General features: G+C 67.6%; 56 protein-coding genes (2 of these 56 only partly in view). 24 read left to right on the forward strand and 32 right to left on the reverse strand.

Annotated features, from left to right (window positions below; translation table 11 throughout):
* The 4 genes from tsf to HMH01_RS09755 all read right to left on the reverse strand — a co-directional run.
* Positions 1-116, reverse strand: partial view of a translation elongation factor Ts gene (tsf, locus tag HMH01_RS09740; RefSeq protein ID WP_171324733.1) — the 5' end (the start) only. 760 nt of this gene lie to the left of the window's left edge; only the first 116 of its 876 coding nucleotides appear in the window; the start codon lies at positions 114-116; the stop codon falls past the left edge of the window.
* 120 nt (positions 117-236) lie between these two features.
* Positions 237-1007: a 30S ribosomal protein S2 gene (gene rpsB, locus HMH01_RS09745; protein ID WP_171324735.1), complete on the reverse strand. Its 771-nt coding sequence runs from the start codon at positions 1005-1007 to the stop codon at positions 237-239.
* Positions 1008-1158: 151 nt separating this feature from the next.
* Positions 1159-1968, reverse strand: a complete 810-nt coding sequence (locus tag HMH01_RS09750) for a GNAT family N-acetyltransferase (protein WP_171324737.1) — start codon at positions 1966-1968, stop codon at positions 1159-1161.
* A complete protein-coding gene (locus HMH01_RS09755) occupies positions 1958-2917 on the reverse strand; it encodes a homocysteine S-methyltransferase family protein (RefSeq protein WP_171324739.1) in 960 nt (319 codons plus the stop codon). The genes HMH01_RS09750 and HMH01_RS09755 overlap by 11 nt, the downstream gene beginning before the upstream one ends.
* A 190-nt stretch (positions 2918-3107) precedes the next feature.
* On the opposite strand from HMH01_RS09755, the gene HMH01_RS09760 reads away from it, so the two are divergent.
* Genes HMH01_RS09760 through HMH01_RS09780 form a run of 5 tightly spaced genes read left to right on the forward strand, consistent with a single transcriptional unit; the run spans position 3108 to position 6935 of the window.
* Positions 3108-3725: a TetR/AcrR family transcriptional regulator gene (locus tag HMH01_RS09760; protein WP_171324740.1), complete on the forward strand. Its 618-nt coding sequence runs from the start codon at positions 3108-3110 to the stop codon at positions 3723-3725.
* A 33-nt stretch (positions 3726-3758) separates the two neighbouring features.
* Positions 3759-4643 (forward strand): PfkB family carbohydrate kinase, encoded by an 885-nt coding sequence (locus HMH01_RS09765; protein ID WP_171324742.1) that lies wholly within the window; start codon positions 3759-3761, stop codon positions 4641-4643.
* Between the two features lie 12 nt (positions 4644-4655).
* Positions 4656-5597, forward strand: a complete 942-nt coding sequence (locus HMH01_RS09770) for a pseudouridine-5'-phosphate glycosidase (protein ID WP_171324744.1) — start codon at positions 4656-4658, stop codon at positions 5595-5597.
* Between the two features lie 28 nt (positions 5598-5625).
* Positions 5626-6339: a DUF502 domain-containing protein gene (locus HMH01_RS09775; protein WP_171324746.1), complete on the forward strand. Its 714-nt coding sequence runs from the start codon at positions 5626-5628 to the stop codon at positions 6337-6339.
* A complete protein-coding gene (locus HMH01_RS09780; RefSeq protein ID WP_425483602.1) occupies positions 6339-6935 on the forward strand; it encodes a LysE/ArgO family amino acid transporter in 597 nt (198 codons plus the stop codon). Before HMH01_RS09775 ends, HMH01_RS09780 begins: the two co-directional genes overlap by 1 nt.
* 4 nt (positions 6936-6939) lie before the next feature.
* Here the strand turns inward: HMH01_RS09780 and HMH01_RS09785 are convergent, their stop codons facing one another.
* Positions 6940-8733, reverse strand: coding sequence for an extracellular solute-binding protein (locus HMH01_RS09785; RefSeq protein WP_246237306.1), 1794 nt, complete (start codon positions 8731-8733; stop codon positions 6940-6942).
* A gap of 312 nt (positions 8734-9045) precedes the next feature.
* Between HMH01_RS09785 and HMH01_RS09790 the strand changes: the two genes are divergently transcribed.
* Positions 9046-9831 (forward strand): 3-hydroxybutyrate dehydrogenase, encoded by a 786-nt coding sequence (locus HMH01_RS09790; protein ID WP_171324750.1) that lies wholly within the window; start codon positions 9046-9048, stop codon positions 9829-9831.
* Positions 9828-10877: a patatin-like phospholipase family protein gene (locus tag HMH01_RS09795; RefSeq protein WP_171324752.1), complete on the forward strand. Its 1050-nt coding sequence runs from the start codon at positions 9828-9830 to the stop codon at positions 10875-10877. The genes HMH01_RS09790 and HMH01_RS09795 overlap by 4 nt, the downstream gene beginning before the upstream one ends.
* Here HMH01_RS09795 and HMH01_RS09800 read toward each other — a convergent pair.
* A complete protein-coding gene (locus HMH01_RS09800) occupies positions 10874-11506 on the reverse strand; it encodes a helix-turn-helix domain-containing protein (RefSeq protein WP_171324754.1) in 633 nt (210 codons plus the stop codon). The genes HMH01_RS09795 and HMH01_RS09800 overlap by 4 nt on opposite strands.
* Before the next feature lie 49 nt (positions 11507-11555).
* Here HMH01_RS09800 and HMH01_RS09805 point away from each other — a divergent pair, with 49 nt between their 5' ends.
* The 3 genes from HMH01_RS09805 (at position 11556) to HMH01_RS09815 (ending at position 14124) form a co-directional block, all read left to right on the forward strand.
* Complete coding sequence (locus HMH01_RS09805; RefSeq protein WP_171324756.1) at positions 11556-13100, forward strand: class I adenylate-forming enzyme family protein; 1545 nt, start codon at positions 11556-11558, stop codon at positions 13098-13100.
* A complete protein-coding gene (locus HMH01_RS09810) occupies positions 13097-13756 on the forward strand; it encodes a DsbA family oxidoreductase (protein WP_171324758.1) in 660 nt (219 codons plus the stop codon). Before HMH01_RS09805 ends, HMH01_RS09810 begins: the two co-directional genes overlap by 4 nt.
* Positions 13757-13884: 128 nt before the next feature.
* Positions 13885-14124, forward strand: coding sequence for a hypothetical protein (locus tag HMH01_RS09815; protein WP_171324760.1), 240 nt, complete (start codon positions 13885-13887; stop codon positions 14122-14124).
* A gap of 12 nt (positions 14125-14136) precedes the next feature.
* Here the strand turns inward: HMH01_RS09815 and mfd are convergent, their stop codons facing one another.
* Together mfd and HMH01_RS09825 are read right to left on the reverse strand one after the other, a co-directional pair.
* Positions 14137-17613: a transcription-repair coupling factor gene (gene mfd / locus HMH01_RS09820; RefSeq protein WP_246237307.1), complete on the reverse strand. Its 3477-nt coding sequence runs from the start codon at positions 17611-17613 to the stop codon at positions 14137-14139.
* A gap of 46 nt (positions 17614-17659) precedes the next feature.
* Complete coding sequence (locus tag HMH01_RS09825; protein ID WP_171324762.1) at positions 17660-18169, reverse strand: hypothetical protein; 510 nt, start codon at positions 18167-18169, stop codon at positions 17660-17662.
* A gap of 162 nt (positions 18170-18331) precedes the next feature.
* On the opposite strand from HMH01_RS09825, the gene hemB reads away from it, so the two are divergent.
* Positions 18332-19324: a porphobilinogen synthase gene (gene hemB / locus HMH01_RS09830; RefSeq protein ID WP_171324764.1), complete on the forward strand. Its 993-nt coding sequence runs from the start codon at positions 18332-18334 to the stop codon at positions 19322-19324.
* Positions 19325-19327: 3 nt separating this feature from the next.
* On the opposite strand, the gene HMH01_RS09835 is transcribed toward hemB, so the two are convergent.
* Complete coding sequence (locus HMH01_RS09835; RefSeq protein ID WP_171324766.1) at positions 19328-20155, reverse strand: glycosyltransferase; 828 nt, start codon at positions 20153-20155, stop codon at positions 19328-19330.
* Positions 20156-20319: 164 nt separating this feature from the next.
* Between HMH01_RS09835 and HMH01_RS09840 the strand changes: the two genes are divergently transcribed.
* Positions 20320-20865 (forward strand): lipid-binding SYLF domain-containing protein, encoded by a 546-nt coding sequence (locus HMH01_RS09840; RefSeq protein ID WP_171324768.1) that lies wholly within the window; start codon positions 20320-20322, stop codon positions 20863-20865.
* Between the two features lie 72 nt (positions 20866-20937).
* Positions 20938-23424, forward strand: a complete 2487-nt coding sequence (locus HMH01_RS09845) for a penicillin acylase family protein (protein ID WP_216366780.1) — start codon at positions 20938-20940, stop codon at positions 23422-23424.
* 21 nt (positions 23425-23445) lie between these two features.
* On the opposite strand, the gene HMH01_RS09850 is transcribed toward HMH01_RS09845, so the two are convergent.
* The 14 genes from HMH01_RS09850 to HMH01_RS09915 form a co-directional block, all read right to left on the reverse strand.
* Positions 23446-24387, reverse strand: a complete 942-nt coding sequence (locus HMH01_RS09850) for a hypothetical protein (RefSeq protein WP_171324770.1) — start codon at positions 24385-24387, stop codon at positions 23446-23448.
* Between the two features lie 103 nt (positions 24388-24490).
* Positions 24491-25711, reverse strand: coding sequence for a cysteine desulfurase (locus HMH01_RS09855; RefSeq protein ID WP_171324773.1), 1221 nt, complete (start codon positions 25709-25711; stop codon positions 24491-24493).
* Between the two features lie 4 nt (positions 25712-25715).
* Positions 25716-26303 (reverse strand): Yip1 family protein, encoded by a 588-nt coding sequence (locus HMH01_RS09860; RefSeq protein ID WP_171324776.1) that lies wholly within the window; start codon positions 26301-26303, stop codon positions 25716-25718.
* A gap of 10 nt (positions 26304-26313) precedes the next feature.
* Positions 26314-26982: a YIP1 family protein gene (locus HMH01_RS09865; protein WP_171324779.1), complete on the reverse strand. Its 669-nt coding sequence runs from the start codon at positions 26980-26982 to the stop codon at positions 26314-26316.
* A gap of 130 nt (positions 26983-27112) precedes the next feature.
* Complete coding sequence (locus HMH01_RS09870) at positions 27113-27709, reverse strand: YIP1 family protein (protein ID WP_171324782.1); 597 nt, start codon at positions 27707-27709, stop codon at positions 27113-27115.
* A 3-nt stretch (positions 27710-27712) separates the two neighbouring features.
* Positions 27713-29011 carry a SufB/SufD family protein gene (locus HMH01_RS09875; RefSeq protein ID WP_171324785.1) on the reverse strand — a complete coding sequence of 433 codons (1299 nt, stop codon included), beginning with the start codon at positions 29009-29011 and terminating at the stop codon, positions 27713-27715.
* Complete coding sequence (sufC, locus tag HMH01_RS09880) at positions 29011-29766, reverse strand: Fe-S cluster assembly ATPase SufC (RefSeq protein WP_171324788.1); 756 nt, start codon at positions 29764-29766, stop codon at positions 29011-29013. The genes HMH01_RS09875 and sufC overlap by 1 nt, the downstream gene beginning before the upstream one ends.
* 45 nt (positions 29767-29811) lie before the next feature.
* Positions 29812-30300 carry a hypothetical protein gene (locus HMH01_RS09885; RefSeq protein ID WP_171324791.1) on the reverse strand — a complete coding sequence of 163 codons (489 nt, stop codon included), beginning with the start codon at positions 30298-30300 and terminating at the stop codon, positions 29812-29814.
* A gap of 13 nt (positions 30301-30313) precedes the next feature.
* Complete coding sequence (locus HMH01_RS09890) at positions 30314-30586, reverse strand: hypothetical protein (protein WP_171324794.1); 273 nt, start codon at positions 30584-30586, stop codon at positions 30314-30316.
* The gene (locus HMH01_RS09895) at positions 30586-30906 is read right to left on the reverse strand and encodes a heavy metal-binding domain-containing protein (RefSeq protein ID WP_171324797.1); all 321 of its coding nucleotides are present in this window, start codon (positions 30904-30906) and stop codon (positions 30586-30588) included. The genes HMH01_RS09890 and HMH01_RS09895 overlap by 1 nt, the downstream gene beginning before the upstream one ends.
* Positions 30907-30958: 52 nt before the next feature.
* Positions 30959-31306 carry a DMT family protein gene (locus tag HMH01_RS09900; RefSeq protein WP_171324799.1) on the reverse strand — a complete coding sequence of 116 codons (348 nt, stop codon included), beginning with the start codon at positions 31304-31306 and terminating at the stop codon, positions 30959-30961.
* 33 nt (positions 31307-31339) lie between these two features.
* Positions 31340-32863, reverse strand: coding sequence for a Fe-S cluster assembly protein SufB (sufB, locus tag HMH01_RS09905; RefSeq protein WP_171324802.1), 1524 nt, complete (start codon positions 32861-32863; stop codon positions 31340-31342).
* Positions 32864-32954: 91 nt separating this feature from the next.
* The gene (locus HMH01_RS09910; protein WP_171324804.1) at positions 32955-34007 is read right to left on the reverse strand and encodes a cysteine desulfurase family protein; all 1053 of its coding nucleotides are present in this window, start codon (positions 34005-34007) and stop codon (positions 32955-32957) included.
* The gene (locus tag HMH01_RS09915) at positions 34004-34462 is read right to left on the reverse strand and encodes an Rrf2 family transcriptional regulator (protein ID WP_171324807.1); all 459 of its coding nucleotides are present in this window, start codon (positions 34460-34462) and stop codon (positions 34004-34006) included. The genes HMH01_RS09910 and HMH01_RS09915 overlap by 4 nt, the downstream gene beginning before the upstream one ends.
* 157 nt (positions 34463-34619) lie before the next feature.
* Here HMH01_RS09915 and HMH01_RS09920 point away from each other — a divergent pair, with 157 nt between their 5' ends.
* On the forward strand, positions 34620-35270 hold the full coding sequence (locus HMH01_RS09920; protein WP_171324810.1) for an alpha/beta hydrolase: 651 nt from the start codon (positions 34620-34622) through the stop codon (positions 35268-35270).
* Here the strand turns inward: HMH01_RS09920 and HMH01_RS09925 are convergent, their stop codons facing one another.
* Positions 35271-36416, reverse strand: a complete 1146-nt coding sequence (locus HMH01_RS09925; RefSeq protein ID WP_246237308.1) for an anhydro-N-acetylmuramic acid kinase — start codon at positions 36414-36416, stop codon at positions 35271-35273. It abuts the gene before it with no gap.
* 70 nt (positions 36417-36486) lie between these two features.
* On the opposite strand from HMH01_RS09925, the gene tyrS reads away from it, so the two are divergent.
* Complete coding sequence (gene tyrS / locus HMH01_RS09930; RefSeq protein ID WP_171324813.1) at positions 36487-37740, forward strand: tyrosine--tRNA ligase; 1254 nt, start codon at positions 36487-36489, stop codon at positions 37738-37740.
* 51 nt (positions 37741-37791) lie between these two features.
* Here the strand turns inward: tyrS and HMH01_RS09935 are convergent, their stop codons facing one another.
* The 5 genes from HMH01_RS09935 to HMH01_RS09955 form a co-directional block, all read right to left on the reverse strand.
* A complete protein-coding gene (locus HMH01_RS09935) occupies positions 37792-38379 on the reverse strand; it encodes a peptidylprolyl isomerase (protein ID WP_171324816.1) in 588 nt (195 codons plus the stop codon).
* Entirely contained in the window at positions 38376-38888 is a 513-nt protein-coding gene (locus HMH01_RS09940; protein ID WP_171324819.1) for a peptidylprolyl isomerase, read from the reverse strand. The genes HMH01_RS09935 and HMH01_RS09940 overlap by 4 nt, the downstream gene beginning before the upstream one ends.
* A gap of 54 nt (positions 38889-38942) precedes the next feature.
* Positions 38943-39443 carry a pantetheine-phosphate adenylyltransferase gene (gene coaD / locus HMH01_RS09945; RefSeq protein WP_171324822.1) on the reverse strand — a complete coding sequence of 167 codons (501 nt, stop codon included), beginning with the start codon at positions 39441-39443 and terminating at the stop codon, positions 38943-38945.
* Positions 39444-39531: 88 nt separating this feature from the next.
* Positions 39532-39969 (reverse strand): CBS domain-containing protein, encoded by a 438-nt coding sequence (locus HMH01_RS09950; RefSeq protein WP_171324824.1) that lies wholly within the window; start codon positions 39967-39969, stop codon positions 39532-39534.
* A 60-nt stretch (positions 39970-40029) separates the two neighbouring features.
* Complete coding sequence (locus tag HMH01_RS09955; protein WP_171324827.1) at positions 40030-40929, reverse strand: LysR family transcriptional regulator; 900 nt, start codon at positions 40927-40929, stop codon at positions 40030-40032.
* A gap of 105 nt (positions 40930-41034) precedes the next feature.
* Here HMH01_RS09955 and HMH01_RS09960 point away from each other — a divergent pair, with 105 nt between their 5' ends.
* The 5 genes from HMH01_RS09960 to mmsB all read left to right on the forward strand — a co-directional run bounded on the left by HMH01_RS09960 (position 41035) and on the right by mmsB (position 46298).
* A complete protein-coding gene (locus HMH01_RS09960) occupies positions 41035-42534 on the forward strand; it encodes a CoA-acylating methylmalonate-semialdehyde dehydrogenase (protein WP_171324830.1) in 1500 nt (499 codons plus the stop codon).
* Positions 42535-42647: 113 nt separating this feature from the next.
* Positions 42648-43202, forward strand: a complete 555-nt coding sequence (locus tag HMH01_RS09965; RefSeq protein ID WP_171324832.1) for a hypothetical protein — start codon at positions 42648-42650, stop codon at positions 43200-43202.
* Between the two features lie 27 nt (positions 43203-43229).
* Positions 43230-44378 carry an acyl-CoA dehydrogenase family protein gene (locus tag HMH01_RS09970; protein WP_171324834.1) on the forward strand — a complete coding sequence of 383 codons (1149 nt, stop codon included), beginning with the start codon at positions 43230-43232 and terminating at the stop codon, positions 44376-44378.
* Positions 44375-45400 (forward strand): enoyl-CoA hydratase/isomerase family protein, encoded by a 1026-nt coding sequence (locus tag HMH01_RS09975; RefSeq protein ID WP_171324838.1) that lies wholly within the window; start codon positions 44375-44377, stop codon positions 45398-45400. The genes HMH01_RS09970 and HMH01_RS09975 overlap by 4 nt, the downstream gene beginning before the upstream one ends.
* A 25-nt stretch (positions 45401-45425) precedes the next feature.
* Positions 45426-46298, forward strand: a complete 873-nt coding sequence (gene mmsB / locus HMH01_RS09980; RefSeq protein ID WP_171324840.1) for a 3-hydroxyisobutyrate dehydrogenase — start codon at positions 45426-45428, stop codon at positions 46296-46298.
* Between the two features lie 75 nt (positions 46299-46373).
* On the opposite strand, the gene HMH01_RS09985 is transcribed toward mmsB, so the two are convergent.
* The 3 genes from HMH01_RS09985 to HMH01_RS09995 all read right to left on the reverse strand — a co-directional run bounded on the left by HMH01_RS09985 (position 46374) and on the right by HMH01_RS09995 (position 50233).
* The gene (locus tag HMH01_RS09985) at positions 46374-46541 is read right to left on the reverse strand and encodes a hypothetical protein (RefSeq protein ID WP_171324842.1); all 168 of its coding nucleotides are present in this window, start codon (positions 46539-46541) and stop codon (positions 46374-46376) included.
* Positions 46542-46631: 90 nt separating this feature from the next.
* A complete protein-coding gene (uvrA, locus tag HMH01_RS09990; RefSeq protein ID WP_171324845.1) occupies positions 46632-49490 on the reverse strand; it encodes an excinuclease ABC subunit UvrA in 2859 nt (952 codons plus the stop codon).
* Positions 49491-49612: 122 nt separating this feature from the next.
* Positions 49613-50233, reverse strand: a complete 621-nt coding sequence (locus tag HMH01_RS09995) for a lytic transglycosylase domain-containing protein (protein ID WP_246237309.1) — start codon at positions 50231-50233, stop codon at positions 49613-49615.
* Between the two features lie 202 nt (positions 50234-50435).
* Here HMH01_RS09995 and ssb point away from each other — a divergent pair, with 202 nt between their 5' ends.
* From ssb to HMH01_RS10015, 4 genes are all read left to right on the forward strand, one after another.
* A complete protein-coding gene (ssb, locus tag HMH01_RS10000; RefSeq protein WP_171324848.1) occupies positions 50436-50933 on the forward strand; it encodes a single-stranded DNA-binding protein in 498 nt (165 codons plus the stop codon).
* Positions 50934-51064: 131 nt separating this feature from the next.
* Complete coding sequence (gene gyrA / locus HMH01_RS10005) at positions 51065-53791, forward strand: DNA gyrase subunit A (protein WP_171324850.1); 2727 nt, start codon at positions 51065-51067, stop codon at positions 53789-53791.
* Between the two features lie 144 nt (positions 53792-53935).
* Positions 53936-54361, forward strand: coding sequence for a DoxX family protein (locus tag HMH01_RS10010; RefSeq protein WP_171324852.1), 426 nt, complete (start codon positions 53936-53938; stop codon positions 54359-54361).
* Between the two features lie 147 nt (positions 54362-54508).
* Positions 54509-54781 carry the 5' end (the start) of a class I SAM-dependent methyltransferase gene (locus tag HMH01_RS10015; RefSeq protein WP_171324854.1) on the forward strand. It continues 573 nt past the right edge of the window, so only the first 273 of its 846 coding nucleotides appear in the window; the start codon lies at positions 54509-54511; the stop codon falls past the right edge of the window.

The following is a 54781-nucleotide window of genomic DNA, read 5'->3' on the forward strand; positions in this document are numbered from 1 at the left end:
CAGTCCACGGCGGCTTCCATGTCGCCATCGGTTTCGGTCAGTGCCTTCTTGGCATCCATCATGCCCGCGCCGGTCGTGTCGCGGAGTTCCTTCACCATCGCTGCGGTGATCGCCATGTCATGCTCTCCTTGAAGGGAACGGGACGCGCGGCGGCATGGGCCGCCGGCTTCCCCTGTCTTTGGATCGGATCGTCGCAGCGCCCTTAGCGGGCGGCTGCGACAGTCTCGTGACGGTGCTTACTCTGCCGCAGCGTCTTCGGCGGCCAGGTCTTCGGCCGGGGCCTCTTCCATCGCGCCCAGGTCGATCCCCTGCGAGCCAAGCTGCGCGGCCATGCCGTCCAGGGCGGCGGCGGCGACCAGGTCGCAGTAAAGCGCGATGGCGCGGGCCGCGTCGTCATTGCCGGGGATCGGGTAGTCGATGCCGGCGGGCGAGGAGTTGCTGTCCAGGATCGCGACCACCGGGATGCCCAGCTTCTTCGCCTCGGTCACGGCAAGCGCTTCCTTGTTGGTGTCCACGACAAAGATCATGTCGGGAACGCCGCCCATCTCGCGGATACCGCCGAGGGATGCCTGGAGCTTGGCCTGCTCGCGCTCCATGTTGAGGCGCTCTTTCTTGGTCAGGCCGGCGGCGCCCTGCGCCATCTGCTCGTCGATCGACTTCAGCCGCGCGATGGACGCCGACACCGTCTTCCAGTTGGTCAGCGTGCCGCCCAGCCAGCGGTGGTTCATGTAGTACTGGGCCGACCGCTCGGCCGCCTCGGCGATCGGGCGCTGCGCCTGGCGCTTGGTGCCGACGAACAGGATCCGGCCACCCTTGGCCACCGTCTCGCGCACCGCGTTCAGCGCCGCGTCGAGCAGCGGCACGGTCTGGGTCAGGTCGATGATGTGGATGCCGTTCCGCTCACCATAGATGAACTGGCCCATGCGGGGGTTCCAGCGGTGAGTCTGGTGGCCGAAGTGAACGCCAGCTTCCAGCAGCTGACGCAGAGAGAACTCGGGAAGAGCCATCTGTGTTTCCTTTTCCGGTTTCGCCTCGGCGGGGAGAAGAGGCTTGCGCCCCAACCGGTGGACGCGCGGGGATTTCTCCCCCGCAGGCCCGAACCCGCCTGTGGATTTCGTAGGCCGGGCCATAAAGCAGCCCGCGCCCCTTTGCAAGCCTTCAGGCGCGCCCGCGCGGCGGCGCGTAGTTCGGCCGCAGCGTGGTGGGGCGGAAGCCCATGCGCACCAGGTTGTTCCAGGAATGCTGCGGATCGCCCGGCACCGCCTCTCCGGTGCAGGAATGCGCGATAAGGCAGCCCGCCGCCCGTGCCGCCATCAGCCTGTGGGCGAGACACCGGCGCTGCACGCCCTGCCCGCGCGCATCGGGTCGCGTGGCGCCCCAGTCGGTCCAGCAGGCCCGACCCTGGATGAAAAGCGCGCCGCAACCGAGTGGCTGCCCGTCCCTGAGGGCAAGATACACCTGCCAGCCCCTGGCCTGCGGCAGACGCGCCAGCCAGGGCCGCGCGGCATCGCCAAGGTCGAAGGCGTCGCAGGCGATCCTGGCGAAAGCCTCGCCCTCATTCACACCGATGCGCCGGATCTCCGGCCCGCCATCCGCGGCCGGATCCGGCCCCGGCGACCACCCCTCGAGCGCAAGCTCGAACTTCTGCCAGCCGCGCACCCGCTCCAGCCCGGCCCCTGACGGCACGAGGCTCCTGGCGCCAGGCGCTTCGTGCAGGAAGAAGCGGGGCACCCCGGCCCGCCGGTAAAGCCCGGCCGCCCGCCCCATGTCCGCGCCCGTTGCGATGCCGGCCGCGCGGTTCACCACGATGGCGCTGGCGGGAAGGCCCGCCGCGATGCTGGCGGCGATCCCTCCCTCTTCGACCCACGCCAGGCCGAGTGCTGCGCGCAAATCCGGCCCCGCAACATCGTGCAGCGACCTCAGCGCAGCCCGTTCCAGCGTGGCCGATGCGTCCGCTTCAGGCAGCATCGGCATGCCCCCCGGCATGGCGCGCGGCGATCGCCTCGATATGGCGGTGATCGGTGCCGCAGCATCCCCCGCGCAGCCGCAGGTTCGGCAGCACCCGGTCAAGCGCGGCATAATCCTCGGCCAGCGCCAGCGGATCGCCCGCATCCAGGGTTTCGGACGCCTCCAGTTCGGCATGGCTGCGGCAGGACGCATTCGCGCGGATGCCGCCGATCCGGTGCAGCCAGTCGCCGCTGAGCACGCCCCGGAAATGCGAGGGATGGGCGCAGTTTACCATGTAGAAAAGCGGCCCCGCCCCGGTTGCCGCATCCGTCGCCGCGATGGCATCCGCCAGCGTCTCGCCCGAGGGAAGCCGCCCGTCGGTTTCCACCGTGAACGAGATAACGCAAGGAAGGCCCAGCTCCGCCGCCGCCAGCGCGATGCCGATGGCCTCGCCCGTATGGGTCATGGTGATCGCCGAAAGCATGTCCACGCCGCCGGCGCGCAGCGCCTCGGCCTGGTGGCGGTGATAGGCCAGCGCATCCTCCGGCGTCAGCGCGGCATCGAGGATGTAGCCGTCGCCGCGGGGGCCGATCACCCCGTTGATGGGCATCGGGCAGTCCGGCGTCTCCATCTCGTGGCGCAGGGTCGCGGCAAAGCGCGCCGCCTCGATGTTGATGAGCGCGACGTCGTAGCGGGTCAGCCCAAGCTGGTGCCCCCATCCCTGCGAGGCGCGCCAGGTCACGGTATCGAGCACGAACCCCGTGCCATGCGCCTGCGCGATCCGGATATGGCGCAGGAACCACGCGCGCAGCGCGGTGCGGCCCTTGTCCTGGCCCAGCAGGTGAAACGCGCCGAAGAGCGGCAGGTCGAACCCCTCGACGAAGCTCATCCAGGTCTCGAGCCCGCTGTCGACGAGAAAGGGCCGCGTCCCGTCCCGCAATGCGGCAACCCGCGTGTTTTCGGTTTTCATGTCTGTCCCCCATGTCTACTGTTGCCGCATTGGAATAGCCCTTGCGGGACGCCCGGGGATACCGGACGCGCGGTCGGGGGAATTCTGAATATTTTCTTGTTTAGTATCAAATAGATGGCGCGACACCATGCGTCAGCCACCACGCGGGAGGCAGAAAACCGGACCCGCGGTACAGTTCGGGACGGTACGGATGCGCAAGGGACAGGCGACCCGCGAGAGGCTTATGGACATTGCCGAGGGCGCGATCATGGACAAGGGCTTCGGCGCCACCTCAATCGACGAGATCATCGCCGCGGCCGAGATCACGAAAAGCGGCTTCTTCTACCACTTCCCCGACAAGAACGCCCTCGCCTTCGCGCTGCTGGAGCGTCACCAGCAGCGCGAGGACGAGCTTTTCGACAGGCTCGAAGCCCGCGCCGCGACGCTGAGCGACGACCCGCTGCATTCCTTCCTCATCTTCATCACCCTGCTGGCCGAGACGATGGACGCGATGGAGACGGGCTTTCCCGGATGCCTTGTCGCGACCTTCGTCTACCAGGAGCGGCTGTTCGACCGGAACGTGATCGTGCTGAACCGGTCGCTGGTGCTGCGCTGGCGCGACCGGTTCCGCGGCCAGTTCGAGCGTATCGCCGAGCGTTACCCGCCGCGCGATACGGTCGATCTGGACCAGCTTGCCGATTTCGTCTCGACCGTGGTCGAGGGGGGCATGGTGATGTCGCGCGCGCTGGGCGAGCGGCAGGTGCTGTCGGGCCAGGTGCTGGTGCTGCGCAGTTACGTCAAGCTTCTGTTCCAGCCCGCGCTCGATTGACCGGGGCCGCGAAACTCGCCATTGCTGCGCGTCATGACAGACACCCTTCCCATTCTCTGCGCGGGCTCGGCCCTGTGGGACATCATCGCGCGCACCGACCGCCGGATGCGCCCGGGCTTCGACGTGCCGGGCAAGATCAGCCGGCAGCTTGGCGGCGTCGCGCTGAACGTGGCGCTGGCGCTGGCGCGGCGCGAGGCGCCCGTGGCGCTGCTGTCCGCCGTGGGCGAGGATGCCGAGGGCGCGGCGCTTCTGGCCGAGGCGGCGCTGGCCGGGATCGACTGCACCCATGTGGCGCGCACGGCCGATCCCACCGACAGCTACCTTGCCATCGAGGATCCGCTGGGCGAGGTGTTCGGCGCCGTGGCCGATTGCGCCCTGCTCGAAAGGCAGGGCGCGGCGGTGCTTTCGCCGCTTCTTGACGGGCGGCTCGGGTCCGCGGCCGCGCCCTGGGCGGGTGGGCTGGTGGTCGACGGGAATTTCCCGCAGGGCCTGCTCGACCCGCTGGCCGACGCGCCCGCCTATCGCGCGGCGCGCATCGCCCTGGTCCCCGCGAGCCCGGGCAAGGCCGGGCGGCTTGCGCGCGCCATGACCCATCCGGGCAGCACGCTTTACGTCAACCGGATCGAGGCCGAGATCCTGTGCGAGGCGCCGCTTCCCGGCGCCGCCGAGGCAGCCGAGGCGCTGCTTGCGCGGGGTGCGGCGCGGGTCGTCGTGACCGACAGCCACCGGCCCGCGGCGGCGGCCGATGCCGATGGCCTGCTGACCTGCCAGCCGCCGCAGGTGACCGCGCGCACCACGACCGGCGCGGGCGACGCGTTTCTTGCCGCCCATCTCGATGCCAGCCGCCGCGGTGCCGATCCGCGCGCGGCGCTCGAAGCGGCGGTCGCCGCCGCGGCGGCCCATATCTCCCACATCTGAGGAACACAGCCCATGCCTGCCGCCCCCCTGCTCTGGTCCGAAAAGGCCGCCACCGCCCGCGATGCCGGCCGGCCGCTGGTGGCGCTGGAAAGCACAATCATCACCCATGGCATGCCCTGGCCCCGGAACCTGGAAACCGCCCGCGCGGTCGAGCAGGCGGTGCGCGAGGCCGGCGCCGAGCCTGCCACCATCGCGGTGATGGGCGGGCATATCCGCGTGGGCCTGGACGACGGCGCGCTCGAGGACCTGGCGCAGGCGCGGGACGTGGCGAAACTGTCGCGCGCCGACATCGCGGCGGCGCTGGCCGCGGGCCGCACGGGTGCGACGACGGTTGCCGCGACCATGATCGCGGCACATCTGGCCGGGATCGAGGTGTTCGCCACCGGCGGGATCGGCGGCGTGCATCGCGGCGCCGAGTCGAGCTTCGACATATCCGCCGACCTGACGGAACTGGCCGAAACCCCGGTCTGCGTGGTGGCGGCCGGGCCCAAGGCCATTCTCGACATCCCCAAGACGCTCGAGGTGCTCGAGACCCGCGGCGTGCCGGTGATCGCCTACGGGCAGGACGCGATGCCCGCCTTCTGGTCGCGCGACAGCGGCCTGCCCGCGCCGCTGCGCATGGACAGCGCCGAGGCGATCGCCGCCGCCTTTGCCATGCGCCGCAGGCTGGGTCTGCCCGGCGGGCAGCTTGTAGCGAACCCGATCCCGGCAGAGGCCGAGATCCCGGCCGCGACGCTTGCCCCCCATATCGAGGCGGCCCTGGCCGAGGCGGCCGCGCGCGGGATCGCGGCCAAGGACGTGACGCCCTTCCTGCTGGGCCGGGTGCTGGAGCTGACCGGCGGCCGCTCGCTCGAGGCCAATATCGCGCTGGTCCTGAACAATGCGCGGCTTGCCGCCGGGATCGCCACCGCTCTGCGCAAGGGCAATGTTGCGCTGCAAGGTGGCAGGTCTTAAGTAAACCCCGAACCATCGGGATTGGATCATGGCCCGCAAGCCCAAACCGCCACGCATCGGCCGCCGCGCGACCCTGTTCCAGCGGCTTCGGTCGGATTTCCTGACCGGACTCGTGATCGTGGCGCCCGTCACCCTGACGATCTGGGTCATCTGGACCGCGATCACCTTCATCGACGCCCGCGTCGTGCCGCTGGTGCCGGCCGCCTACAACCCCGCGACCTATCTGGGCAAGAACATCGCCGGCTTCGGCGTGGTGATCTTCCTGCTGTTCACGGCGCTGGTGGGCGCGCTGACCAAGGGGCTTTTCGGGCGGCAGCTGGTGCGCTGGGGCGAAAGCCTGTTCGACCGCACCCCCATCGTCCGCACCATCTACAACGCCGTCAAGCAGCTGATCGAGACGGTGCTGAACCAGTCGAGCGCGTCCTTCCAGAAGGCGTGCCTGCTGGAATACCCGCGCCGGGGCATCTGGGCGGTGGGGTTCGTGTCGACCGACACGCAAGGCGAGGTGCCGGTCAAGATCGGCCGGCAGGACATGGTCAGCGTGTTCCTGCCCACGACCCCGAACCCCACCTCGGGCTTTCTTCTGTTCGTGCCGCGCGCTGACGTGATCTTTCTCGACATGACCATCGAGGATGCGGCCAAGCTGATCATATCGGCCGGGCTGGTGACGCCGCCCACCAAGGAAGAGATCGCCGCCGGCCGTCGCCCGGCGCCTGCGCGCAAGAACCAGACCAAGCCGTGATATCGGCCGCAGCGACCGGCTACGGCACCTCGCTTGCGCTGATCCTGGCAATCGGGGCGCAGAACGCCTTTGTCCTGCGGCAGGGGCTGATGCGGTCGCATGTGCTTGCGGTGGTGCTGGTCTGCGCGATCAGCGACGCGCTGCTGATCGCGGCCGGGGTCGCGGGCTTTGCCGCCGTCACCGCCGCCTGGCCCGCCCTGCCCCGGATCATGGCGCTGGGGGGCGCGGCCTTCCTCCTGGTCTACGGTTTTCTCCGCCTGCGCGCCGCATGGCGCGGCGGCGAGGCGCTGGTGGCGGGCGGAGAGCGCCAGAGCCTGCGCAGCGCGGTGCTGACCTGCCTTGCCTTCACCTGGGCCAATCCGCATGTCTACCTGGACACGCTGGGCCTGATCGGCGCCGTCTCGACCGCCTTCGGGGGGCCGGCGAAGCTGGCCTTCGGCATCGGCGCGGTGGCTGCGTCCTTCAGCTTCTTCTTCGCGCTTGGCTACGGGGCGCGGCTGCTGGCCCCGCTGATGCGCCGCCCCGGCGCCTGGCGGGTGCTGGATACCGCGATCGGCCTGACCATGTGGGCGATCGCGGCAAGCCTGGTGTTCTAGGCGGTCATTCCTCGTACCACCACACCTCGGGCAGAAAGCCGATCCAGTCGCCATAGACCGGCGTCCGCTCGGGGTATTTCAGCCGCGCGTCATGGGCCAGAAGACTTGCATCGGCGAACCAGAACGGCACGACATAGCGACCGGCCATCAGGATCCGGTCCAGCGCCTTGACCGCGGCGACGAAGCTTTCCTGGTCGCCCGCCGTCAGCATGGCGTCGATCATCGCCTCGGCCGCGGGGCTGTTCATGCCCATGTAGTTGCGCGTGCCGGGCGTCTCGACCCCGTCCGCACCCCAGTAGAGATACTGCTCGTTTCCGGGGCTAAGCGACAGGCCCCAGGCGTTGATGATCATGTCGTAGTCGTAGGTGTTGCGCCGCTCGTTGTATTGCGCGCTGTCCAGAAGCTGGATCCGCGCCTCTATCCCCAGCCGCTTCAGCGCATCGGCATAAAGATTGGCGATGGACTCGTGCTCGGACGAGGTCACGGTGATGGTGAACGCGAAGGGCTGCCCTGCGGCGTCCTTCAACACGCCGTCCCGGATGGTCCAGCCGGCCTCCTCCAGCAGGGCCGTGGCCTGCCGGAGACCTGCGCGGTTGCGCTGGTCGCCGTTGCTTTCGGGCAGGCTGTAGCCCTCGAGCGTGCCGGGCAGCAGCTGATCGGCGAAAGGTTCGAGAAGCGCGCGCACCTCGCCCTCGGCCGGGCCCGGATCCATGGCGAGGATGGAGTTCGAGAAATAGCTCGTGCGCCGCGGCCAGGCGCCGCCATTCACGGTCTGGTTCACGAAATCGAAGTTGAACGCGGCGATAAGCGCCTCGCGCACGCGCCAGTCGGCGAATATCGGCTTGCGTGTGTTGAAGACGAAGCCCTCCATCCCCGAGGGGCGGCCATGCGGGATCTCGGATTTCACGATCCTTCCGTCGCGCACCGCCGGGAAGTCGTACTCGGTCGCCCAGCGGGCCGGGTTCGTCTCGCGCTGGGTGGACACGGTGCCGGCGCGGAACGCCTCGAAGATCACGTCGCCATCGGCGAAATACTCGTAGCGGATGGTGTCGAGATTGTGCATGCCCCGATTGAACGGCAGGTCGCGGCCCCAGTAGTCCGGGTTGCGCTGGAACTCGATGTAGCGCCCCGGCTCGAAGGCGCCGATCGTGTAGGGGCCGGTGCCGATCGGCACCTCGAGCCCGCTTTCGGCGAAGTCCCGCCCCTCCCAGTCGCGCGGGTTCAGCACGGGGCGCAGGCCCAGGATCAGCGGCAGCTCGTTGTCGCGCTCGGTGAAGTGAAAGCGGATGCCGCGCGCGCCGACCTTTTCCCAGCGCGCCACCTTGTCCCAGGCGTTGCGATAGCGCGGCAGGCCATGCTCGGCCAGCGTCTCGAAGGACCAGATCACGTCGTCCACGGTCAGCGGCGTGCCGTCCGAAAAGGCGGCCTCGGGGCGGAGATGGAATTCCACCCATTCCCGATCGGGTCCGGTCTCGATTGATTCGGCCAGCAGGCCGTAAAGCGTGAAGGGCTCGTCCCAGGACCGGCCCATCAGCGTTTCGAACACATGGGTCTGCACGCCCCAGGGCGCACGCCCCTTGAGGATGTAGGGATTGAGGGAATCGAAGCCGCCCCGCTCTCCGAAGACGATGCGCCCGCCCTTGGGCGCGTCGGGGTTCGCGTGGGGCAGAGACACAAAATCCGGTGGCAGCGCCGGGTCGCCATACATGGCTATGCCATGCGCGGGTTCCGCCCGTGCCGCGCCCGTGCCGATCAAAGCCCCGAGTGCCAGTGCCACAAGCCCTGCTGCCAACCTCATGACTGCCCCCTTTCCGGTCTGATGTGCCATCCTGCCTCCGGGCGATAATACAGCCGCGGGCGGGGGCCTCAAATTTTTATCTTGGCCGATCAGCCGCTTTTCCGTATAAAGGGGGTACTGCTCGATAGGTTTCTTGCCTGTATGAAACCTGCCTCAACAACTGAACGCCCTCCTTGCGAGGGCGTTTTTTTTGGCTTATCGCCAGCGGCTTGACGCGCGGATCGGCTTTTGTCTGCCGCGGTCGCACAGGGTATTTCGCGCACGCAGCATTTGCTGTTACCAAGCCACAGGCAGCTTTCAGGAGAGGAAAACATGTCGCTCAAGGGCAAGACCGCCATCGTCACCGGATCCACCTCGGGGATCGGGCTTGGCATCGCCGAGGAACTGGCGCGCGCAGGCGCCAACGTGGTGCTGAACTCCTTCACCGACAGCGCAGAGGATCACACGCTCGCCCGCCACATCGCCGAGGAAACCGGCGCGGGCGCGCTTTACGTCCAGGCCGACATGGCAGATGCGGATGCCTGCCGCGCGCTGGTGGCCAAGGCGGCCGAAGCCTTCGGCGGGGCCGACATCCTGGTGAACAACGCGGGCATCCAGCATGTCGCGGCGATCCCGGATTTCCCGGTCGAGAAGTGGGACCGGATCATCGCGATCAACCTGAGTTCCGCCTTTCACACCACCGCCGCCGCCCTGCCGCACATGCGCAAGGCGGGCTGGGGGCGCGTGGTCAACATCGCCTCGGCCCACGGGCTGACCGCATCGCCCTTCAAGTCGGCCTATATCGCGGCCAAGCATGGCGTGGTGGGCCTGACCAAGACCACCGCGCTTGAGACTGCGGAGGAAGCCATCACCGCCAACGCGATCTGCCCGGGCTATGTGATGACCCCGCTGGTCGAGGCGCAGATCCCCGACACGATGGAGAAATACGGCATGACCCGCGAAGAGGTGGAGCGCGATGTCATTCTCGCCCGCCAGCCATCCAAGGCATTCGTGACCATCGAACAGGTGGCGGGCACGGCGCTGTTCCTGTGCTCGCCGGCGGCGGACCAGATCACCGGCACCACGATCTCGGTGGATGGCGGCTGGACGGCGCTTTGAGCGTCACCCGCATCAACCTGGCGCTACAGGGCGGGGGCGCGCATGGCGCCTTTACCTGGGGGGTGCTCGACCGGCTTCTGGAGGACGAAAGCCTCGAGATCGAGGGCATCACCGCCACCTCCGCGGGCGCGATGAACGCGGCCGCACTCAAGGCGGGCTGGCTTCGGGGCGGTCATGCGGGCGCGCGCGCCCAGCTGGCCGCCTTCTGGGAGGAGATCTCGGCTCACACGGCGTTGCCCGATCCGATGCTGCAAAGCTGGCTGGCAGCCCTTGCCCCCGACCCGGTGCTGATCTCGGGCATGATCGAGGCAAGCCCCGCCTGGTTCGCGCTCGACACCGCGTCGCGGCTGTTCTCGCCCTACCAGACCAACCCGCTGGGCATCCATCCGCTGCGCCCCGTCGTCGAGAAGATGCTCGATTTCGACATGGTCTGCGCGGCCGATGGGCCGAAGCTGTTCGTCGCCGCCACCAATGTGCGCTCGGGCAAGGTGCGGATCTTTTCGGGGGCCGAGATCAGCCCCGACGCGCTGCTCGCCTCGGCCTGCCTGCCCACGCTCTACCAGGCGGTCGAGATCGATGACCCCGCAACCGGCCGGCGGGAGGCCTATTGGGACGGCGGCTACATGGGCAACCCGGCCCTGTTCCCGCTGTTCTACGAGACCCGGTCCGAGGACATCCTGATCGTCCACATCAACCCGATCCACCGCGAGACGCTGCCCCGCACCGCGACCGAGATCCAGAACCGCATCAACGAGATCAGCTTCAATTCCTCGCTGCTGCGCGGGTTGCGCGCCATCGCCTTCGCGCACCGGCTGCTGGCCGAGGGCCATATCGCGCCGGGCAGCATGAAGGACGTGCGCATCCATCAGGTGATGGACGACGCGTTGATGACGAAGCTGGGCGTTGCGACCAAGCTTACGCCGAACCGCGCGCTCCTTCTGCGGCTGCGCGATGCGGGGCGGGCGCGGATGGATGCGTTTCTCGCGCATCACCGCGACGACCTGGGCCGGCACGGCACCGTCGATCTGCGCGAGCTGTACGACTAGGGGGTGCTGGTCACCCACAGGATCACGGCGTCATCCTCGGACACGCTGATGACGTTGTGGCCCATCGCCGCGTCGTAATAGGCGCTGTCGCCCCGGCGCAGGCGGATGGGGGCGTAGAACTCGGTGTAGAACTCGACGATGCCCGACAGGACATAGAGGAATTCCTCGCCGTCATGGCGCACCCAGCCATCGAAATCGTCGATGGACCGCGCACGCACCACGGCGCGATAGGGCAGCATCTGCTTGCCGCGCAGGTCGGTCGCGAGGATCTCGTGCTCGTAGGTCTTGGTCGGATGCGGCAGCCCCTCGCCCGAGCGGGTGATCGCGCGCCGCGCCATCGTCCTGGAGGTCTTTGGCGGCGTGAAAAGCTGCGGCACCGAGATGTCGAGCCCCTGCGCCAGCTTCTGAACCGCCTCGAAGGTGGGCGACATCTGCTCGTTCTCGATCTTGGACAGGGTCGATCGCGCAAGCCCCGCCTTCTGCGCCGCCTGTTCCAGCGTCCAGTTGCGCGCCTTGCGCAATTCGCGCACCCGCTTGCCCAGGTTCAGCGCCTCGACGGGGGACTCCTCCTCGCCCTGCCGCGCGACCCGCAGCAGCGAGGGTTCCTGACTTTCATCGCTCATCGACATTCCCGTGCCAGCCGGTCTAGAGACGTGTCATATGTCAGGCATGGACGACATGACAACAGCCGAAGCCCTCTCGCTGGTGGATGCCGGCGCGCCGCCGCCCTGCCCCGCGCAGTTCAACCTGGCCGCGCACACGCTGGCCGCCGCCCGCACGACCCCGGACAAGATCGCGCTGGAGGTGATCGACGCGCCGGGCCATGTCGCGGGGCGCTGGACCTTTGCGGAAGTGGATGCAGCCGTGCGCGGCACCATGACCGGGCTTGCGCGCGCGGGTTTGCGCCCCGGCGACAGGCTGCTGCTGCGGATCGGGCACAGCATGGATTTCCCGATCCTGTTCTTCGCCGCGACCGGGATGGGCGCGCTGCCCGTTCCCACCTCGCCGCAGCTGACGGCGCGGGAGGTGGCCGTCGCGGCCGAGACGGTGGCGCCGCGGCTGGTGGCGCTGGGGGACGGGCTGGACGCGCCGCCGGGCCTGCCGGTGCTGCGGGCCGACGCCTATCGCCCCTTTCGCGACCTGCCGCCCGCGGATTTCGCCGACACAAGGGCGGGCGATCCGGCCTATCTCGTCTTCACCTCGGGCACCGGGGGCAGTCCCAAGGCGGTGGTGCATGCGCATCGCGCGGGCTGGGCACGGCGGATGATGTGGGCCGACTGGTATGACCTGCGTCCCGAGGACCGGCTGCTGCATGCGGGCGCGTTCAACTGGACCTTCACGCTGGGGACCGGGCTGACGGACCCCTGGGCCGCGGGGGCGACGGCGCTGATCTATGCCGGGCCGCCCGACCGGGGCGTGTTCTCGGCCATCGCCGCCGCGCATGGACCCACCATCCTGGCCGGCGCGCCGGGCGTGTTCCGCCAGCTTCTGGGCAGCGGCACCGTCACCCGGCAGGCGTTCGCCAGCCTGCGCCACGGGCTGTCGGCGGGCGACCGCCTGCCCGAGCGCATCCGCGCCGAGTGGCGCGAGATCACCGGCACCGACATCCACGAGGCGCTGGGCATGTCCGAGGTCAGCACCTACGCCTCGGACGCGCCCGGCAGGCCCGGCATGCGCCCGCAGCGCGGCCGCCGCGTCGCGGTGCTGGGCGAGGATGGCGCGCCGGTCCCGATCCGGGAGGTGGGGCGGCTTGCCGTCTCGGGCCGCGATCCGGGGCTGATGCTTGGCTACTGGCAGGGCGCCGGCATGGCCCCGAACCTGCCCCTGGAAGGCGAGTGGTTCCTGACCGGCGATCTGGCGGTGATGGACGCCGCGGGCGCCCTGACCCACCGGGGCCGGGCCGACGACGTGATGAACGCGGGCGGCTACCGCGTCTCGGCCACGGAAGTGGAGGAGGTGCTGACCGCCCATCCGGGCGTGGCCGAGGCGGCGGTTCTGGCACTGCCCGTGCGCGCCGACGTCGAGGTGATCGCCGCCTTCGTGGTGCCCGCCGAAGGCGCGAGCCTGTCCGAGGATGCGCTGGCCGGCCATTGCGCGGCCGGGCTTGCCCGCTACAAGTGCCCGCGAATGATCAAATTTCTCGACGCGCTGCCGCGCACCCCCACCGGCAAGGTGCTCAAGCGCCGCCTGCGCGCCGAGCACAGCCTGACGGAGTCGCCATGACCACGACGCTCGACATCATTTCGGACCCGATCTGCCCCTGGTGCCATATCGGCAAGGCGCGGCTCGACCGGGCGCTGGAGGCGCGGCCCGGGCATCCCTTCCTGATCCGCTGGCGCCCCTTCCAGCTCAATCCCGACATGCCGCCCGAGGGGGCGGACCGGCGCACCTATCTCGAGACGAAGTTCGGCGGGCCCGAGCGGGCCGCGCAGGTCTACGCCCGGATCAACGATGTCGCGACCGAAAGCGGACTCGATCTGGATTTCGAGCGGATCTCGCGCACGCCCAACACGCTCGACGCACACCGCCTGCTTCGCTGGGCCGGGGTCGAGGGGCGGCAGAGCCTGGTCGCGAACCAGCTTTTCCACCGCTACTTCGTCAATGGCGAGGATATCGGCGCGCATTCGGTGCTGGTCGATGTGGCCAGCAGCACGGGGCTCGATCCGGATATGGTCGCGCGCCTGCTGGCGGGGGACGCGGACAAGGCCGAGGTTCTGGCCGAGGATCAGGCCGCCCGCGATATGGGCGTGACGGGGGTTCCCACCTTCATCATCGGCGGCCGCTATGTCGTGACCGGCGCGCAGGAAAGCGCGACGTGGTTGAAGATAATAGACGAACTAATTGAGAAAACAGAAGAACTGTCGCGCTCGCGCCCTTGAGTGCGATGTGAACTGCCCGATTTTCGCCATGGTTGCGGCGCCTTCAGGCCGTGAATCATTCAGATATTGGAAAGTGTTTAGAGTCACGATTGCAGCAGTAAACTCTGGCCCCGCTGCAGGAGAGACCCATGAAATCCGCACTTTCGCTTGGCGCGCTGCTCGCACTGCTTGGCGCATGCGCTGCCCCCGCGCCGCAGGACAGCACCTCGGCCGATTTCAGCCCGATGGTGACCAAGGCCCAGTTCTGCGCCCCTGACACCGCGCAGCCCTGCACCGGCACCGGGCAGGCAGAATTGCGGAACCCGGCGCCTGCCAGCGGCAACCGTTCGGGAAGCACGATGTTCCGGGCGCTCTCGCGGTTGTTCTAGGGCCGCCCCGCCTCAGCCGGTCTTCTTCTTCGGCGCGCCTTCGGCCGCAAGCTTTGCCAGTTCGGTCACGATGGCGTATGCGCCGCGGATCTTGTCCGCGTCCCTGCTCCAGTCGCGGCGGACAACCAGCTTGTTGTCCTTGATCCTGGCCAGCCCGTTTTCCCCGCGGATGTAATCCACCAGTCCTGCCGGGTTCGCGAAGCGGTTGTTGTGGAACAGGATCACCGCGCCCTTCGGCCCGCCATCCAGCTTGGCGATGCCCGCCCGCTTGCACACGCCCTTGATGCGGACGACGTTCATCAGCACGTTCACTTCCTTGGGCAACGGGCCGAAGCGGTCGATCAGTTCGGCGGCGAAACCCTCCATCTCGACCTTGGTCGCAAGGCTCGACAGCCGCCGGTAAAGGCCCAGCCGCACGTCCAGATCCTCGACGTAATCGGCCGGGATCAGCACCGGCACGCCCAGGTTGATCTGCGGCGCCCAGCCTTCGTCGGATTCGCTGATGCCTTCCAGTTCGCCCGATTTCAGCTTGGCGATCGCCTCTTCCAGCATGTCCTGGTAGAGTTCGTAGCCCACCTCGCGGACATGGCCCGACTGCTCGTCGCCCAGCAGATTGCCCGCCCCGCGGATATCGAGGTCCTGGCTTGCCAGCGTGAACCCCGCGCCAAGACTGTCGAGCGAGCCCAGCACCCGAAGCCGCTTTTCCGCCTGCACGGTCAGCCTGGCGCGCGGCTCTGTCGTGAAATAGGCATAGGCGCGGATCTTGGACCGGCCCACCCGGCCCCGGATCTGGTAGAGCTGCGCCAGCCCGAACATGTCGGCGCGATGCACGATCAGCGTGTTCGCGGACGGAATGTCTAGACCCGATTCCACGATGGTCGTGGCCAGCAGCACATCCGCCTGCCCGTCGTAGAAGGCGTTCATCCGCTGGTCCAGCTCTCCGGCCGCCATCTGCCCATGCGCCACGATCACCCGCACCTCGGGCACCTGTTCGCGCAGGAAGCTTTCCATCTCTGCGATATCTGTGATCCGCGGCACGACGAAGAAGCTTTGCCCGCCGCGGTAATGCTCGCGCAGAAGCGCCTCGCGGATGGTGACGCCGTCGAACTCGCTGACATAGGTGCGGATCGCCAGCCGGTCCACCGGCGGGGTCGCGATCAGCGACAGGTCCCGAACCCCCGTCAATGCGAGTTGCAGCGTGCGCGGGATCGGCGTCGCCGTCATCGTCAGCACATGCACCTCAGAGCGAAGCTGCTTCAGCCGCTCCTTGTGGGCGACGCCGAATTTCTGCTCTTCGTCGATGATGACAAGTCCCAGGTGGGCGAACTTCACCGACTTCGCCAGAAGCGCGTGGGTGCCGATGACGATATTCACATCGCCCCGGCTCAGCCCCTCGCGGGTTTCACCCGCCTCGCGCGCGCCCACGAAGCGCGAAAGCTGGCGCACCGTGACGGGCATGCCGCGGAAACGCTCGGCAAAGGCCTTGTAGTGCTGGCGCGCAAGCAGCGTTGTGGGGGCAATGACCGCCACCTGCTGGCCCGACATCGCGGCGACAAAGGCCGCGCGCAGCGCGACCTCGGTCTTGCCGAAGCCCACATCGCCGCAGATCAGCCGGTCCATCGGGCGGCCCGAGGACAGATCGCCCAGCACATCCTCGATCGCGTTCAGCTGGTCGTCCGTCTCCTGGTAGGGGAAGCGGGCGCAGAAGGCGTCCCACAGGTCTTCGGGCGGGGTCAGCGCGGGCGCGCTGCGCAACGCCCGCTCGGCCGCTATCCGGATCAGCCGGTCGGCCATCTCGCGGATGCGTTCCTTCAGCTTCGCCTTCCTGGCCTGCCAGGCGCCACCGCCCAGCCGGTCGAGAAGCCCCTCTTCATGGCCGTAGCGGCTGAGCAGCTCGATGTTCTCCACCGGCAGGAACAGCCGGTCGCCCCCGGCATATTCAAGCGCCAGGCACTCATGCGGCGCGCCGGCTGCCGTGACGGTCACAAGCCCCGTGTAGCGCCCGACGCCGTGTTCGACATGCACGACCAGGTCGCCTGTTGTCAGCGCATTCGCTTCGGTCAGGAAGTTCTCGGCCTTGCGCCGGCGCTTCGGCGCGCGGATCAGCCTGTCGCCCAGGATGTCCTGTTCGGTGATGACCGTCAGCCCCGGCGCGGTGAAGCCCTGCTCCAGTCCCATCACGGCCAGGAACAGCCCGCCCGCGCCGCTGGGCAGGTCCCTCACGGTGGCGATGGGTTTCGCGCCCTCGACGCCGGTATCCTCCAGCAGGGTGCCCATCCGCTCGCGCGCGCCTTCGGAATAGGTCGCAAGGATCACATGGGTTTCGCGCAGCCGGGCGCGGACATGATCGGCCAGCGCACCGAAAAGGCTTACCTCCTCGCGCTGGCGTTCGGGCGCGAAGCTGCGGCCCACGCGCGCACCGGCATCGGTCACGTTCAGGCCCACGGGCTGGGGCAGGACCGACAACTGACGCACGGCCCGGCCATCGAGAGCGCGGGTCCAGGCGGCGTCGTCCAGGTACAGAAGGCCGGGCGCCACGGGCTTGTAGACGGTGCCGATGCGGCCCCGGTCCTTCATCGCCTCGCGCCGGGCGTCGTACTGGTCGGCGATACCGTCCCAGCGGCTTTGCCGTGCGGCCTCCAGCTGGTCGTCCAGCAGCACCGGCGCGCCGGGCAGGTAGTCAAAGATCGTCTCCAGCCGGTCATGGAAGAAGGGCAGCCAGTGTTCCATCCCCTGGTGCTTTCGCCCGGCGCTGACCGCCTCGTAGAGCGGATCATCGCTGCCCGCGGCGCCGAACTCGATCCGGTAATTCTGCCGGAAGCGCTGGATCGCGGGCGCATCGAGGATGATCTCTGAGGCGGGCGACAGGTCGATGCCCTTTTCCGCAGCCCCGCTGCGCTGGGTCGCGGGATCGAAGCGGCGCACGCCATCCAGAACGTCGCCGAACAGGTCCAGCCGCAGCGGCTGGTCCGCCCCCGGCGGGAAAATGTCGATCAGCCCGCCGCGCACCGCGAAATCGCCCGGCTCGGTCACGGTGGGCGCCTGCGCGTAGCCCATGCGGATCAGGAATTCCTTCAGCGCGTCCACGTCGATCTGCCGGCCGACCTGCGCGGTGAAGCTGGCGGCGGCCACCGTCTCGCGCGCGGGCACGAACTGCGCCGCGGCCGAAAGCGTGGTCAGCAGCGCGAAACGGCCCGGCATGCCATCGGCCAGCCCCGCCAGCACCGACATGCGCGCGGCCGAGATTTCGGCCGCCGGCGAAATGCGGTCATAGGGCAGGCAGTCCCAGGCGGGAAAGCTGATCACCGGCAGCTCGGGCGCAAAGAAGGCAAGCGCCGCGCGCATCGACTCGAGCCGGGCGCCATCGCGCGCGACATGGATCACCGGGCCCTGCCCCGCCTCTGCAAGGCGGGCCAGAACGGTTGCGTCGAATCCCTCGGGCGCCCCGCCGATCGTGGACCGGCCGGGTTTTGGCGGCTGCATGTTCATGCGCGCGAGGTAGCCCGTCGCGCGGAGTTCGGCAAGATGGGCCGGCTCAGAACCACCAGGGCTGCATCAGCCGCACCTGTTCCCAGATCGCCAGCGCCACCGCGGCCATGATCGCGAGCAGGCCTATCAGCTGGTTCACCAGCCGCTGGAACCGCACCGCCCCCCGCAGGTCGGCCCCGCGCAGGCCCCGCCGCTCGATCCGGAACGCGGTCTGAAGCGACGTGGCGTAGATCACCGTCATCGGCAGCAGGATCGTGGCCAGCGCGCGGGCAAGTTCCATCTGCTCCATGACCGAAAAGGTCAGCAGCACCGTCACCAGGAAGGCCGTGACCCCGGTCAGCACGACGCCGTAGCGCCGCCCCAGAGCGGTGTAGCGGAACACCTGCGCAAGGATCAGCGCCTCGGTCGCGCGCGCCCAGGGGCCGTCTTCGGACTTCTCGCGATTGACCTCGAGGATCATGTCGAAGGGCACGCCAAGGGCGAAGTGGCTCAGGACCGACCAGGTGGCGACATGGCAGATCCAGAACCACACGGTCCAGAAGCTGCCGAAGTCCATGATTTCCTGCAAGATCCCCACGCGGGCATGTCTCCGGGCTGTTCCGTTTCCCACCTAACCGAAAGGGCGGGGAATTCAATCGTCGATCCTGTCGAAACCCGCGACGTGTTGCGGGGCGCGGCGGCGCATGCCATGAAACACGCAAAAGACACGAGGTAAAAGATGCCCCCGATCACTGCCCCCTTTCCGCTGAGCCGCCCGCGCCGCCTGCGCCAGAGCGGATGGATCCGCGACATGGTCGCCGAGGTGTCGCTGTCGCCTTCGGACCTGATCTGGCCGATCTTCCTGGTGGACGGGCAGGACATGCGGGTTCCCATCGCCTCGATGCCGGGGGTGGAACGCCTGTCGGTCGACCTGGCGGTCGAGGCCGCGCGCGAGGCGGCCGATCTGGGTATCCCCTGCGTGGCGCTCTTTCCCTACACCGACCCTGCGCGAAAGACGCCCGGCGCCGAGGAGGCGTGGAACCCCGCGAACCTGGTGAACACCGCGACCCGCGCGATCAAGGCCGCGGTGCCGGGGCTTGGCGTCATGCTGGACGTGGCGCTCGATCCCTACAATTCCGACGGGCATGACGGCATCCTGCGCGATGGCATGGTCCTGAACGACGAGACGCTGGTGGCATTGGAGCGGCAGGCGCTGGCCCAGGCCGAGGCGGGGGCCGACATCCTTGGCCCCTCGGACATGATGGACGGGCGCATCGGGGTAATCCGGCAGGCGCTCGAGTCGCACGAGTTCCAGGACACGATGATCCTGAGCTATGCCGCGAAATACGCCTCGGCCTATTACGGGCCGTTCCGCGACGCGGTGGGCGCCACCGGCATGCTGAAGGGCGACAAGAAGACCTATCAGATGGACCCGCGCAACACGGACGAGGCGCTGCGCGAGGTGGCGATCGACCTGGCCGAGGGCGCGGACATGGTGATGGTCAAGCCGGGGCTTGCCTATCTGGATATCTGCGCCCGGGTGAAGGAGAAGTTCGGCGTGCCAACCTTTGCCTACCAGGTGTCGGGCGAGTACGCGATGATCGCGGCCGCAGGCGCCAATGGCTGGATCGACCAGGACCGCGTGATGCTGGAAAGCCTGACCGCCTTCAGGCGGGCGGGCTGCGACGGGATCCTGACCTATTTCGCGCCCACCGTCGCCCGGATGATCTGAGCCTCAGGCCGGATCGCTGCCGCCATAGCGCAGCCAGTAGTCGCGCACGAAGGGCACCGCGCCCCGCCCGTAGCGCGACCAGTTGCCCCAGCGCTGGCCGCGGTCGGGCACCACATGGATCGGCCGCGGCTCGCCGTGGAACGCCACGATCCGCGCGCCCGGCGGCGGGCTCTTGGGCGGGATCACCCGGTTCAGAAGCGGCGGCGCCAGCAGGTTGCGCTTGAAGCTGACGACCCAGCCCTCGGGCCAGAAGCGCATGTCGTGGGCGGTGTCGGTCACCCAGCGCTGTTCCGAGCGGTAATTGGCGAAGGCGTAGTCGGGGTCGTCCATGAACTTCTGCAGGATCTGCGGCTGCTCGCCCAGGGTGAAGGCGAAGATAGAGGTCATGCCGTTGACGCCCCATTTGCGGAAATAGTCCGCGAACCGCCGCCATTCCCGGATCAGGCAGACGCCACCCTCCATCTGCACCATGGGCGTGATGTCGCCCACGATGATCGTGTCCAGATCGACGAACAGCGCCCTGCCCTTCAGCCCGCAAAGATCGCGGGCAAAGACCGACAGCTTGGGCCAGCCACCGAAGGCGAAGCGGTCCGGCCCCAGATCCATCGGCGGGATGTCGAAGCATTCCACCTCGGGCCGCAGGCCCGTGCGGTCGTCGGTCAGGCAGACGAACCTGAACGGAATGGTGATGTTGTCGGCCACCGCCGCGTAAAGCACGTTGACGTAATCGGGCCCGTAAAGCGTTCCCCATTTCATGCACAGGATCACGCAGGGCTCTTCGGTAGCGCTGTTCATGTCGTTCATCTTGCGGGCCTTGTGCCTGTCCACCATCGGCGGCGGCTTACCAGATCGCGGGAGCCGCGCCAAGAAACCGTGACGCGAGAGATGCTTTGGGTATATTTCTTGCCATGCATCCGGCATCAGGGCGGAGCACGAGGCAAGATACACAAGAAACCTGCGGTCCGACCATGATCGCCAAGGCAAGGAGCACAGCCATGTCCATCTCCCGGCGGAGTTTCATCCTGAGCGGCGCAGCCGTGGTCGGCGCGTGCAGCGCCTCGACCGTGCAGAGCGGCGCGCAGATCGACCGCAATGTCGCGGAAAGCCGCGACCTGCTGTTCAGCACGGTTCCCGGCACGCGCGAACTGGCCAGCCGCTCGGCCGGCATGCTGATCATCCCCGAGATCATCGAGGGCGGCTTCATCTTCTCGGGCGCCTATGGCGAGGGTGCTCTGCTGGTGGGCGACGCGGTGATCGACTACATCTCGATGGCGGCGGCGGCGGTCGGGCTTCAGATCGGGGCGCAGCGCTTCTCGCATGCGCTTTTCTTCATGACGCCCGAGGCGCTGGCCGATTTCCGCCAGACCGACGGCTGGGAGCTTGGCGTCGATGCCGAGGTCGCGGTGATCGATGGCGGCGCGGGCTTCGGCGCCTCGACCAACACGGTGATCCGGCCGATCTACCAGGTGGTCTATGGCCAGCGCGGGCTGATCATCGGCGCAAGCCTGGAAGGGGCGAAGTACAACCGTCTTGTGCGCTGAACAGGGGCGCGGATTGTCCGTCCGCGCCGCCCCTGCTAAGCCGGGCGGCACACGTCCACGACCGGAAAGCGCATGATCCGAACCCTGTTCAACTGGCTGCTGCGCGGGCTTGCCGCGGCGACTGTGCTGGGCCTCGGCGCTCTGGCGCTCGGCTGGTATCTTTCCTCGCACTCGCTGCCCGACTACGACGCGACCTGGCGCCTGCCGGGGGTCGAGGGCGAGATCGAGATCGTGCGCGACAACTACGCGGTGCCGCATATCTTCGCCGGCAGCGACCGGGACGTGCTGTTCGGGCTGGGCTTTGCCCATGCGCAGGACCGGCTGTGGCAGATGACCATGACCCGCAGGCTGGCGCAGGGGCGGCTTTCGGAACTGTTCGGGCAGGAAACGTTCGAGGTTGATCACCTGATGCGGGCGCTCGATCTTTACGGCGTGGCGCAGCGGACCGCCGCGCGCCAGTCCGAGGAGGTAGGCGCGCAGCTTCAGGCCTATGCCGACGGGGTCAACGCCTGGCTTGAACTGGTTCAGGACGAGGCGCTGGGCCGGGGCGCGCCGGAGTATTTCCTTTTCGCGCCGGTGATCGCGCCGTGGACGCCGGCCGACTCGGTCGCGATGGCCAAGGTGCTGGCGCTGCGCCTGACCGACAAGGCCAGCGTCGAGACGCTGCGCGCAAGGCTGTCGCTGACGCTCGACGATCCCGCGCGGCTGGCCGACATCCTGCCCGTGCCCCCGAATGCCGTGATGGCCCTGCCCGAATACGCCGGGACGCTGGGCGTCGCGGGGCGCGACTTCGCCGCGCTCGAGGCGCCCCTGCCCGCGCATCCGCTGTCGCCCCTTGCCCCGCCCGGGCTGGCGGGCGCGTCCAACGCCTTTGCCGCGGCAGGGTCGCGGGCCGCTGCCGGAGGATCGCTGCTGGCGGCCGACCCGCATCTGAAGCTGACCGCGCCCAGCCCGCTTTACCTTGCGCGGCTGGAACTGCAATCGGGCGGCGTGATCGGCGCGACGCTTCCGGGCGTGCCGGGCGTCATCATCGGGCGCAACCCCGACCTCGCCTGGGGGGTGACGGCAAGCTACCTCGACGACCAGGACATCTATATCGAGCGGCTGGCCGAGGACGATCCCGGCAGCTACGTCACCCCCGGCGGCACGCAGGCGTTCGAGACGCGCGAAAGCGTCATCGCCATCGCCAATGCGGCCCCCCGGACGGTGACACTGCGGGCCACCCGCCACGGCCCGGTGATCCCCGGCAACCATTTCGGCGCGGCAAGCGTCACGCCAGAGGGCCATGTCGCAACCCTTGCCTGGACCGGGCTAGAGACGGACGACCGCACGATCGAGGCGCTGCTCGGGCTGATGCGCGCCGATGGCATCGCCCCCGCCCGCGAGGCGCTTGAGCTTGTCCATGCGCCTGCCCTCAGCGTCACCCTGGCCGACCGCGAGGGGGTCGCCATCCAGGCCACAGGCGCGGCGCCGCGGCGCGGCGCGCTGCATACCAGCCAGGGCCGGATCCCAGCCGCGGGCTGGGTCGCCCGGAACGACTGGCAGGGCTATTTCCCGGCCGACGAGAACCCCGGCGCGGACAATCCGCCCGGTGGCATCGTCATCAGCACCAACAACCGCCTGACCGACGCCCCCTTTCCCCGGCACTGGAGCCATGACTGGGGCGACTCGCACCGGATCCTGCGCGGTAGCCAGCTTCTGAACGACCGCGAGTTCCACACCCTCGACAGTTTCGTCGAGGCGCAGACCGATACCGTGTCGCCGGCCGCGCGCGCGCTTCTGCCGCTGATCGCCCGCAACCTCTGGTTCCAGGGCGAGCCGGCCGCGCAGGACACGATCGAACGCGACCGCCAGATCGCGCTCGAGACGCTGGCGAACTGGAATGGCGACATGACCCAGCACAGCTTCGAGCCGCTGATCTATGCCGCCTGGACGCGCGAATTGCAGCGCCGGCTGATCGTTGACGACCTGGGCCCGCTGAGCCAGCTGCTTTCGCGGCCCGATCCGCTGTTCCTGGAACGCGTGTTCCGGGACGTGGACGGCGCATCCGCCTGGTGCGACATCCGCCCCAGCACGGCGGTCGAGACATGCGAGGATGTGGCCCGCCTGTCGCTGGACGCGGCGATCCTTGAGTTGCGCGAACGCTTCGGGGGGCGGATCGACAGCTGGCGCTGGGGGGCGGCCCATCTCGCGACCCACCGGCACGAGGTGCTGGGGCGCGGAAACTGGCTCGACTGGTTCGTGAACATCCGCCAGGAAACGCCGGGCGGCGACACGACGCTGATGCGCGGCCTTACGGCTGCGGACGACGACGCGCCCTTCGCCAACATCCATGGCGCCGTCTACCGCGTGGTGGTGGATTTCTCGGATCCCGAAGCTTCGGTCCACGTCCTGTCGACGGGCCAGAGCGGGCACCCCCTGTCGCGGCATTACGACGATCAGTCGCTGCTTTGGCGCCGGGGCGAATACCTGCCGATGTCGCTCGATCCTGCCGTTGCGCGTGGCGGGGCCGTGGGGATCACCCGGATCCAGCCGCAGGAAAATGACGACGCCCGCTAGGGCGTCGCCGATCTTCGGGTCTTACTGGGTCTCGGTCGTTTCCTCGGGGATCACGACGACCACGTCGCCATCCTCCTCGAGGATTTCCTCGACGATCTCTTCCAGTTCCTCTTCCTCGGACCACTCCTCGGGGAACTCGATTCCGAGAAGGCGGTTCACTTCCTCGACCACCTCGTCGGTGACGGGCTTGTTGGCCGCGTCCTCGAGAAGTGCCAGCGCCTCTTCCTTGGTGATCTCCTCGCCCTCGACATCCGTTTCCAGATCCTCGAGTGCCGCGATCAGATCCTCGGCCGCCGCGTCGTCGGCTTCGGCCGCGGCAAGGAAATCGGCAAGCTCTTCTTCGGTGAAGAGACCGCTGTCGACCAGCTGCTCGTAGGTGGCCGCCTCGATCTCCTCGGCGGTGGCATCCTCGTCAAGGCCGTCCAGCAGATCGGCCAGCGACTCGGCGCGGTCATCCGATTCGCCCGCGCCCAGCACCGCGTCACGATACGCAGCGATGCGGCCGACACGCGAATTGGGCGAGGCGTTGGCAAAGGCCTGCTCGCTGGCATGGGCCGCGTTCAGCGCGCCAAGCTGGCTTGCGATCGAGCCGCGACCGGGCTTGCCCGTCTCTTCGACTTCCTCGACCAGCAGGCCATCCTCGGTGGTGGCGGCCAGCGTCGCAGTTGCGGTCGCCTCGCGCTTCATCTGTCCCGGCGCCGACGCCTTGCCGCCGCCGCCCTGGCCGGCCCAGTCGGGCTTGCCGCCGCCGCGCGCGGCGCTGCGTTCGCCGCCCTTGTTGCCGCCACGGTCTCCACCACGGTCGCCGCCGCGATCACCGCCGCCGCCGTTGCCGCGATCGTCGCTCTTGCCCTGGGCTTTCGCCTGGTCGAGATCGGCCGGAACGAATGCCGGCCCAAGCGCAATACCCGCGCCCAAAATCATCACTACCGCGCTGGATTTCAGCGTCCGTGCAAGCGACATGGGAATATCTCCTTTGTTTCGCCGGACCTAAAGTGACTACACATCGAAACCTTAAGATACAAAGAACACGGCTACGCCCGGAATCCGGCAGAAATGTGCCGGATCAGGCGAAAAGCTCGTGGCACAGTTCCAGCGCCTCGACCAGCGCGTCCACCTCGGCGCGGGTATTGTAAAGCCCGAAGGACGCGCGGCAGGTCGCGTTCACGCCAAGATGCTCCATCAGCGGCATGGCGCAATGCTGGCCGGCACGCACGGCGATCCCCTTCTGGTCCACCACGGTCGAAATGTCGTGCGGATGCCCCGCCCCCTGGATGACGAAGGAAAAGATCGCGCCCTTGTCCGGCCGCGTGCCCTGTACGCTCAGCCAGTTCAGGCCCTTGAACCGCTCGACCGCGTAGTCGCGCAGATCGGCCTCGTGCGCCTGGATATTCTCCATCCCCAGGCCGGTCATGTAGTCGATCGCGGCCCCCAGCCCGATCATCTGCACGATACCAGGGGTGCCCGCCTCGAACTTGTGGGGGGGGTCGTTGTAGGTGACGCTGTCCTTGTGCACCTCGCGGATCATGTCTCCGCCGCCGATGAAGGGCCGCATCTCGGCCATGCGCTCGCGCCGGGCGTAAAGCGCGCCCGAGCCCGACGGACCGTACAGCTTGTGGCCGGTCACGGCATAGAAGTCGCAGCCCAGCTCGGCCACGTCCACCGGCATGTGCACGGCGGCCTGGCTGCCATCCACGCAGACGGCGACGCCCCGCTCGCGCGCAGCGGCGCAGATCGTCCTGATGTCCACCACCGTGCCCAGCACGTTCGACATGTGGGTGATGGCGATCATCCTGGTGCGCGGGCCGATGGCGTCGATCACCTTCTGCGGGTCGAGCCCGCCATCGGGTTCGATGTCCACCCATTTCAGAACCACGCCCTGCCGCTCGCGCAGGAAATGCCACGGCACGATGTTGGCGTGATGCTCCATCACCGAAAGCACGATCTCGTCGCCGGGCTGAAGCCGTGGCGCGGCCCACCCGTAGGAGACCAGGTTCAGCGACATGGTCGAGCCGTTGGTGAAAAGGATCTCGTCCTCGTGCGCCGCACCGAGAAAGCGCTGGATCTTGGCGCGGACCGCCTCGTAATTGTCGGTCGCCAGGTTCGACAGGAAATGCAGCCCGCGATGGACGTTGGCGTATTCCTCGGAATAGGCGCGCGCGACGGCGTCGATCACCGCCTTCGGTTTCTGGGCCGAGGCGCCATTGTCGAGATATACCAGCGGCTTGCCGTGCACGGTGCGGCTCAGGATCGGGAAATCCGCCCGCACCTTTTCAACGTCATACATGGGGTCAGATCGTCTCCGGTAGCTGGACGCCCAATAGCGCCAGAACGATACCCAGCACCATAGCCAGCCCGAACAGCGAGATAAAGATCATCACGAGCACAAGCGAGGTGCGCCGAAATCCGTGCAGCTCTGCCGTGAAGGCGGCCAGCGCCCAGAAGAACCAGATGAGCGAGGCCATGCCGATCAGGCCGGCGATGAACGGCAGGATCAGCGCCACCACGATCTGCACCGCCTGGATCACCGCCATGACCACCTGTAGCCAGGCGATCAGCTTCAGCCCGTCGATCAGGTTGCCCTGCCCGCCCATGGCACGCCCGAGCGCGGTCACAAGCCAGGCGGTGAAGAAGTAGAACAGGAACTGAAGCGCCGTCGCCACCAGGGGCGCGCCGAGCAGGCTTTCGGAAAGCGCGTTGCCCACACCCGGAAGCAGGACACGCGAAAGCGCCCCCATCAGGGTTCCGGCGATGATGGCCAGCGCCGCCACCGAAACCGCAACCCTTGGCTCGATCGGCACGCCGAGGATCCGGCGGGCCGCGCTGCGCGGCTGTGTAAGGCTTTCGGCGACGAGCTGCCTGAGGTCGGGCAGCGTCATGTCTTCTCGGTCAGAGTGTTCCGTTGGCCCTGAGATACATGGCCAGCAACATGCCCGCAAGCGCAATGGCCGACATCACGAGGAAGGGAATGGCGTTGCGGCGGAAGCCGTTCGCCTCGGCCATGCCCAGCGAGATGAACCACAAGAAGGGCACCAGGCTGATCCAGTAGGGCGGCAGCGCGACCCAATCCTCGCGCAGCAGCGGGAAATGCGGCTCGAGATAGGCCATGGAAACCGTGACGAGCGCCATCAGGAAGCCGAAGGGCGCGGCGACCAGCGCGCCCCAGAAGATGCCCGCCCGGTTGTCTCGCCAGCTGCCCCGCCCGCCGAAAAGCCGCGCGGCCAGGGTCAGCACGCCCGAGAACGTGTACATCGAGGCGGTGCGCAGCAGAAGCGCCGCGATCAGCCAGAAGCCCACCTCCAGCGGGACCTGCTCGCGCACGCCAGAGACGGGCGCGACCACGGTCTTGATGGACCAGGACAGGAAGAAGATGATGTCGGAAAGAAGGACATAGAACAGAAGCCGGTGCTCGGACGGCTTTTCCTCGATCAGGCGGCGGGTCGAATAGCGCATGTCACCCCACGCCTCGAGGATGCGCGCGCCCAGCCCGGTGTGAGTCTCGAGATGCTTGCCCCGCGTGAGCAGATCGAGTGCGTCGACCGTCGTGTTGTCCGTCATCGCCCTTCGCCTTTCCAAATGCGCCCGCATTGGCCACCGTATCGGGCAGCGCCATGACGATCGTTACACTCGGAAAGGCAGGACTGGGGACGACGACGCGTTGATGGCGTATACGCCGGTATTGTATTGTTCACGCGCCAAAAAGCAACGGAATTGACGCGGCGATCGCGGGCAGCACCAGGATCAGGGCGAAGACGCGGATCGGTGCGCGGAAGCCTTCGGTCTCGGCCAGGAACACCGCCCATATCCACAGGAAGCCGAAGCCCGCGACGGTGGACAGGATCGTGGACAGCCCCACGCCATAGGCGCCCAGGGCGGCCCCAAGGATGGGGTCGAGCGCGGCGCTGACCACAAGAAGTGGCAGCGCCACGATCACCGCCCAGACCAGCGCCAACCGCGCCGACCAGAAACTGCCCCGCCCGCCGAAGATCCGCGCCGCGACATGCGACAGCGCGGCCAGCGCGAAAAGCACCAGCGGCGTTATGAAAATCGCCGCAAACAGCCGCCCCGCAAGCACCCCGGTCAGCGCGTCGGGTTCCTCTACCGCCAGCGCCTGCTCGCGCGCGGCCGGCAGGCCGGCGACAAAGCCGATGCCCGCGGCAAGGAAGATGAGAATCAGAAGTTGCGCATCGCGCGGCGCCTGATCCAGCTTGGTCCGGATGGAGCCCCGCAGGTCCGGGTATGCCGACAGGATATCGGCCAGCAACCCGGCCCTGCGTTCGCTCATGGATCAGCCCTTGCGCCGACGCGACAGCCAGCCGGCCAGGCGCTCGCGCATCTCGTCGGCCAGCCTCGCGTCCTCGATCTCCTGGATGGCCTCGTCGAGGAAGGCCAGCACCAGCATGTCCACCGCCTCGTGGCGCGGAACCCCGCGCGAGGTCAGGTAGAACAGCCCGTCCTCGTCCAGCGCCCCCACGGTCGAGCCGTGCGAGCAGGCCACATCGTCGGCATAGATCTCCAGTTCCGGCTTGGCGAGGAACTGGCTGTCATCGTCCAGCAGAAGCCCCTGGCTGATCTGGTAGCCGTCGGTCTTCTGCGCGCCGGGCTTGACCAGGATCTTGCCCTGGAAGGTACCCACGGCGCCGTTGCGCAGCACCTTCTTGAAGACCTGCCGGCTTTCGCAATTCACCGCGTCATGGGTGATGAAGACCGTGTCGTCATGGTGGAAGTCGCCGCCATCCCCGGCCGCCGCACCCGCCACATGGGCCTGGGCATCATCGCCGGTGAATTCGATCACGAACTCGTTGCGGGTCAGCACGCCATTCACGCCAAGGGTGAAGGACTTCAACACCGACCCTGCCCCCAACCGCGCGAAGACATGCGTCGCGGCCCGGCGTTCATGGTCGCGGCCCTGCGCCCGCACATGGTGGAACCGCGCGCCGTCGGCGATCTCGACCTCCAGGCACTGGTTTGTCCGCGCGGCGACCGGACCGGCCTCCAGCAGGGTCATCTCTGCGCCCGGATCCAGCCGGATCACATGATGGATCACCGCGTCCGAGGATGCATCCTCGTGCAGGTACAGGATCGAGACCGGCGTCTCGACCTTTCCGGTCACGCGGATGGCGATCCCCTGCCCGGCCATGGCCGTGTTGAGCGCCGCAAGCGGCCTTGGCACCGGGTTCTGGCCCCGCGCCTCGAGCACGCCGAAAACATCCTTCGCCCAGTGGATGTCGGTCGCCAGCGCATCCGTCAGCGTCTCGATCTCCAGCCCCTCGAGCGCCAGAGCATCGGACTTCGCCGTGTCGAGGACACCGTCCACGAACACCAGCTTCAGCCGCTCGACCGCGTCGAACACCGCCGGCTCGCCCGCATCGAAGGGCGTGACCGCAGGTGTCTCGCCGGCGGTCAGCCTGGCGGGGTCGGTGTATTTCCAGTATTCGTCCCGGCGCACCGGGCCGCCCATGCCCTTCAGCCGGGTGGCGGCGGCGGCGCGCGCCTCCTCGGCCCAGCGGGCGCCGGACGCGGGACGCGGATGCCGGGCCAGAAGCGCGTCGGCCAGGTCCGTCTTGGCTTGTGCCAGCGCCGCCATCACGCCACCTCGTTCAGGATGTCGGTGTAGCCGTTCTCCTCGACCTCGAGCGCAAGCTCGGGCCCGCCGGTCTTGATGATCCGGCCGTCGGCCATGATGTGCACGACATCCGGCTGGATGTGGTTCAGAAGCCGCTGGTAGTGCGTGATGACGAGGAACGACCGCCCCGCGTCGCGCAGCGCGTTCACGCCATCGGCCACCAGCTTCATCGCATCCACGTCAAGACCCGAGTCGGTTTCGTCCAGGATGCACATCTTGGGCTGAAGCACGGCCATCTGGAGGATCTCGTTGCGCTTCTTCTCGCCGCCCGAGAAGCCCATGTTCACCGGGCGCTTGAGCATGTCGTCGCTGATCTGAAGCTCTTTCGCCTTGGCGCGGACAAGCTTCAGGAAGTCGGCAGAGTTCAGCTCGGGCTCGCCACGGGCCTTGCGCTGGCCGTTCAGCGCGGTGCGAAGGAAGGTCATGTTGCCGACGCCGGGGATCTCGACCGGGTACTGGAAGGCAAGGAAAAGACCGGCGGCCGCACGCTCCTCGGGCTCCATGTCCAGCAGGTCCGCGTCTTCCAGCGTGGCGCCGCCCTCGGTGACGACGTAACCGTCGCGCCCGGCCAGAACGTAGCTGAGGGTGGACTTGCCCGAACCGTTGGGGCCCATGATCGCGTGGACCTTGCCGGCCTCCACCGTCAGGTCCACACCCTTGAGGATCTGCTTGTCCTCTTCCTCAAGCTTCACGTGCAGGTTCTTGATTTCCAACATTCTTCTCTTCCTTGCTTCATGTTTGGCGCGGGGCCGCGGCGGCAATCACTCGCTGCCGGACCCCGGAACGGGTATGTATCGCTGTCCCAGCCCGCTGAGCTGGGTGAGCGCGTCATTGGAGGCGACGAGCGACTCGAGCCCGGGCCGCAGTCCGGGCATCGCCTGCTCGATCTGCGGCACCAGGCCCAGCATGTGCTGGCCGAGCGGGATCCAGAGCGCGGCGCCGATCACGGCAGCCAGCACGAGCGGGCTTTTCAGAAGCGGCCGGCGCACGGCGTAAAGCAACAGCGCGGCCACGGCCCCGGCCGCGAAAGGCGCGGCGCCGCGATATTGCTCGGGCAATGTCGCGACCTGCTGATCGTAGAGCGCCACCAGCGCATCCGGGATTTCCGGATAGGCCAGCCAGGCCGCCATGCCGCCAAGCCCCATCAGAAGCCCGAAGACGAAGGGCAGCTTTCCGCCCCCTTCCCCGGGCTGGCGCACGCGGCGCACGGGTTCGGGCTCGATCATGGCCGGTTCGCGAAATCTCGACATTGTCCCTGTCTCCTCAGCTGCCGCCCTTTTCGCGGATCTGGTCCAGGGCGGGGGTCCGATCGAACCGGTGCGAAGCCTCCGGCTCGTCGATACGGTACCACCCCAGCAGCCGTGCGATCCAGTTGTGGCTGTAGTGGAACAGGGTCGAGAAGACGGCCGTCTTGACCGCCGCCTCCAGCAGCGCGCCGAACATCGTGCGCTGGCTCGGATCGAGCAGCAGCGTCGAGCCGAGGTTCAGCACGAAGAAGATCACCCCCGCGATGATCGAGGCGCCAAGGAACGGCATCAGAGCTTCTCCAGCGTGACCGAGGTGCCCGAGGCCGAGACCATCAGCATCGAGTTGCCCACCACCTCGTAGTCGAGATCGATGCCCACGACGGCATTGCCGCCCAGCGCAGCGGCCCGGTCGCCCAGTTCCTGCATCGCGGTGTGGCGCGCCTCTTCCAGGCTGGCCTCGTAGGACGAGGACCGCCCGCCGATGATGTCGGTGATCCCGGCGAAAAGGTCGCGCACCACGTTGGCGCCCAGGATCGCCTCGCCCACCACCACGCCGTGATAGCCGGTGATGCGGTGGCCTTCCACGTTCTGCGTCGTCGTCATCAGCATGATCGTCTCTCCTCTCGGCTCGGCGCCCGGGCCGAAGTTGCGCCCACGGGCGCTATCCCCTGAACACCAGCGCGGCGCCGATGCCTATGAACACGAAGCCCAGGCCGGTCGTCCACGAGATGCTTTCCTTCAGCCAGAAGGCGGAAAACCCCACGAAGACCGTCAGGGTGATCACCTCCTGGATGGTCTTGAGCTGCGCCGCCGAATAGACCTGATGCCCGATCCGGTTCGCCGGCACCGCCAGCCAGTATTCGAAAAAGGCGATCCCCCAGCTGATCAGCACCACCAGGTAGAGCGGCGCCGCCTTGAACTTCAGGTGCCCGTACCAGGCAAAGGTCATGAACAGGTTGGAGCCGAGAAGCAGCAGCACCGGCACGACATGCGCCGATGTCAGCCCCATCTGCGGCCCCCGACCCGTGCCGACCCGCGCCTGTCACCCAACCGAGCCCTCGAGGCTGATCGCGACCAGCTTCTGGGCTTCCATCGCGAATTCCATCGGCAGCGCCTGAAGCACCTCGCGGCAGAAGCCGTTCACCACCAGCGCCACGGCCTCTTCCTCGTCCATGCCGCGCGAACGGCAATAGAAGAGCTGGTCGTCGTCCACCTTCGACGTGGTGGCCTCGTGTTCCACCCGGCTCGAGTTGTTGCGGCACTCGATGTAGGGAACCGTGTGCGCCCCGCACTTGTCGCCGATCAGCAGGCTGTCGCACTGGGTGTAGTTGCGGCTGTTCTTGGCCTTGGGGTGCATCGACACGAGCCCGCGATAGGTGTTCTGCGCGCGCCCCGCCGAGATGCCCTTGGACACGATCCGGCTTTTCGTGTTCTTGCCCAGATGCACCATCTTGGTGCCGGTATCGGCCTGCTGCATGTTGTTGGCGATGGCGATGGAATAGAACTCGCCCTGGCTGTCGTCGCCACGCAGGATGCAGGACGGGTATTTCCAGGTGATGGCAGAGCCGGTCTCGACCTGGGTCCACATCACCTTGGCCCGCGCCTCGCGGCAGTCGGCGCGCTTGGTGACGAAGTTGTAGATCCCGCCCTTGCCGTTCTCGTCGCCCGGATACCAGTTCTGGACGGTGGAGTACTTCACCTCCGCATCCTCCAGCACCACGATCTCGACCACCGCGGCGTGCAGCTGGTTCTCGTCGCGCATCGGTGCGGTGCAGCCCTCAAGATAGCTGACGTAAGAGCCCTTGTCGGCGATGATCAGCGTCCGCTCGAACTGGCCGGTGTTCTCGGCGTTGATGCGGAAATAGGTCGACAGTTCCATCGGGCAGCGCACGCCGGGCGGGACGTAGACGAAGGAGCCGTCCGAGAAGACCGCCGAGTTCAGCGTCGCATAGAAGTTGTCGGACTGCGGCACGACCGAGCCCAGGTACTTCCGCACCAGCTCGGGGTGCTCGCGGATCGCCTCGGAGATCGAGCAGAAGATAACGCCGGCCCTGGCCAGTTCCTCCTTGAAGGTGGTCCCGACCGACACGCTGTCGAACACCGCGTCCACGGCGACCTTGCGGCCCTCGGCCGGCGCATCCTCGGCGCCATCGACACCGGCCAGGATCATCTGTTCCTTCAGCGGGATGCCCAGCTTTTCATAGGTGCGCAGCAGCTCGGGATCCACCTCGTCCAGCGACTTCGGCTTCACCTTCATCGAGGCGGGCTTGGCGTAGTAGTACTGATCCTGGAAATCGATCCGGGGGTAGTGCACCATCGCCCAGGTGGGTTCCTCCATCTGGAGCCAGCGGCGATAGGCCTGAAGCCGCCACTCGGTCATCCATTCCGGCTCTTCGTTCTTTTCCGAGATGAGGCGGACGATGTCCTCGTTCAGGCCCTTGGGGGCGTACTCCATCTCGACATCGGTGGCCCAGCCATGCTTGTAGCGCCCGCCCACGGACTTGACGGCGTCCACCGTCTCCTGGTCCACGCCCTCCTTGACCTGCACGTCGTCGAAAGCCGCCATATCCACTCTCCTCGTTTCCCGGTCCGGTCCGGGCCTGTTGTCGTTCCGTCTGTCACCGGCCGCGGGACGCGCCCACGGCGAAAACTCTTGCTCAGGCTGCCCGCGCGCGGCGCCGTGACCGGGCCGCCAGCCACGCCTCGGCGAAGCTGCGCAGCTCGGCCTCGGTCGTCTGCGGCCCCAGCGAGACGCGGATCGCGCTCGAGGCGGTCTCGGCATCCAGACCCATCGCGCGCAGCACGCGGCTTTCCTTCACCTTGCCGCTGGAACAGGCCGATCCCGCGCTGACCGCGAAGCCCGCCAGGTCCATCTGCATGACCTGCGTCTCGCCCTTCCAGCCCGGGACCGCGAAGCAGCTGGTGTTCGGCAGCCGCTCTGCCCCCCGCCCTGCAAAGATAATGTCCGCTGCGCCCGCTTCCAGAAGCTCTTCTAGAATATTTCTAAGTCCTGCCACCCGGTCCCAAGCGCCGCTTTCCAGATCGCGCTGCGCCGCTTCGCAGGCCGCGCCGAAGCCCGCGATGCCGATCACGTTCTCCGTGCCGGAGCGGCGCCCCATCTCCTGTCCGCCGCCGGTGATCCTGGCCGAAATCTCCTGGCCGGACTTGAGCAGCAGCGCCCCGACGCCCTTCGGCCCGCCCAGCTTGTGCGCCGACACCATCGCGGCGCGCGCGCCCGACCAGCCGAAGGCATAGGGCAGCTTGCCCACCGCCTGAACCGCATCGGCCAGATCGCCGGTCGCGCCTTGCAGCACGCCCGTCTCGGAATTCGCGACCTGCACGCAGGTGAACGCGTCCCCGGGCAGCGTGCCATGCAGCCGCCCCTCGGCATCGACGGGCAGCGCCTCGCCGTCGCCCAGATGGCTGAAGACCGCGTCATGCTCTGTCGCCAGCGCCGCGATGCGGTCCCGGCCCGAAAGCGCCAGGGCCGCCGCCTCGGTCGCGCCCGAGGTAAAGATCACCTCGTCGCGGTCGCAGCCCACGGCCGCCGCAACCTGCGCGCGGGCCTGTTCGATCACCGCCCGTGCCGCGCGCCCCTCGGCATGCACGCTGGAGGGGTTGCCCACCAGGTCCATCGCCGCCAGCATCGCGGCCCGCGCCTCGGGCCTGAGCGGCGCTGTCGCGTTAAAGTCGAGGTAGACGCGGCTCATTCGTCCACCAGTTCGACGAAGGCGGGCACCGCCGGACAGGGCGCCATCTGGTCGCCCACGATATCGCTGAGCCTTGTCTGGTGCAGGAACACGTAGACATGGGCAGAAAGCTGCTCCCACAGCTTTTCCGTCAGGCGGCTGGCCTCCGTCTCTCCGGTGGCGCCGGATGCGCCCGCGCCCCGGCTGAGGGCGTCCATCGTCTCGTCCACCGCCTGCAGGATCTCGGCGATGCGGATCTTCTCGGGCGGGCGGGCCAGTCTGTAACCGCCGCCGGGGCCGCGCACGGATTCCACGATGTCGGCGCGCCGCAGCTTGACGAAAAGCTGCTCCAGATAGGCCAGGCTGATGTCCTGCCGGTGGGCGATCTCGGACAGGGCCACAAGCCGGTCGGCCCCTTCCCGCGCAAGGTCGGTGAGGGCGATCATCGCGTAACGGCCCTTGGTGCTGAGTTTCATCGCATCCCGTCCAGAGCAAGGCAGTTGACGTCAGACGACCCAGCCCTTACCTGAGGACAGGTTCGAAGACCGGGGCGTGCGGCCACGGATTTAGAATGTTTCTATGTTGCCCGACCGATTCCGTCAACCATCCGGTCGGACCCATGTGAGGACTTGCATGCCCGAGGTGATTTTCCCGGGGCCAGAGGGCCGGCTCGAGGGACGCTACCACCCGCAGAAATCCAAGGACGCGCCCATCGCGATCATCCTGCACCCGCATCCGCAATTCGGGGGCACGATGAACAACAAGGTCGTCTACAACCTGCATTACGCCTTTCACGACATGGGCTTCACGGTCCTGCGCTTCAACTTCCGGGGCGTCGGACGCAGCCAGGGCGAATACGATCAGGGCGTGGGCGAGCTCAGCGATGCGGCCTCGGCGCTGGATTACCTGCAGTCGCTCAACCCGAACGCCAAGAACTGCTGGGTCGCTGGCTTCAGCTTCGGCGCCTGGATCGGCATGCAGCTTCTGATGCGCCGGCCCGAGATACAGGGCTTCGTGTCGGTCGCGCCGCCGGCGAACATGTACGACTTCTCGTTCCTCGCGCCCTGCCCCTCTTCGGGGCTGATCATCAACGGCTCGGCCGACCGCGTGGTGCCGCCGGCAGATGTGGCGGGGCTTGCCACGAAGCTGAAGCAGCAGAAGGGCATCACCATCACCCACGAGGTGGTCGAGGGGGCGGGCCATTTCTTCGATCCCGGCATGGACGAGATGATCGGCACCGTGAACGCCTATGTGCGCAAGCGGCTGACCGAAAGCTCCCGCTGATCAGAACACCCGGCGAACCGCCGCCAGCGGATCGCCGGGAACAGGCGCTGGCCGGTGGATCCGCCCGCCCGACACGGGAAGCCGCGCGCCCGTGGTCCCCGGCGCAGAGGTGGGCAGCCCGCGCATGACGCGCACCGCCAGATAGGCGAAGGCCTGCGCCTCCAGAAAATCGCCGTCCAGCGAAACCGCCTCGACCGGCACCACCTCGGCATTGCTGCGCGCCGTCAGCGCCGCCATCAGCGCCCGGTTCTTGCGCCCGCCACCGCACACCAGCCAGCGCGAGGGCGGCTCTGGCATGTGGCGGACGGATGCGGCGACGCATTCCGCGCTGAGCGCGGTCAGCGTTGCCGCCGCATCGGCAAGGTCCATGTGCGCGACCCGCTCCAGCACCCAGGCGAAATGGTTGCGGTCCAGCGATTTCGGCGCGGGGCGCGCGAAATAGGGATCCTCCAGCACCTTGGCGATCAGGGCCTCGTCGGGCCGCCCGGCCAGCGCCGCCGACCCGCCTTCGTCCATCGCGCCCACGCCGCGTGTCTCCATCAGGTCGTCGATCAGCGCGTTGCCCGGCCCGGTGTCGAAGGCGCACAGCGCGCCGGGCGTCTCGGGCCGCGTCACCAGCGGATCGACCCAGGTCACGTTGCCGACCCCGCCCAGGTTCAGGAAGGCCACCACCTGATCCATCCCCAGCATCCGCGCGCAGGCATGGTGGAAGAACGGCACCAGCGGCGCGCCCTCGCCGCCCGAGGCGATATCGGCGCTGCGGAAATCCCACACCACCGGCTTGCCCAGCGACTTTGCAAGGGCCGCGCCGTCGCCCGCCTGGTGGGTGCGAAAGCCTGCCGGGTCATGGGCCAGCGTCTGGCCGTGAAAGCCGATCAGCGCGGTCGTGGGGAAATAGCCCGCAAGCGCCTCGTGGGCCGCGACCAGCGTCGCATCCACCTCCCGAAGCAGCGGATCGGCCCCCTGCCACAGCCCCTGCGCGCGCCGCAGCAGGTCGCGCTCTGCGGGCTCGTAGGGGGCGAAGCGCTTGGGCCCGAAGCCCTGGATCCCCTCGCCATCGGTCAGAAGCGCGGCGGCGTCGATCCCGTCCATCGAGGTGCCGCTCATCATCCCCAGCGCCCAGATCGGTTCGCCCGTCATGTCCATTCGTCTTTCCTTCCGACCCGAACCCGCATAGAAAGCCGCCCGAGCAAACACGCAACTCCGGACAGACGCAATGACCTACACGCCCAGAAGCGATTTCCTGCATGTGATGCAGACGCGCGGGTTCCTGCAGGACTGCACCGACCTGCAAGGCCTTGACGATGCGCTCAAGTCGGGGGTCGTGCCGGGCTATATCGGGTTCGACGCGACGGCGAAATCGCTGCATGTCGGATCGCTGATCCAGATCATGATGCTGCGCTGGCTTCAGCAGACCGGGCACCAGCCGCTGGTGCTGATGGGCGGCGGCACGTCCAAGGTGGGCGATCCGTCCTTCCGGGCCGAGGAACGCAAGCTGCTCACCAACGCCGAGATCGACGCCAATATCGACGGGATAAAGCGCGTCTTCTCGAACTACGTCACCTTCGGCGAGGGGGCGGGCGATGCACGGATGCTCAACAATGCCGAGTGGCTGGACGACCTGAACTACCTGACCTTCCTGCGCGAGGTCGGGCGCTATTTCTCGGTCAACCGGATGCTCAGCTTCGACAGCGTGAAAAGCCGGCTCGACCGCGAGCAGTCGCTCAGCTTCCTCGAGTTCAACTACATGATCCTCCAGGCCTATGACTTCATGGAGCTGAACCGCCGCTATGGCTGCCTGCTCCAGATGGGCGGGTCGGACCAGTGGGGCAACATCGTCAACGGCATAGACCTGACCCGGCGGATGCTGGGAACGGAAGTGTTCGGCTTGACATCGCCGCTGCTGACCAAGGCGGACGGCACCAAGATGGGCAAGAGCGCGTCGGGCGCGATCTGGCTCAACCCCGACATGCTGTCGCCCTACGAGTTCTGGCAGTTCTGGCGCAACACGCTCGATGCCGATGTCGGCCGGTTCCTGAAGCTCTACACCGAACTGCCGCTGGACGAGTGCGAGCGGCTGGCGGCGCTGGAGGGGTCCGAGATCAACGCGGCCAAGATCGTGCTGGCCAACGCGGCCACCACGCTTCTGCACGGGGCCGAGGCGGCCGCGGCAGCCGAGGCCACGGCGCGCGAGGTGTTCGAAAAGGGCGGCGTGGGCGACGACCTGCCGACGCTTTCGCTGAGCGCTGCGGAAGTCGCGGACGGCGTGTCGATCGTGCAGCTTTTCGTGCGCGCGGGCCTTGCGGGGTCCGGCAAGGAAGCCAAGCGCCTGATCGCCGAGGGTGGCGCGCGGCTAAACGACGCCGCGCTCGAGGATGCAGGCACCGTGATCACGGCAGAGCAGTTGCAGGAGCCGCTGAAACTGTCGGCCGGAAAGAAGCGCCACGCGCTGGTGACGCTGGAATGCTGAGACGAAAAAGGGGGCCACTGCGGCCCCCTTTCCCATCCTGCGACTGCGGTCTCAGCGCCGCTCGACGCGGACGCTGGTCATGTAGTCGGGTTCCGGCACGCTGCCCGACTGGTCGACACCGCGGGTGATCTGGTCGACCACCTCCATGCCCGAGGCCACGCGGCCGAACACGGTGTACTGGCCATTCAGGAAATGGCCTTCGTCGAACATGATGAAGAACTGCGAATTGGCCGAGTCGGGGTTCTGCGCGCGCGCCATGCCGACCACGCCCCGATCGAACGGGATGTCCGAGAATTCGGCCGGCAGGTCCGGCAGGTCCGACCCGCCGCGCCCTGCCCCGCCCAAGGCGTACTGGTCGCGGGTCCCGAACTCGACATCGCCGGTCTGCGCCATGAAGCCATCGATCACCCGGTGAAAGGCGACGCCGTCATAGGCGCCGGCCTCGGCCAGAAGGCGGATGCGCTCGACATGGGCGGGGGCGACATCCGCCAGAAGCTCGATCTCGATGGTGCCGTTGGCGCCGGGGCCCTCGACATCGATCACCAGCGTCTGAGTGCCGAGATCGACACCCTCCTGCGCCAGCGCCGCGCCGCCCAGTGCAAGCGCGGCCGCCAGCCCGATGAAGCTGCGCCGGATCATGCCGCGACATCCGCGGCGACGCGGACGGTGATCATCCGGTCGGGGTTTGCCGGCGGCTCGCCGCGGGTGATGGCGTCCACATGCTCCATGCCGCCGACGACACGCCCGAAGACCGTGTACTGGCCGTTCAGGAAATGGCCGTCCTTGAACATGATGAAGAACTGCGAATTGGCCGAGTTCGGGTTCTGCGAGCGCGCCATGCCGACCATGCCGCGGTCGAACGGCACCCTGGAGAATTCGGCCGGCAGGTTCGGCAGGTCCGAGCCGCCGGTGCCGGCCATGCGCGGGTTGTAGTCCTTTTCCATGTTGGCGTTCTTCACGTCGCCGGTCTGGGCCATGAAGCCATCGATCACCCGGTGAAAGGCCACGTTGTCATAGGCCTTGTCGCGCGCCAGCGTCTTGAGGCGTTCGACATGCTGGGGCGCGACGTCGGGCAGAAGCTCCACCACGACCTCGCCATCCTTCAGCGTGATGATGAGGGTATTCTCGGGATCCTTGATATCGGCCAAGGCACTCTCCTGGTTTTGAGGGTCCATGCGGAGTTGGGGTCTTTGCCCCGGTTCTCAACCCTTGCGGGCGAATTTCGCTTCGATCTCTTCGGCGACGGCGGGCGATACGAAGGGCCGGATATTGCCGCCCAGCCGGGCGATCTCCTTGACCAGCCGCGAGGCGATCGCCTGGTGGTTCGCGTCGGCCATCAGGAACACCGTCTCGATGCTGTCGTCCATGGCGCGGTTCATGCCGACCATCTGGAACTCGTACTCGAAGTCGCTGACCGCGCGCAGGCCACGCACGATCACATGCGCGCCCACCTCGCGCGCGCAGTCGATCAGCAGGTTCTCGAAGGGATGCACCACGATCTCGGTGCCCTCGTCGGCGCCAAGCTTCGCGCATTCCGCCTCGATCATCCGGACCCGGTCCTCCAGCGGAAAGAGCGGCCCCTTGTCGCGGTTGATGGCGACGCCGATCACCAGGCGATCCACCAGGCGGCAGGCGCGGCGGATGATGTCCGCGTGGCCCACCGTCACAGGGTCGAATGTGCCGGGATAGAGTCCTGTCCGCATGGTCCGTTCCTGCGCCTGTTGCCTGCCGTGACAGACCGCATCGCGCCGCGCAGGTCAACCCCGCCCGCGGTCGTGGCCCGGCCGCCGGTCAGCCGTGGCCGACGATCATCTCGGTCAGGGCGGTGTTCTCGGCCTCCACCTCGTCGATGCGGTGCTTGACCACGTCGCCGATCGAGATGACGCCGATCATGCGCCCCTGTTCCAGCACCGGAAGGTGGCGGAAGCGGCCGCGGGTCATCTTCTCCAGCACCTGCACCGACACGTCGTCGGGGGCCGCGGTGATGACCTTGGCCGTCATCAGCGACGACACGAGCGCGCCCATCACCTGGGCGCCCTGGCGGCCCAGTTCGCGCACGATGTCGCGCTCGGACAGCATCCCGTCGAGACTTTCCCCGTCCTTCGACACGATCAGCGCCCCGATCCGCTTTTCCGACAGCAGCATCGCCGCCTCGGCCACGGTGGCATCCGGGCTTATGGTGAGAATGGCGTTCGATCCCTTGGACTTGAGTATCTGGCGCACGGTCATCGGGATTGTCCCCCCAGGTGGTTCTTGTTGGGGTCAGGGTCGCGCCGCTGCGACATTCTGTCAAGCCAGCGACTCGAGCCGCGCCACCTCGGCGCGCAACCGCTGGGCGAGCGCCTCGGCGAACAGGTTGAGCCGCTCCACTCGACGGTCGTCGGCATGGCGGATCAGGTGAAAGCTGCGCCTGAGCGAGATCTCGCCGGTCAGCAGACGCCGCACCCCCGGCGCGAAGGGCAGCGCGAAGTCGTGGACGATGCCGATCCCCGCCCCCGCCCGGATCCAGTTCAGCTGCACCGGCACGGAATTCGACGCGTATTCCGGCCGGCTGGTCCCGATCTCGGACAGGTAGTCAAGTTCGCGGTCGAAGATCATGTCGGGGATGTAGCCCACCACCGGATGCCCCGCGAGATCGCCAAGGCTGCGGATCGGCGCATGACGTTCGAGATAGCTTTCGGCGGCTGCCAGGTGCAGGTGATAGTCGGCCAGCTTCTGCACCGTCAGCCGGCCCGCACTGGGGCGCGAGACGGCGATCGCCATGTCGGCCTCGCGCTTGGACAGGTTGAACACCCTCGGCAGGGCCACGATCTGCACCTCCAGCCCCGGGTTGCCCTCGCAGATCGCGGCGCAGACCTGCGGCAGCAGGTAGTTCGCGCAGCCGTCGGGCGCCCCGATCCGGACCGAGCCCGACAGCGCGTCGGCGGGCGTGACGCCCCCCGAAAGCGCGCCGCGCATCGCCTCCTCGACCCTGAGCGCATGCTCGAACAGGCGCTGGCCCGCCTCGGTCAGGGTGTAGCCCTGGGGTGACTTGACGAAAAGCCGCGCATCCAGCGACTCTTCCAGCCGCCCCACCCGGCGCCCCGCCGTCGCAGGGTCGAGGCGCAGCGCCTTGGCCGCCCCCGTCAGGCTTTCGGCGCGCGCCACCGCCAGGAATATGCGCAGATCGTCCCATTGGGCATCGGCCATGTCGTACCTGCATTCCTGCAAGATGCTTTTGAGATATTGCCTCTGTAACGGGCATTTCCGCAAGGCTAGAGTGGGGCGGAAACCGTAATCACAGGAGTATGTGCGATGCAGGAGATGTGTCACTTCATCAACGGCAAGCGCGTGGCCGGAACCTCGGGCCGCTTTGCCGACGTGTTCAACCCCGCGACCGGCGAAGTGCAGGGCCGCGTGCCGCTGGCCTCGGCGGCCGAACTGGACGCTGCCGTCCAGGGCGCCATGGCCGTTCAGCCGAAATGGGCCGCGACCAACCCGCAGCGCCGCGCCCGCGTGCTGATGAAATTCGTGGAACTCCTGAACCGCGACATGGACAAGCTGGCCGAGGCGCTCAGCCGCGAGCATGGCAAGACGATCCCCGACGCCAAGGGCGACGTGATCCGCGGGCTGGAAGTGGCCGAGTTCTGCATCGGCGCGCCGCACCTGCTGAAGGGCGAGTTCACCGACGGCGCGGGCCCGGGCATCGACATGTATTCCATGCGCCAGCCCATCGGCATCGCCGCCGGCATCACGCCCTTCAACTTCCCCGCCATGATCCCGATGTGGAAGTTCTGCCCCGCCATCGCCGCCGGCAACGCCTTCATCCTGAAGCCGTCCGAGCGGGATCCGTCGGTGCCGATCATGCTGGCCGAGCTGATGATCGAGGCGGGCCTGCCCGCGGGCATCCTGCAGGTCGTGAACGGCGACAAGGAAGCCGTGGACGCGATCCTCGATCACCCCGAGATCGGCGCCATCGGCTTCGTCGGCTCGACCCCGATCGCGGAATACATCTACGGGCGCGGCTGTTCCAACGGCAAGCGCGTGCAGTGCTTCGGCGGCGCCAAGAACCACATGATCATCATGCCCGACGCCGACATGGACCAGGCGGTGGACGCGCTGGTGGGTGCCGGCTACGGCGCGGCGGGGGAACGCTGCATGGCTATCTCGGTCGCGGTGCCGGTGGGCGAGGAAACCGCCAACCGCCTGATCGAAAAGCTCGCCCCGCGGGTCGAGGCGCTGAAGATCGGGCCCTACACCGCCGGCAACGACGTGGATTTCGGCCCGCTGGTGACGGCGGACGCGCAGCGCCGGGTTCTCGGGCTGGTCGATCGTGGCGTCGAGCAGGGCGCGAAGCTGGTCGTCGATGGCCGCGGCTTCAAGATGCAGGGCTACGAGAACGGCTTTTTCGTGGGCGCCTGCCTCTTCGACAACGTGACCAGGGACATGGACATCTACACCCAGGAGATCTTTGGCCCGGTGCTGTCCACGGTGCGCGCCAAGACCTATGAAGAGGCGCTGAGCCTTGCCATGGATCACGAGTACGGCAACGGCACCGCGATCTTCACCCGCGACGGCGACACCGCGCGCGATTTCGCGGCGCGGGTCAATGTCGGCATGGTCGGCATCAACGTGCCGATCCCGGTGCCGCTGGCCTACCACACCTTCGGCGGCTGGAAGAAATCGGCCTTCGGCGACCTGAACCAGCACGGCCCCGACGCGTTCCGCTTCTACACGCGGACCAAGACGGTGACCGCGCGCTGGCCCTCGGGCACCAAGGAAGGGGCCGAATTCTCGATCCCGACGATGGGCTGACGGAGCGGGGCCCCGGCGACCGTGCCGGGGCCCTGCCCGTTCCGGACCAACCCCCTGCGCCCCTTCGTTCTTTGCGCTATGATCGGCGCGGGAATGTTGGAAAGGTCCACGCGATGCGCCACCTGATCGCCAGTCTTGCCCTGATCCTTGCCGGTGCCGCCAGCGCCCAGACCAGCCTGCCGACCATCGGCTCGGGCGGGTCGGGCGGCTTTCCGGTCTTCGGCCCCAGCGCCGAGCGCGAGGCATTCTTCGCGGAACAGGAAGCGCAACGCAGGGAAGCGGCCGAAACCCTGCGCCGTGAACAGGCCGCCGCCGAGGCTGCCCGCGCCGCGGCCGCGGCCGAAGCCGCTTCGCGCGAGGACGAGCCGCGCCGCATCATCGCCAGCGACGTGATCTGGCGCCCCGGCCTTGGCTGGGCGGTCCCGGTCGAGGTGTGCGAGCGCCTGCCCGGCATCCCGCCCGCCGACACCCGCGTGCCGACGCCCGACTACCCGCGCCCCGAGGCGCCTGCCACGATCATCCGGCCCGCCCCCCTGCCCGACCGGATCGTGTGCCGCACCGAATACCGCCCCGTCTGGCGGCCCGACGACCCCCGACCGCGCACGCAGATCGGGGTGCAGATCGGCCCCGACGGCATTACCGGCAGCCTGGAATACCGGGCGCCCTGAAAAGACCGCACCACCAGGGAGAGACGCATGGATTTCGAGTTGGGCGAGGACAGCCGCGCCATTTTCGACATGGCCCGCGATTTCGGGCAGGACCGCATCGCGCCGCATGCGCTGGCCTGGGACGAGGCGGGCACCCTGCCCCGCGACGTGCTGCAGGAGGCGGGCGCGCTGGGGCTGGCCACGCTCTATGTGCCGGAAGAACAGGGCGGGGCCGGCATCTCGCGGCTGGATGCGACGCTGGTCTTCGAGGCGCTGTCGATGGCCTGCCCGTCCGTCGCGGCGTTTCTGTCGATCCACAACATGTGCGCGGCCATGGTCGCGAAATACGGCACGGATGCTGCCCGGGCGGCCTGGCTGCCGAAACTCGCCAGCATGGAGGCGGTCGCCTCCTACTGCCTGACGGAACCCGGATCGGGCTCGGATGCGGCGGCCTTGCGCACGAAAGCCGAGCGCACGAACGACGGGTACCGGCTGAACGGGACCAAGGCCTTCATCTCGGGCGGGGGGTATTCCGACCTGTATATCGTGATGGCGCGCACCGGGGCCGAGGGGCCGAAGGGCATATCCGCCCTGCTGGTCCCGGGCGGCGCGCCGGGGCTCAGTTTCGGCGCGAACGAGCGCAAGATGGGCTGGCGCGCGCAACCCACCGCGCAGGTGCAGATGGACGACTGCCCGACCCCGGCCGAGAACCTGCTGGGAGAGGAAGGCGCGGGCTTCCGCTACGCGATGGAGGGGCTCGACGGCGGGCGGCTCAACATCGCGGCCTGCGCGCTGGGGGCGGCGCAGGCCGCGCTGGACGCATCCATCGCCTATGCGCGGGACCGCAAGGCCTTTGGCCAGTCGATCGACCGTTTCCAGTCGCTTCAGTTCAAGCTGGCCGACATGGAGACCGAGTTGCAGGCCGCCCGCGTCTTCCTGCGCCAGGCGGCGTGGAAACTGGACCGGGCCGCGCCGGACGCCACGAAACACTGCGCCATGGCCAAGCGCTTCGTCACCGACGCCGCCTTCAACGTGGCGAACGAGGCGCTTCAGATCCATGGCGGCTATGGATACCTGGCCGATTACGGCATCGAGAAGATCGTGCGCGACCTGCGCGTGCACCAGATCCTGGAAGGCACCAACGAGATCATGCGCGTGATCGTCGCCCGCAGCCTGCTGGCGGAGCATGCGGCATGAGCGACATCCGCATCCGAAAGTCGGGCCGCATCGGCCATGTCACGCTGAACCGCCCCAAGGCCCTGAACGCGCTGAACATCGGCATGGTCCATGCGCTGAGCGCCGCGCTCGACGAATGGGCCACCGACGATGATATCGCCTGCGTCCTGATCGACGCCGAGGGCGCGCGCGCATTCTGCGCCGGGGGCGACCTGCAATACATGTACGAGACGGGATCGCGTGGCGATTTCGAACCGGGGCGAAGGTTTTTCCGCGACGAATACGCGCTGAATGCCCGGATCGCCGACTTTCCAAAGCCTTACGTCGCGTTGATGCAAGGCTACACGATGGGCGGGGGCGTGGGGCTGGGCTGTCACGGATCGCACCGGATCGTGGGCGAGAGCACGCGCATGTCGATGCCCGAATGCACGATCGGGCTTGTTCCGGACGTCGGCGGCTCGCTGCTGCTGGCGCACGCGCCGGGACGGCTGGGCGAGTATCTGGGGCTGAGCGGCGCACGGATGGATGCCTCGGACGCGCTGGCGGCGGGCTTTGCCGACCATTTCATCCCCGAGGCGCGCTGGTCCGAGCTGCGCGAGGCGCTGATCGAGACGGGCGATCCATCTGTCATCGCGACGCTGGCACAGGATCCGCCCGACGGCCGCCTGATGCAGGACCGGGATTGGATCGACGCGCATTTCGCGGGTGCGACGCTGTCCGATATCTGGGCCGCGCTGGACGCGGATGACAAGGGCCGCGCCCTGCGCGACAGCATGGCGCGACTATGCCCTATTTCAATGGCTTGCACGGTGGAACTGATCCATCGTGTGCGCCCCTTCGGCCATATCCGGGCGGCGCTGGAAATGGAGTACCGCTTCACCCACCGCGCCGCGGAAAAGGGCGACCTGCTCGAGGGCATCCGCGCCCAGATCATCGACAAGGACCGCACCCCGCGCTGGAGCCATCCGGGCCCGGATGCGGTGCCCCCGGAAGAGGTGTCGGCCATGCTGGGCACGCTCGGCCCCGACGCGCTGCGGCTTTGAGATCAATGCAGGAGGAAACGAAACCATGAAGATCGGATTCATCGGACTGGGCAACATGGGCGGCCCGATGGCGAAAAACCTTGCCGCGGCTGGCCATGACGTCACCGGCTTCGACGTGGCGGGCGTCACCGTCGAGGGCGTGGCACAGGCCGCAAGCGCCCCCGACGCTGCCCAGGGGGCGGATATCGTCGTGACCATGCTGCCCGACGGCCCGATCCTGCGCCGCGTCGCCGCCGAGGTGATCCCGGCGATGCAGGCCGGCGCGGTGCTGGTCGACTGCTCGACCGTCGACGTGGAAAGCGCGCGTGCCGTGGCCGAACAGGCGCAGGCGGCGGGGCTGGGCTTTGTCGACGCGCCGGTTTCGGGCGGGATCGGCGGCGCGCAGGCGGGTACGCTGACCTTCATGGCGGGGGGCGCCGAGCGGGATTTCGCCACCGCCCTGCCCCTGTTCGAGATCATGGGCCAGAAGGCCGTGCATTGCGGCGGCGCCGGATCGGGCCAGGCGGCCAAGATCTGCAACAACATGATCCTGGGCATTTCCATGCTGGGCGTGTGCGAGGCCTTTGGCCTGGCGCAGAAACTGGGGCTGGACGCGCAGAAGATGTTCGACGTCGTGTCGACCTCGTCGGGCTCTTGCTGGTCGATCAACACCTATTGCCCGGTGCCGGGCGTGGGGCCGAAAACGCCCGCCGACAACGACTACAAGCCGGGCTTTGCCGCCGAACTGATGCTGAAGGACCTGAACCTCAGCCAGGCTGCTGCCGGGGCCGCCGATGCGGATACGCCGATGGGCGCCCATGCGGCGGCACTCTATGCCGCCTTCGTCGAAGGGGGCGGCAAGGGGCGCGACTTCTCTGCGGTGCTGCCCTGGCTTGCCGGCCGTCACCGGGGCGAATGACCCCGTGAAAAACGCCGGGCCGCGGCGGCACCCTGAATGCGCTGCGGCCCGGAATGGCAGAAATGCGCGTGTAGGTTACTGCGCCTGCTCGGAATCGCCGCCAGAGATGTAGCTCGCGACAACCTGGTCTATCTCTCCGGCCATGATCTCATCCTTGTGCAGCACACCGAACACCGCGAGGCATGCGATGAGCACGAATCCGATCGCCAGAAACTGCTCTGTAAGGCTCGTTCCACGTCCCATTTTTTTCTCCTGCAAGAACGCTACCCCCGACAGGGTCAAACCTAGTCAGCCGATGGGACAGGATTTGGACTGGTTAACGGTAATTTAAGGCTATTCCGCCGCTATCCTTCCGACTTTCAACATGGGCACAAGATACTGACCGGTATGGCTTTTCTCGACTGCCGCGATTTCCTCCGGCGTGCCGGTCGCCACAATTTCGCCACCCCCGTCGCCCCCTTCGGGCCCGATGTCGATGATGTGGTCGGCCGTCTTGATCACGTCGAGATTGTGCTCGATCACCACCACCGTGTTCCCCTGCTCCACCAGCTCGTGCAAGACTTCCAGCAATTTCTTAACATCTTCGAAATGCAGGCCGGTGGTCGGCTCGTCGAGAATGTAGAGCGTGCGGCCCGTGGAGCGCTTGGCCAGTTCCTTGGACAGCTTGACGCGCTGCGCCTCGCCGCCCGAAAGGGTCGTGGCCTGCTGGCCCACCTTGATGTAGCCCAAGCCCACCCGCATCAGCGCGGTCATCTTCTCGCGGATCGCGGGAACGGCCGAGAAGAACTGCTCGGCATCCTCGACCGTCATGTCCAGCACATCGGCGATGGATTTGCCCTTGAAGCGGATCTCCAGCGTCTCGCGGTTGTAGCGCTTGCCCTGGCAGGTCTCGCAGGTGACGTAGACATCCGGCAGGAAATGCATCTCGATCTTGATGACCCCGTCGCCCTGGCAGGCCTCGCAGCGCCCGCCCTTCACGTTGAAGCTGAAGCGCCCGGGCTTGTAGCCGCGCGCCTTGGCCTCGGGCAGGCCCGCGAACCAGTCGCGGATCGGCGTGAAGGCCCCGGTATAGGTGGCAGGGTTCGAGCGGGGCGTGCGCCCGATCGGGCGCTGGTCGATGTCGATGACCTTGTCCAGATGCTCAAGCCCGGTGATCGATCGGCAGGGCGCCGGTGTCTGCCGGGCGCCGTTCAGCCGCATCGAGGCGGTCTTGAACAGCGTCTCGATGGTCAGCGTTGACTTGCCGCCGCCCGAGACGCCCGTCACGCAGGTAAAGGTGGCCAGCGGGAACCGCGCGGTCACGTCGCGCAGGTTGTTGCCCGACGCTTCCTCGACCACGATCCACTTGCCGTTGCCCTTGCGCCGTTCGGCCGGCACCTCGATCCGGCGTCGGCCGGCCAGGTAGTCGCCGGTGATGGACCCCGGCGCCGCCTCGATCTGGGCGGGGGTGCCGGCGGCGATGATCTGGCCGCCATGCACGCCCGCGCCGGGGCCGATGTCGAGAACGTAGTCCGCCTCGCGGATGGCCTCCTCGTCGTGTTCGACCACGATCACGGTGTTGCCCTGGTCGCGCAGGTTCTTGAGCGTGGTCAGAAGCCGCCCGTTGTCGCGCTGATGGAGCCCGATCGAGGGCTCGTCGAGGACATAGAGCACCCCCGTCAGCCCCGAACCGATCTGGCTGGCCAGCCGGATGCGCTGGCTCTCGCCGCCCGAAAGCGTGCCCGACGACCGTGAAAGCGTCAGGTAATCAAGCCCGACATTCACAAGGAAACCAAGCCTTTCGCGGATTTCCTTCAGAATGGCACGGGCGATCTCGTTCTTCTGCGCCGTCAGCGCGGCCGGCACGCTTTCGGCCCAGTCCAGCGCCTCGCGGATCGAAAGCTGCACCGCCTCGCCGACATGGCGGCCGGCGATCTTGACCGCCAGCGCCTCGGGCTTCAGGCGATAGCCGCCGCAGGCGCCGCAGGGTCGGTTGTTCTGGAAACGCTCGAATTCCTCGCGCACCCAGGCGCTGTCGGTCTCGCGGTAGCGGCGTTCCATGTTGGGGATCACGCCTTCGAAGGGGCGCGCCACCTCGTAGATGCGCCCGCCTTCATCGTAGCGGAACTTGATCTTCTCGCCGCCTGATCCGTGCAGCATCACCTGCTGCGCCACGGGCGGAAGGTCGCGCCATTTCTTCTTCGCGTCGAACCCGTAGTGCCTGGCGATCGCCTCGATGGTCTGCCGGTAATAGGGCGACTTGGTCTTGGCCCAGGGCGCGATGGCGCCGCCGAACAGGCTGATGTTCTCGTCCGGCACCACGAGGCGTTCGTCGAAGAACAGCTCGGCCCCAAGCCCGTCGCATTCCGGGCACGCCCCGAAGGGCGCGTTGAAGGAAAAGAGCCGCGGCTCGATTTCCGGGATGGTGAAGCCCGACACCGGGCAGGCGAAATTCTCGGAGAAGGTGATCCGCTCGGGATCGCCTTCCTTCGGCGCGGTTTCCAGGATGGCGATGCCGTCGGCCAGGTCCAGCGCGGTGCGGAAGCTGTCCGCCAGCCGGGTCTGGATCCCGTCCTTCACCACGATGCGGTCCACCACCACGTCGATATTGTGGCGGAACTTCTTGTCGAGCACGGGCGCATCGTCCAGCTCGTGAAACGCGCCGTTCACCTTGACGCGCTGGAAGCCCTGCTTCGCAAGTTCCTGGAATTCCTTGCGATACTCGCCCTTGCGGTCGCGCACGATGGGGGCCAGCAGATAGGCGCGGGTGCCCTCTTCCATGGCCATGACGCGGTCCACCATGTCCTGCACCTGCTGCGCCTCGATGGGCAGCCCGGTGGCCGGGCTGTAGGGGGTGCCGACGCGGGCGAACAGAAGCCGCAGGTAATCGTAGATCTCGGTCACCGTGCCCACGGTGGACCGCGGGTTCTTCGATGTGGTCTTCTGCTCGATCGAGATGGCCGGGCTCAGGCCCGAGATGTGGTCCACATCGGGCTTCTGCATCATGTCGAGGAACTGCCGCGCATAGGCCGACAGCGATTCGACATAGCGGCGCTGCCCCTCGGCATAGATCGTGTCGAAGGCGAGGCTCGACTTCCCCGAGCCGGAGAGGCCGGTGATCACCACCAGCTCGTCGCGCGGAATGTCCACGTCGATCGACTTCAGGTTATGTTCGCGCGCGCCGCGGATTTCGATTTTCTTGAGATCAGCCATATCCAGCTCCCGTCCGGAAAGCGTCACATAAGCCGCACGCGCCGGATTCCCACCCGGGCAAAATACGAACAAAACGTGAAAACATGCAAGTCGCCGTCAGCGCCCTGACGGATTTGCCCGGGTCAGTTGCCCAGGATGGCGGTGACGTAGTTGCGCGTCTCGCGATAGGGCGGCACGCCGCGATAGCGTTCCACCGCCTGCGGGCCGGCATTGTAGGCCGCCAGCGCAAGCCGCCAGCTGCCGAACTTGCGGTACTGCTCGGCCAGATAGCGCGCGCCGCCATCCAGGTTCTGCAGCGGATCATGCGGATCGACACCCAGGATGCGCGCGGTGCCGGGCATCAGCTGCGCCAGCCCGATCGCCCCCTTGTGGGACACCGCCCGCGGGTTCCAGCCGCTTTCCTGCGTGACCAGCGCCATGAACAGGTCCACCGGAATCCCGTGGCGCATCGCGGCGGCACGGGCATGGGGGGCGTGCGGGCTGTCGGGCAGCGGCCGGGCGACGGCGAATTCCTGCCCCGGACTGTAGACGTCGAGAGATATCCCCGGCGTTTCCACCGCCTCGCGCGCTGTGCTGGGGATGCGCGGCGCGTTGCGCAGGGCGCCCGGCTCGGGCTTGCGGATAAGCGCCTGATCGTACGAGGACAGCGCCGAGCCGCTGCCGAAAAGTCCGTTCGCACCAGCACCGGATGGCATGACGACCAGCAGGGCAAGGCCCGCCAGGATTGTAATACGCGCGGTCATGCCGCCCCCTGAATACGTCGAAACCTTTGGCCGCTTAGCAAAAACCGGGGCGCCTGTCACCTGTCGCGCGCCGGTTAGGCTGCCGTTAACCGGTCTGGCCGAGCCTGCCGCGGCCGGCATGGCGGCGCAGCTACCGGATGGCACGCCGGCGTCAAAGCCGTTAACGTCCGGGCGAAACGAGATTCGAGCGGAGGGCTGGGCGATGGCCGGCAGCGTGAACAAGGTGATCCTCATCGGCAATCTGGGCGCCGATCCCGAGGTGCGAAGCTTCCAGAACGGGGGCAAGGTCTGCAACCTGCGGATCGCCACATCCGAGCGCTGGCGCGACCGCAACAGCGGCGAGAACCGCGAAAAGACCGAATGGCACAACGTCGCCATCTTCGCGGAACCGCTGGTCAAGATCGCCGAGCAGTATCTGCGCAAGGGATCCAAGGTCTATGTCGAGGGTCAGCTGGAAACGCGCAAATGGCAGGACCAGTCCGGCCAGGACCGTTACACCACCGAGGTCGTGCTGCGTCCCTACAAGGGCGAGCTGACCATGCTCGACGGTCGCGGCGAGGGCGGCGGTGGCGGTGGCGGCGGCTCCTCCTATGGCGGGGGCTCGGGCTCCTACGGGGGCGGCAACGACCGCGATTACGGCAGCGGCATGCAGCAGCCCTCGGGCCCGCCGCGCGACATGGACGACGACATCCCGTTCTGAGACCGACAATCCGGCGCCCGGCGGGCAGAAATCCGCCCCCGGGCGGCCCTCTTGCGTTGCAGTCGCATCTCGCGGCGGGCTATAGTCGCCCACGCAATATCTAGCGTTTCAGCCCGGCAAGAAGGCACCGCATGAGCAGCGACGACGAGACTCCCGCAGAAGGCGGCCAACCGCCCGCGCGCCAACCCCATTCGGGGCCGACCATCACGATCGAGAGCGAGATGGAGACCTCGTTCCTCGATTACGCGATGTCGGTCATCATCAGCCGCGCGATCCCCGACCTGCGCGACGGGCTGAAACCGGTGCACCGGCGCATTCTCTATGCCATGCACGAGACGGGCAACACCGCCGACAAGCCCTATCGAAAGTCGGCGCGCCCGGTGGGCGACGTGATGGGGAAATACCACCCCCATGGCGACAGCGCGATCTATGACGCGCTGGTGCGCATGGCGCAGGACTTCTCGATGTCGCTGACGCTTCTGGACGGCCAGGGCAATTTCGGCTCGATGGACGGCGATGCCCCCGCGGCCATGCGCTACACCGAGGTGCGCATGGACAAGGCCGCGGATTTCCTGCTGGCCGACATCGACAAGGACACCGTCGATTTCCAGGACAATTACGACGGCAAGGACCGCGAGCCGGTGGTGCTGCCGGCGCGCTTTCCCAACATGCTGGTCAACGGCGCGGGCGGCATCGCCGTCGGCATGGCGACCAACATCCCGCCGCACAACCTGGGCGAGGTGATCGACGCGACGCAGGCGCTGATCGAGAACCCCGACCTGAGTTCCGAGCAGCTGATGGAGTATGTGCCGGCCCCCGATTTCCCGACGGGCGGCATCATCCTGGGCCGGTCCGGCGCGCGCAAGGCCTACCTTGAGGGGCGCGGCTCGGTCATCATCCGCGCCCGGACCGCCATCGAGGAGATCCGCCGCGACCGCCACGCCATCATCGTGACCGAGATCCCCTACCAGGTGAACAAGGCCACCATGATCGAGCGTATCGCGGAACTCGCGCGCGACAAGAAGATCGAGGGCATCGCCCATGTGCAGGACGAAAGCGACCGCGTCGGCGTGCGGGTCGTGATCGAACTCAAGCGCGACGCCACGCCCGAGGTGGTGCTGAACCAGCTCTACCGCTTCACGCCGCTTCAGACCTCGTTCGGCTGCAACATGCTGGCGCTGAACGGCGGCAAGCCCGAGCAGCTGACCCTGCGCGATTTCCTGACCGCCTTCATCTCGTTCCGCGAGGATGCGGTGGCGCGGCGCACGGCGTTCGAGCTGAACAAGGCGCGCGAGCGGGCGCATGTGCTCTGCGGGCTGGCCGTGGCCGTGTCGAACGTGGACGAGGTGGTGGCCACGATCCGCAGCTCGGCCGACGCGGCCGAGGCGCGCGAGCGGCTGATGACCCGCCGCTGGCCCGCGCGCGACATCGCCGACTACATCCGGCTGGTGGACGACCCCAGCCACAAGATCAACGAGGACGGCACCTACAACCTGTCCGAGACGCAGGCGCGCGCGATCCTCGACCTGCGGCTTCAGCGGCTGACGCAGCTGGGCGTCAAGGAAGTCACCGACGAGCTGGGCGAGCTGTCGGCGAAGATCAAGGACTTCCTCGACATCCTGCGCTCGCGCGAGCGGATCATGGCGATCATCTCGTCCGAACTGGCCGAGGTGCGCGAGCTGTTCGCCGTGCCGCGCCGCACGGAGATCGTGGAACACGCCGCCGATTTCGAGGACGAGGACCTGATCGAGCCCGAGGACATGGTCGTGACCGTGACCCTGTCGGGCTACATCAAGCGCACCGCCCTTTCCGAGTACCGGGAGCAGAAGCGCGGCGGCAAGGGACTGGCCGGCATGTCGATGAAGGACGAGGACGTGGTCACCACCCTCTTCGTCGCCAACACCCACACGCCGCTTCTGTTCTTCACCACCGAGGGGATGGTCTACAAGCTCAAGACCTGGCGCCTGCCGCAGGCGGGCCGCAACGCGCGCGGAAAGGCCATCGTCAACATCCTGCCGATCCCGCAGGGCGTGTCGGTCGCGGCCATCATGCCGGTCGACCGCCCCGAGGAGGAGTGGGAGAACCTGCAGATCGTCTTCGCCACCTCCGAGGGGACGGTGCGCCGGAACGCGTTGTCCGACTTCACCAACGTGAAGTCCAACGGCAAGATCGCCATGAAGCTGCCCGAGGGCGTCAGCCTGGTGAATGCCCGCATCTGCGACGAGAATGACGACGTGATGCTTGTCACCGCCCTGGGCAAGGCGATCCGCTTCCCCACGACGGATGTGCGCATCTTCAAGGGGCGCGATTCGACCGGCGTGCGCGGTATCCGCCTGGCGGATGGTGACAGCGTCGTCTCGATGGCCGTGATCCGGCATTTCGAGGCCGGATCGGACGAGCGCGCGGCCTATCTCAAGATGCGCCGCGCCGTGGCAGGCGCCGATGACGAAGGCGCCGACGCCGATGCCGAGGAACCCGTGGCCGACGTGGCCCTCGCCCAGGAGCGCTATGCCGAGATGTCGGCGGCCGAGGATCTGATCCTGACCATCACCGCGGGCGGATCGGGCAAGCTGTCCTCCAGCCACGACTACCCGGTGCGCGGGCGCGGCGGCCAGGGCGTGATGGCCTGCGACAAGGGCATGCGCGGGGGCCGGCTTGTCGCCTCCTTCCCGGTGGATGCGGCCGACCAGATCATGCTGGTGACATCCGCGGGCCAGTCGATCCGCTGCCCGGTGGCCGACATCTCCTTCCGTTCGCGCGGGGCGGGCGGGGTCAAGGTGTTCAACACCGCCAGGGGCGAGGAAGTCGTCTCTGTCGCCTGGATCGCCGACACCGGCAACGGCGAGGAAGAGGCCTGAGCCCAGCGGCTCGGGCCCATCCGCAATTGGTGCTGGATAGAAAACAAATCGTGTAATGCTTTAAGGATTGTTCCCGTCCCGGGTTGCGGTATCTGAAGGGCGTCGCAACCCGCACCGACACACCCAAACACAGGGAACACAGACATGACCGCAGTTTCGACCTTTGCCGCGCCGCTTGGCCGGTTCCTTCTCGCCTTCATCTTCATCTTCGCAGGCTTCGGCAAGCTGGGCGATGTCCAGGGCACCGCGGGCTACATCGCCTCGGGCGGCCTGCCGGGCTTTCTGGTCTATCCGACCATCGCGCTGGAAATCGTCGGCGGCCTGTTCATCCTGGTGGGCTACCAGGTCCGCGTGACCGCGCTGCTGCTGGCCGGCTTCTCGCTGCTTTCGGGCTTCCTCTACCACTACCTGCCCGCCCAGGGCATGGAGGGCTTCGCCCAGATGGCCGAGATGAACCAGTTCTTCAAGAACGTCTCGATCGCCGGCGGCTTCCTGCTGCTGACCGCGCTGGGCGCTGGCCCGCTGTCGGTGGACAACCGCAACGATGGCGGCACGCCCGCCCGCGCCTGACCGCAACCGCACCGTTTCGGGGCCGCCCTTGGGGGCGGCCCCGACCCGTTGCAGGCCATGCACCGCGCCCTTTCCCGCCCCGGCATGGCCAGAATGCGACAATCGTGATACGATAATACCCGTCGCCATCAATCTGGAGCCGCTCCAATGGCCGGGGCCAGGCTGACCGAGGTACGAGAGATCTGGGAGTCCGCCGCACCCGGCTGGGCGAAATGGGAAGCGACGCTTACCTCCCAGTTTTCCGATGTCACCGACACCCTGATCGACATGGCGGGGGTCCGCCCCGGGATGCGCGTGCTGGACGTCGCCTGCGGCGCGGGCAGCACAAGCCAGAAGCTCGCGCAGCGGGTCGGGTCCAGGGGGCGCGTGGTTGCCAGCGACATTTCGGCACGCATGCTGGAATATCTTCGGCAGAGTGCC

This window comes from Halovulum dunhuangense (assembly GCF_013093415.1).
Classification (GTDB): domain Bacteria; phylum Pseudomonadota; class Alphaproteobacteria; order Rhodobacterales; family Rhodobacteraceae; genus Halovulum; species Halovulum dunhuangense.

Bases quoted from the DNA above. Each gene is read 5' to 3' on its own strand.
- rpsB (WP_171324735.1), bottom strand. From the start codon at position 1,007: ATGGCTCTTCCCGAGTTCTCTCTGCGTCAGCTGCTGGAAGCTGGCGTT.
- HMH01_RS09750 (WP_171324737.1), bottom strand. From the start codon at position 1,968: ATGCTGCCTGAAGCGGACGCATCGGCCACGCTGGAACGGGCTGCGCTG.
- HMH01_RS09755 (WP_171324739.1), bottom strand. From the start codon at position 2,917: ATGAAAACCGAAAACACGCGGGTTGCCGCATTGCGGGACGGGACGCGG.
- HMH01_RS09760 (WP_171324740.1), top strand. From the start codon at position 3,108: ATGCGCAAGGGACAGGCGACCCGCGAGAGGCTTATGGACATTGCCGAG.
- HMH01_RS09765 (WP_171324742.1), top strand. From the start codon at position 3,759: ATGACAGACACCCTTCCCATTCTCTGCGCGGGCTCGGCCCTGTGGGAC.
- HMH01_RS09770 (WP_171324744.1), top strand. From the start codon at position 4,656: ATGCCTGCCGCCCCCCTGCTCTGGTCCGAAAAGGCCGCCACCGCCCGC.
- HMH01_RS09775 (WP_171324746.1), top strand. From the start codon at position 5,626: ATGGCCCGCAAGCCCAAACCGCCACGCATCGGCCGCCGCGCGACCCTG.
- HMH01_RS09785 (WP_246237306.1), bottom strand. From the start codon at position 8,733: ATGAGGTTGGCAGCAGGGCTTGTGGCACTGGCACTCGGGGCTTTGATC.
- HMH01_RS09790 (WP_171324750.1), top strand. From the start codon at position 9,046: ATGTCGCTCAAGGGCAAGACCGCCATCGTCACCGGATCCACCTCGGGG.
- HMH01_RS09800 (WP_171324754.1), bottom strand. From the start codon at position 11,506: ATGTCGATGAGCGATGAAAGTCAGGAACCCTCGCTGCTGCGGGTCGCG.
- HMH01_RS09805 (WP_171324756.1), top strand. From the start codon at position 11,556: ATGACAACAGCCGAAGCCCTCTCGCTGGTGGATGCCGGCGCGCCGCCG.
- HMH01_RS09810 (WP_171324758.1), top strand. From the start codon at position 13,097: ATGACCACGACGCTCGACATCATTTCGGACCCGATCTGCCCCTGGTGC.
- HMH01_RS09815 (WP_171324760.1), top strand. From the start codon at position 13,885: ATGAAATCCGCACTTTCGCTTGGCGCGCTGCTCGCACTGCTTGGCGCA.
- mfd (WP_246237307.1), bottom strand. From the start codon at position 17,613: ATGAACATGCAGCCGCCAAAACCCGGCCGGTCCACGATCGGCGGGGCG.
- HMH01_RS09825 (WP_171324762.1), bottom strand. From the start codon at position 18,169: ATGGACTTCGGCAGCTTCTGGACCGTGTGGTTCTGGATCTGCCATGTC.
- hemB (WP_171324764.1), top strand. From the start codon at position 18,332: ATGCCCCCGATCACTGCCCCCTTTCCGCTGAGCCGCCCGCGCCGCCTG.
- HMH01_RS09835 (WP_171324766.1), bottom strand. From the start codon at position 20,155: ATGGTGGACAGGCACAAGGCCCGCAAGATGAACGACATGAACAGCGCT.
- HMH01_RS09840 (WP_171324768.1), top strand. From the start codon at position 20,320: ATGTCCATCTCCCGGCGGAGTTTCATCCTGAGCGGCGCAGCCGTGGTC.
- HMH01_RS09845 (WP_216366780.1), top strand. From the start codon at position 20,938: ATGATCCGAACCCTGTTCAACTGGCTGCTGCGCGGGCTTGCCGCGGCG.
- HMH01_RS09850 (WP_171324770.1), bottom strand. From the start codon at position 24,387: ATGTCGCTTGCACGGACGCTGAAATCCAGCGCGGTAGTGATGATTTTG.
- HMH01_RS09855 (WP_171324773.1), bottom strand. From the start codon at position 25,711: ATGTATGACGTTGAAAAGGTGCGGGCGGATTTCCCGATCCTGAGCCGC.
- HMH01_RS09860 (WP_171324776.1), bottom strand. From the start codon at position 26,303: ATGACGCTGCCCGACCTCAGGCAGCTCGTCGCCGAAAGCCTTACACAG.
- HMH01_RS09865 (WP_171324779.1), bottom strand. From the start codon at position 26,982: ATGACGGACAACACGACGGTCGACGCACTCGATCTGCTCACGCGGGGC.
- HMH01_RS09870 (WP_171324782.1), bottom strand. From the start codon at position 27,709: ATGAGCGAACGCAGGGCCGGGTTGCTGGCCGATATCCTGTCGGCATAC.
- HMH01_RS09875 (WP_171324785.1), bottom strand. From the start codon at position 29,011: ATGGCGGCGCTGGCACAAGCCAAGACGGACCTGGCCGACGCGCTTCTG.
- sufC (WP_171324788.1), bottom strand. From the start codon at position 29,766: ATGTTGGAAATCAAGAACCTGCACGTGAAGCTTGAGGAAGAGGACAAG.
- HMH01_RS09885 (WP_171324791.1), bottom strand. From the start codon at position 30,300: ATGTCGAGATTTCGCGAACCGGCCATGATCGAGCCCGAACCCGTGCGC.
- HMH01_RS09890 (WP_171324794.1), bottom strand. From the start codon at position 30,586: ATGCCGTTCCTTGGCGCCTCGATCATCGCGGGGGTGATCTTCTTCGTG.
- HMH01_RS09895 (WP_171324797.1), bottom strand. From the start codon at position 30,906: ATGCTGATGACGACGACGCAGAACGTGGAAGGCCACCGCATCACCGGC.
- HMH01_RS09900 (WP_171324799.1), bottom strand. From the start codon at position 31,306: ATGGGGCTGACATCGGCGCATGTCGTGCCGGTGCTGCTGCTTCTCGGC.
- sufB (WP_171324802.1), bottom strand. From the start codon at position 32,863: ATGGCGGCTTTCGACGACGTGCAGGTCAAGGAGGGCGTGGACCAGGAG.
- HMH01_RS09910 (WP_171324804.1), bottom strand. From the start codon at position 34,007: ATGAGCCGCGTCTACCTCGACTTTAACGCGACAGCGCCGCTCAGGCCC.
- HMH01_RS09915 (WP_171324807.1), bottom strand. From the start codon at position 34,462: ATGAAACTCAGCACCAAGGGCCGTTACGCGATGATCGCCCTCACCGAC.
- HMH01_RS09920 (WP_171324810.1), top strand. From the start codon at position 34,620: ATGCCCGAGGTGATTTTCCCGGGGCCAGAGGGCCGGCTCGAGGGACGC.
- HMH01_RS09925 (WP_246237308.1), bottom strand. From the start codon at position 36,416: ATGGACATGACGGGCGAACCGATCTGGGCGCTGGGGATGATGAGCGGC.
- tyrS (WP_171324813.1), top strand. From the start codon at position 36,487: ATGACCTACACGCCCAGAAGCGATTTCCTGCATGTGATGCAGACGCGC.
- HMH01_RS09935 (WP_171324816.1), bottom strand. From the start codon at position 38,379: ATGATCCGGCGCAGCTTCATCGGGCTGGCGGCCGCGCTTGCACTGGGC.
- coaD (WP_171324822.1), bottom strand. From the start codon at position 39,443: ATGCGGACAGGACTCTATCCCGGCACATTCGACCCTGTGACGGTGGGC.
- HMH01_RS09950 (WP_171324824.1), bottom strand. From the start codon at position 39,969: ATGACCGTGCGCCAGATACTCAAGTCCAAGGGATCGAACGCCATTCTC.
- HMH01_RS09955 (WP_171324827.1), bottom strand. From the start codon at position 40,929: ATGGCCGATGCCCAATGGGACGATCTGCGCATATTCCTGGCGGTGGCG.
- HMH01_RS09960 (WP_171324830.1), top strand. From the start codon at position 41,035: ATGCAGGAGATGTGTCACTTCATCAACGGCAAGCGCGTGGCCGGAACC.
- HMH01_RS09965 (WP_171324832.1), top strand. From the start codon at position 42,648: ATGCGCCACCTGATCGCCAGTCTTGCCCTGATCCTTGCCGGTGCCGCC.
- HMH01_RS09970 (WP_171324834.1), top strand. From the start codon at position 43,230: ATGGATTTCGAGTTGGGCGAGGACAGCCGCGCCATTTTCGACATGGCC.
- HMH01_RS09975 (WP_171324838.1), top strand. From the start codon at position 44,375: ATGAGCGACATCCGCATCCGAAAGTCGGGCCGCATCGGCCATGTCACG.
- mmsB (WP_171324840.1), top strand. From the start codon at position 45,426: ATGAAGATCGGATTCATCGGACTGGGCAACATGGGCGGCCCGATGGCG.
- HMH01_RS09985 (WP_171324842.1), bottom strand. From the start codon at position 46,541: ATGGGACGTGGAACGAGCCTTACAGAGCAGTTTCTGGCGATCGGATTC.
- uvrA (WP_171324845.1), bottom strand. From the start codon at position 49,490: ATGGCTGATCTCAAGAAAATCGAAATCCGCGGCGCGCGCGAACATAAC.
- HMH01_RS09995 (WP_246237309.1), bottom strand. From the start codon at position 50,233: ATGACCGCGCGTATTACAATCCTGGCGGGCCTTGCCCTGCTGGTCGTC.
- ssb (WP_171324848.1), top strand. From the start codon at position 50,436: ATGGCCGGCAGCGTGAACAAGGTGATCCTCATCGGCAATCTGGGCGCC.
- gyrA (WP_171324850.1), top strand. From the start codon at position 51,065: ATGAGCAGCGACGACGAGACTCCCGCAGAAGGCGGCCAACCGCCCGCG.
- HMH01_RS10010 (WP_171324852.1), top strand. From the start codon at position 53,936: ATGACCGCAGTTTCGACCTTTGCCGCGCCGCTTGGCCGGTTCCTTCTC.